Source organism: Pseudomonas sp. MF7453, from assembly GCF_016405455.1.
GTDB classification, from domain to species: Bacteria; Pseudomonadota; Gammaproteobacteria; order Pseudomonadales; family Pseudomonadaceae; genus Aquipseudomonas; species Aquipseudomonas paralactis.
Window position 1 is genome coordinate 227,992 of the sequence record NZ_JAEKCN010000010.1, and the last position, 44,131, is coordinate 272,122.

The 44,131-nt window shown below is 60.8% G+C and carries 43 protein-coding genes and 1 riboswitch (1 of these 44 cut by a window edge); of the genes, 28 read left to right on the forward strand and 15 right to left on the reverse strand.

Annotated elements, in window-relative coordinates; translation table 11 throughout:
* A protein-coding gene (locus tag JFT63_RS17540; RefSeq protein WP_005790219.1) for a DEAD/DEAH box helicase crosses the window boundary here: on the forward strand, positions 1–1,209 show its 3' portion. It extends 138 nt beyond the left edge of the window; only the last 1,209 of its 1,347 coding nucleotides appear in the window; the start codon falls outside the window, past its left edge; the stop codon is at positions 1,207–1,209.
* Between the two features lie 50 nt (positions 1,210–1,259).
* Here JFT63_RS17540 and JFT63_RS17545 read toward each other — a convergent pair whose 3' ends face one another.
* Entirely contained in the window at positions 1,260–1,535 is a 276-nt protein-coding gene (locus JFT63_RS17545) for a hypothetical protein (protein WP_057700970.1), read from the reverse strand.
* Between the two features lie 155 nt (positions 1,536–1,690).
* Here JFT63_RS17545 and JFT63_RS17550 point away from each other — a divergent pair, with 155 nt between their 5' ends.
* A complete protein-coding gene (locus tag JFT63_RS17550) occupies positions 1,691–2,092 on the forward strand; it encodes a hypothetical protein (RefSeq protein WP_057700969.1) in 402 nt (133 codons plus the stop codon).
* A 39-nt stretch (positions 2,093–2,131) separates the two neighbouring features.
* Here JFT63_RS17550 and JFT63_RS17555 read toward each other — a convergent pair whose 3' ends face one another.
* The 3 genes from JFT63_RS17555 to JFT63_RS17565 all read right to left on the reverse strand — a co-directional run bounded on the left by JFT63_RS17555 (position 2,132) and on the right by JFT63_RS17565 (position 4,183).
* On the reverse strand, positions 2,132–3,001 hold the full coding sequence (locus JFT63_RS17555) for a DUF6279 family lipoprotein (RefSeq protein WP_198844383.1): 870 nt from the start codon (positions 2,999–3,001) through the stop codon (positions 2,132–2,134).
* 66 nt (positions 3,002–3,067) lie between these two features.
* A complete protein-coding gene (locus JFT63_RS17560; RefSeq protein WP_198844384.1) occupies positions 3,068–3,790 on the reverse strand; it encodes a TorF family putative porin in 723 nt (240 codons plus the stop codon).
* 213 nt (positions 3,791–4,003) lie between these two features.
* The gene (locus tag JFT63_RS17565) at positions 4,004–4,183 is read right to left on the reverse strand and encodes a hypothetical protein (RefSeq protein ID WP_003193095.1); all 180 of its coding nucleotides are present in this window, start codon (positions 4,181–4,183) and stop codon (positions 4,004–4,006) included.
* A gap of 322 nt (positions 4,184–4,505) precedes the next feature.
* On the opposite strand from JFT63_RS17565, the gene JFT63_RS17570 reads away from it, so the two are divergent.
* Positions 4,506–5,342 carry a CvfB family protein gene (locus JFT63_RS17570; protein WP_019820451.1) on the forward strand — a complete coding sequence of 279 codons (837 nt, stop codon included), beginning with the start codon at positions 4,506–4,508 and terminating at the stop codon, positions 5,340–5,342.
* Positions 5,343–5,453: 111 nt separating this feature from the next.
* Positions 5,454–5,852: a DUF2177 family protein gene (locus JFT63_RS17575; protein WP_186558392.1), complete on the forward strand. Its 399-nt coding sequence runs from the start codon at positions 5,454–5,456 to the stop codon at positions 5,850–5,852.
* On the opposite strand, the gene JFT63_RS17580 is transcribed toward JFT63_RS17575, so the two are convergent.
* Positions 5,796–6,974 (reverse strand): MFS transporter, encoded by a 1,179-nt coding sequence (locus tag JFT63_RS17580; protein WP_198844385.1) that lies wholly within the window; start codon positions 6,972–6,974, stop codon positions 5,796–5,798. The two genes, JFT63_RS17575 and JFT63_RS17580, sit on opposite strands and share 57 nt — an antisense overlap.
* A gap of 104 nt (positions 6,975–7,078) precedes the next feature.
* On the opposite strand from JFT63_RS17580, the gene ptrR reads away from it, so the two are divergent.
* Both ptrR and JFT63_RS29900 read left to right on the forward strand, forming a co-directional pair.
* A complete protein-coding gene (gene ptrR / locus JFT63_RS17585; protein ID WP_186558397.1) occupies positions 7,079–7,972 on the forward strand; it encodes a putrescine utilization regulator PtrR in 894 nt (297 codons plus the stop codon).
* 142 nt (positions 7,973–8,114) lie between these two features.
* Entirely contained in the window at positions 8,115–8,237 is a 123-nt protein-coding gene (locus JFT63_RS29900) for a PA1414 family protein (RefSeq protein WP_003193089.1), read from the forward strand.
* Positions 8,238–8,423: 186 nt separating this feature from the next.
* On the opposite strand, the gene JFT63_RS17590 is transcribed toward JFT63_RS29900, so the two are convergent.
* Both JFT63_RS17590 and speB read right to left on the reverse strand, forming a co-directional pair.
* Positions 8,424–9,806, reverse strand: coding sequence for a sodium:solute symporter (locus JFT63_RS17590; RefSeq protein WP_198706436.1), 1,383 nt, complete (start codon positions 9,804–9,806; stop codon positions 8,424–8,426).
* A 131-nt stretch (positions 9,807–9,937) separates the two neighbouring features.
* A complete protein-coding gene (gene speB, locus JFT63_RS17595; RefSeq protein ID WP_032880005.1) occupies positions 9,938–10,888 on the reverse strand; it encodes an agmatinase in 951 nt (316 codons plus the stop codon).
* A 252-nt stretch (positions 10,889–11,140) separates the two neighbouring features.
* On the opposite strand from speB, the gene JFT63_RS17600 reads away from it, so the two are divergent.
* The 7 genes from JFT63_RS17600 (at position 11,141) to JFT63_RS17630 (ending at position 19,529) form a co-directional block, all read left to right on the forward strand.
* On the forward strand, positions 11,141–12,034 hold the full coding sequence (locus tag JFT63_RS17600; RefSeq protein ID WP_005790200.1) for a LysR family transcriptional regulator: 894 nt from the start codon (positions 11,141–11,143) through the stop codon (positions 12,032–12,034).
* A gap of 6 nt (positions 12,035–12,040) precedes the next feature.
* Positions 12,041–12,646 (forward strand): tRNA-uridine aminocarboxypropyltransferase, encoded by a 606-nt coding sequence (locus tag JFT63_RS17605; protein WP_198844386.1) that lies wholly within the window; start codon positions 12,041–12,043, stop codon positions 12,644–12,646.
* A 705-nt stretch (positions 12,647–13,351) separates the two neighbouring features.
* Positions 13,352–14,254, forward strand: a complete 903-nt coding sequence (cysM, locus tag JFT63_RS17610) for a cysteine synthase CysM (protein ID WP_003193080.1) — start codon at positions 13,352–13,354, stop codon at positions 14,252–14,254.
* A complete protein-coding gene (gene rlmD, locus JFT63_RS17615) occupies positions 14,254–15,606 on the forward strand; it encodes a 23S rRNA (uracil(1939)-C(5))-methyltransferase RlmD (protein WP_057700961.1) in 1,353 nt (450 codons plus the stop codon). Before cysM ends, rlmD begins: the two co-directional genes overlap by 1 nt.
* 121 nt (positions 15,607–15,727) lie before the next feature.
* Entirely contained in the window at positions 15,728–17,971 is a 2,244-nt protein-coding gene (relA, locus tag JFT63_RS17620) for a GTP diphosphokinase (protein ID WP_057700960.1), read from the forward strand.
* 153 nt (positions 17,972–18,124) lie between these two features.
* Complete coding sequence (gene mazG / locus JFT63_RS17625; RefSeq protein WP_032880011.1) at positions 18,125–18,958, forward strand: nucleoside triphosphate pyrophosphohydrolase; 834 nt, start codon at positions 18,125–18,127, stop codon at positions 18,956–18,958.
* A 25-nt stretch (positions 18,959–18,983) separates the two neighbouring features.
* Positions 18,984–19,529, forward strand: coding sequence for a DUF2058 domain-containing protein (locus JFT63_RS17630; protein WP_014719402.1), 546 nt, complete (start codon positions 18,984–18,986; stop codon positions 19,527–19,529).
* Positions 19,530–19,589: 60 nt separating this feature from the next.
* Here JFT63_RS17630 and JFT63_RS17635 read toward each other — a convergent pair whose 3' ends face one another.
* The 7 genes from JFT63_RS17635 to purM all read right to left on the reverse strand — a co-directional run bounded on the left by JFT63_RS17635 (position 19,590) and on the right by purM (position 28,401).
* Entirely contained in the window at positions 19,590–21,710 is a 2,121-nt protein-coding gene (locus JFT63_RS17635; protein ID WP_198844387.1) for a TonB-dependent receptor, read from the reverse strand.
* Positions 21,707–22,933, reverse strand: a complete 1,227-nt coding sequence (locus JFT63_RS17640) for an MFS transporter (RefSeq protein WP_198844388.1) — start codon at positions 22,931–22,933, stop codon at positions 21,707–21,709. Before JFT63_RS17640 ends, JFT63_RS17635 begins: the two co-directional genes overlap by 4 nt.
* Entirely contained in the window at positions 22,923–24,848 is a 1,926-nt protein-coding gene (locus tag JFT63_RS17645; protein WP_198844389.1) for an IucA/IucC family protein, read from the reverse strand. Before JFT63_RS17645 ends, JFT63_RS17640 begins: the two co-directional genes overlap by 11 nt.
* A 185-nt stretch (positions 24,849–25,033) precedes the next feature.
* Complete coding sequence (locus JFT63_RS17650; RefSeq protein WP_003193064.1) at positions 25,034–25,222, reverse strand: hypothetical protein; 189 nt, start codon at positions 25,220–25,222, stop codon at positions 25,034–25,036.
* Positions 25,223–25,970: 748 nt separating this feature from the next.
* Positions 25,971–26,684, reverse strand: coding sequence for a DUF3108 domain-containing protein (locus JFT63_RS17655; protein WP_032880017.1), 714 nt, complete (start codon positions 26,682–26,684; stop codon positions 25,971–25,973).
* Between the two features lie 8 nt (positions 26,685–26,692).
* Positions 26,693–27,343, reverse strand: a complete 651-nt coding sequence (gene purN, locus JFT63_RS17660; RefSeq protein WP_057700956.1) for a phosphoribosylglycinamide formyltransferase — start codon at positions 27,341–27,343, stop codon at positions 26,693–26,695.
* Positions 27,343–28,401, reverse strand: a complete 1,059-nt coding sequence (gene purM / locus JFT63_RS17665) for a phosphoribosylformylglycinamidine cyclo-ligase (RefSeq protein WP_014719398.1) — start codon at positions 28,399–28,401, stop codon at positions 27,343–27,345. Before purM ends, purN begins: the two co-directional genes overlap by 1 nt.
* A gap of 354 nt (positions 28,402–28,755) precedes the next feature.
* Here purM and JFT63_RS17670 point away from each other — a divergent pair, with 354 nt between their 5' ends.
* The 5 genes from JFT63_RS17670 (at position 28,756) to JFT63_RS17690 (ending at position 33,357) form a co-directional block, all read left to right on the forward strand.
* Positions 28,756–29,796 carry a DUF2066 domain-containing protein gene (locus JFT63_RS17670; RefSeq protein WP_198844390.1) on the forward strand — a complete coding sequence of 347 codons (1,041 nt, stop codon included), beginning with the start codon at positions 28,756–28,758 and terminating at the stop codon, positions 29,794–29,796.
* Positions 29,797–29,851: 55 nt separating this feature from the next.
* The gene (locus JFT63_RS17675) at positions 29,852–30,925 is read left to right on the forward strand and encodes an AI-2E family transporter (protein ID WP_198844391.1); all 1,074 of its coding nucleotides are present in this window, start codon (positions 29,852–29,854) and stop codon (positions 30,923–30,925) included.
* A gap of 204 nt (positions 30,926–31,129) precedes the next feature.
* Entirely contained in the window at positions 31,130–31,834 is a 705-nt protein-coding gene (gene hda / locus JFT63_RS17680; RefSeq protein ID WP_005790177.1) for a DnaA regulatory inactivator Hda, read from the forward strand.
* Positions 31,835–32,043: 209 nt separating this feature from the next.
* Positions 32,044–32,673 carry a C40 family peptidase gene (locus tag JFT63_RS17685; protein WP_057700953.1) on the forward strand — a complete coding sequence of 210 codons (630 nt, stop codon included), beginning with the start codon at positions 32,044–32,046 and terminating at the stop codon, positions 32,671–32,673.
* Between the two features lie 144 nt (positions 32,674–32,817).
* Positions 32,818–33,357 (forward strand): C40 family peptidase, encoded by a 540-nt coding sequence (locus JFT63_RS17690; protein WP_198844392.1) that lies wholly within the window; start codon positions 32,818–32,820, stop codon positions 33,355–33,357.
* A 123-nt stretch (positions 33,358–33,480) separates the two neighbouring features.
* Here the strand turns inward: JFT63_RS17690 and JFT63_RS17695 are convergent, their stop codons facing one another.
* Positions 33,481–34,794 (reverse strand): PQQ-dependent sugar dehydrogenase, encoded by a 1,314-nt coding sequence (locus JFT63_RS17695; RefSeq protein WP_057700952.1) that lies wholly within the window; start codon positions 34,792–34,794, stop codon positions 33,481–33,483.
* A gap of 99 nt (positions 34,795–34,893) precedes the next feature.
* Positions 34,894–35,139, forward strand: a riboswitch (cobalamin riboswitch).
* Between the two features lie 79 nt (positions 35,140–35,218).
* Between JFT63_RS17695 and cobO the strand changes: the two genes are divergently transcribed.
* The 10 genes from cobO to JFT63_RS17745 all read left to right on the forward strand — a co-directional run.
* A complete protein-coding gene (gene cobO, locus JFT63_RS17700) occupies positions 35,219–35,830 on the forward strand; it encodes a cob(I)yrinic acid a,c-diamide adenosyltransferase (RefSeq protein WP_057700951.1) in 612 nt (203 codons plus the stop codon).
* Positions 35,827–37,209: a cobyrinate a,c-diamide synthase gene (locus JFT63_RS17705; RefSeq protein WP_198844393.1), complete on the forward strand. Its 1,383-nt coding sequence runs from the start codon at positions 35,827–35,829 to the stop codon at positions 37,207–37,209. Before cobO ends, JFT63_RS17705 begins: the two co-directional genes overlap by 4 nt.
* Positions 37,206–37,856, forward strand: coding sequence for a 5,6-dimethylbenzimidazole synthase (gene bluB / locus JFT63_RS17710; RefSeq protein ID WP_198844394.1), 651 nt, complete (start codon positions 37,206–37,208; stop codon positions 37,854–37,856). Before JFT63_RS17705 ends, bluB begins: the two co-directional genes overlap by 4 nt.
* Entirely contained in the window at positions 37,853–38,761 is a 909-nt protein-coding gene (cbiB, locus tag JFT63_RS17715) for an adenosylcobinamide-phosphate synthase CbiB (RefSeq protein WP_057700948.1), read from the forward strand. The genes bluB and cbiB overlap by 4 nt, the downstream gene beginning before the upstream one ends.
* A complete protein-coding gene (gene cobD / locus JFT63_RS17720; RefSeq protein WP_198844395.1) occupies positions 38,754–39,743 on the forward strand; it encodes a threonine-phosphate decarboxylase CobD in 990 nt (329 codons plus the stop codon). The genes cbiB and cobD overlap by 8 nt, the downstream gene beginning before the upstream one ends.
* Positions 39,740–41,191 carry a cobyric acid synthase gene (locus JFT63_RS17725; protein ID WP_198844396.1) on the forward strand — a complete coding sequence of 484 codons (1,452 nt, stop codon included), beginning with the start codon at positions 39,740–39,742 and terminating at the stop codon, positions 41,189–41,191. Before cobD ends, JFT63_RS17725 begins: the two co-directional genes overlap by 4 nt.
* 306 nt (positions 41,192–41,497) lie before the next feature.
* On the forward strand, positions 41,498–42,019 hold the full coding sequence (gene cobU / locus JFT63_RS17730; protein WP_198844397.1) for a bifunctional adenosylcobinamide kinase/adenosylcobinamide-phosphate guanylyltransferase: 522 nt from the start codon (positions 41,498–41,500) through the stop codon (positions 42,017–42,019).
* Positions 42,016–43,071: a nicotinate-nucleotide--dimethylbenzimidazole phosphoribosyltransferase gene (cobT, locus tag JFT63_RS17735; protein WP_198844398.1), complete on the forward strand. Its 1,056-nt coding sequence runs from the start codon at positions 42,016–42,018 to the stop codon at positions 43,069–43,071. Before cobU ends, cobT begins: the two co-directional genes overlap by 4 nt.
* Positions 43,068–43,643 carry an alpha-ribazole phosphatase family protein gene (gene cobC, locus JFT63_RS17740; protein WP_198844399.1) on the forward strand — a complete coding sequence of 192 codons (576 nt, stop codon included), beginning with the start codon at positions 43,068–43,070 and terminating at the stop codon, positions 43,641–43,643. Before cobT ends, cobC begins: the two co-directional genes overlap by 4 nt.
* 2 nt (positions 43,644–43,645) lie before the next feature.
* Positions 43,646–44,131 (forward strand): adenosylcobinamide-GDP ribazoletransferase (locus JFT63_RS17745; RefSeq protein ID WP_198844400.1); only part of this gene is annotated, 486 nt, incomplete at its 3' end.

Consider the following 44,131-nt stretch of genomic DNA (forward strand, 5'->3'; position numbering starts at 1 on the left):
GGCAGCGGCAAGACCGCTGCTTTCGTCTTGCCGGTTCTGAACCGTCTGATTGGCCCGGCCAAGGTCCGCGTCAGTATCAAGACCCTGATCCTGCTGCCGACCCGCGAGCTGGCCCAGCAGACCCTCAAGGAAGTCGAGCGCTTCTCGCAGTTCACCTTCATCAAGTCGGGCATCATTACCGGCGGCGAAGATTTCAAGGTCCAGGCCGCCATGCTGCGTAAGGTGCCGGATATTCTGATCGGCACCCCGGGGCGCATGATCGAGCAGCTCAACGCCGGCAACCTCGACCTCAAGGAAGTCGAAGTACTGGTGCTCGACGAAGCCGACCGTATGCTCGACATGGGCTTTGCCGATGACGTGCAGCGCCTGGTTGCTGAATGCGTCAACCGCCAGCAGACCATGCTGTTCTCCGCCACCACCGGCGGTTCGACCCTGCGCGACATGGTTGCCAAGGTGCTGAACAACCCTGAGCACTTGCAGGTCAACAACGTCAGCGACCTGAACGCCACCACGCGTCAGCAGATCGTGACCGCTGACCACAACGTGCACAAAGAACAGATTCTGAACTGGTTGCTGGCCAACGAGACCTATCAGAAAGCCATCGTGTTCACCAACACCCGTGCCGCCGCCGACCGTATCTACGGACGTTTGGTCGCGCAGGAATACAAGGCGTTCGTGCTGCACGGCGAGAAAGACCAGAAGGACCGCAAGCTGGCCATCGACCGCCTCAAGGCGGGCGGCGTGAAGATCCTGGTAGCCACCGACGTGGCTGCCCGTGGCCTGGACGTTGATGGCCTGGACCTGGTGATCAACTTCGACATGCCCCGCAGCGGCGACGAATACGTACACCGTATCGGCCGTACCGGGCGCGCCGGCAACGATGGCCTGGCCATCTCGCTGATCTGCCACGGCGATTGGAACCTGATGTCGAGCATCGAGCGCTACCTCAAGCAGTCGTTCGAGCGCCGCACCATCAAGGAAGTCAAAGGCACTTACACCGGGCCGAAGAAGGTCAAGGCGTCGGGCAAGGCCGTTGGCGTGAAGAAGAAAAAGACCGACGCCAAGGGCGACAAAAAGAAAACCGGCGCCAAGTCACCGACCAAGCGCAAGATCGCCAACCGGCCGAAGACCGACAACCTGTCGCTCGTCAGCAAGGACGGCATGGCGCCGCTCAAGCGCCGCAAGCCAGAAGCGCCGGCTGCCGAATAAGCAGCCAGGCAGAAAAAAACCGGACGACAGTGTCCGGTTTTTTTTCGCCCTCAGTTTTTAGCCTTGGAGGCGGCTTCTTTCAGCTCCTTGAGCCGGGCGTCGATCAACTGGCATTTGTCGGGAAACTCGGCGCTTTCGGTGTCCAGGTCCATTTTCTGCAACTCGTCATTCATCTCCTTGGCCTTGGTCGGGTTCTGCTCCGTCAGCCGGGTCACTTCATTGGCCAGCGCTTTGCGCTTGGCTGTGGCTTCCTCGGGCGTGCAGGCCCAGGCGGGCAGGGCGCTCAACAGCGTGGCGACAATCGCCAGGTTCATCAGGGTTTTCATGGTCGGGCTTCCTTGGCGGTGATGTGCAGTTGAGGCGGCGAACGTCTGGAAAGTTCAGAGAAATGACGCCCGTCCATTCAGGTGAACGGCCGGTGCCAGAACGTGTCACTACCTGTGACGGGCTCATTTTCCATCGGCCTGCAGGAGGAATCAGGATGACGACTTACAACTGGGATCTGATCGAACGTTTGCTGCACGAAGTGCAGAACGGCGAAGGCAGCTTCGCCCCGCGCAAATACGCCGAGCAGGAAGCGGCCGAGAAAGCCACGGCCGGCGAGGACACGGGCAACCTGGATGCGTTGAAAAAAACCGCCGCCGACTATGAGGCGCTGTTGTTCAAGCGCGGCTTTATCGAGTCGCGTCCGGAAGAAGAGGGCGGTAATGGTGAGAACTTCATCCTGACGGCGCGCGGTGCACGTCTGCTGGCGTTGATCGACAGTTCGATCCCTGGCCATGAGCACCCCCGTCAAGTGATGGACGAGCAGGAGGACGCGCTGGATGAAGCGACCTTCGATCAAGTCGCTTCCAAAGCTGCGATTGCCGGTGGCGCTATATAACTCCTGAGTCCAATAGGGATGGGAACCATGCTCCCATTCCTATTGATTTGCGCCGGCCTTGAGGCATTTAAGTGCTTTGAAATCGCTCCGAACGCCGTCGATTTTTTGCTTCAGTTTCTGACGCTGTTGCACGCTGCTCTCAGCCATCAGGTCCACGATCAGGCTGCGCGCTGCCGCTTCCGTCTGGGCATAGGCAGCGCGGTATTCAGGCGTCCATAGGCTCTCTCGGTCCACCAGCAAACGTTGCATTTTCTGCGGGAAGTCGGCGTCGTGGCGGTGCTCGACGGCCTCGATAAACTGCGCCTGCCAATGGGCGCGATTGCCGATCCACGCCTGGTTCTGGTCGTCCAAAGCAGTGGACCAGGCCGTCACGCGATTTTGCTGGCTGACGTTCAACGGGCCGATCCAGGCGTCCAGACGCTTACTCATGCGCGCGGCGCGTTCCTTGATTTGCTGGTCCAGCGGCGGCTTGAGGTATTCGTCCTGGCGTTTGCGCAAGTCCTTGGCCAGTGCGTCGTTCATATCCTTGACCTGTTGATCGTCCAGGCCTTGCAGCAGTTGCACGGCCGACGGCGTGACTTCCCGCGCAATCTCGGCAATTGCCTGTTTGGCTTCGACGGTACGGGCTTGCAACGCGGCGTCGGTGACCCGGTTGCTGTCGACCATTTGCTGCAGGCGGTCCAGCCAGTCCAGGTAGCCAGGCAATTGCGTGGTGCAGTGCCAGGCCAGGTGTTCCTTGAGGGTGTCGTTGAACCAGCTTTTCTGCCCGGCGTTCATGTCCAGGTAGTCGTTGAGGCTCCAGGGGATGATCACGTCGAGGTTGCGGTAGGCCAGGCCGACACGATTGCAGCCGGCGAGCACCAGGCTCAGGGTCAGCAGTACCATCAGGAGTTTGAGCCGGCGCAACATGGGCGAGTCCTTGCACGGATGGGGTTAATGCATGTGAACCTGCGCGGGGTGCGACAGTTCAGCCCATCAATAAAACGACCGCACGACCTTCAAGGTCAACAGGCCGTCACATTGCGAATTGTGTCCGGAGTAGGCCGAGCAGTCACCGCCACTGAGGCTGGAGTCACTGTAGATCAGGTCCAGGTCAATGCCTTTCCAGGCGCGGGAAAGTTGTACCGACCAATCGCTGAAGCTGCTGATGGCGCCGTTTTCCACTGACACCGGTGTGCCCAATTGATGGGTGGTGTATTTCATACTGACGCCGATGCCGAAGGGCTGGGTGCCGCCGAGGTCGGCGAACAGGGTGCTGTCCTGGCGGTCCGGGTCGTTGCTGAAGGACACGCCGAAGCGGTTGCCCAACAGGTTCAGGCCACCGTAGAACTCTTGGCTGTCGAGGGGGCTGAGTTTGGGGTAGCTGTAATGGATCAAGCCGACTTCGTAACCCAGGGTCTGGTCGAAGGGGCGTTTGAAGCCCATGTAGGAATCGACTTCGAGGTTGCTGGCCGAGGACAAGCCCATGTTCGGGGAAAACTGGCCGAAGTACAGGCCGCTGTCGTGGGTCAGGTCCAGGCCGCCGTGGAACGAATCGCTGCCCGGAGAAGTAGGCTTGACCAGGCCCTGGGCCATGCTGCGGCTGGGAGTGGTGCCCAATTTCAGGTCGAAGTCCCCCAGTTCACGCTGAAAAATCTGCGCTTCGGCCAGAGGGCTGGCGATCAGAATGCTGACCAGGAAAATGCAGCGTTTAAGCATGCTTCACTCCATGAAAAGCGAGGAGCAGTAACCGATGGATTCGAGCAGATGCCCGTGCTAGACGTGTGCAAGGATACCGGCGAATGCCAGGCATTGAGGCCCGTTCGTCGATTAGCTTGATATTGAAGGGTGTACGAGGGTGTTTCGAACTCTAGTCCTAGCGCCTTGAAGGCAAGACGCTTAGGGACCAGATGCAGTGCGCGGGTAGAACGATTATTTCTTGCCCAGGCTGATCTGCTTGGACGGGCCGAAAGTCTGGCCGCTCACGCCCTTGGCAATTTGCTGGATTTCGCCGCCGGACTTGAGGAAAGCAGCAATCTGGCTGTTGATCGATTCGCTGGTTTCAACGGCGGGAGCTGGCTTTGCTTTGCTGTTGGATGCTTTTACACGCATGGCGGCCACTAACCTGTAGAAAATTAACTTGGCCAGGCATCGTACAGGAAATACTTGACAATTGCTTGGCAAATATCCCCTGGGAATAAATGGCGGGTTGGGAAATGGCCCAAGTTAAATGATGAAATAAGGCGCTAACTTACTGTTTTAGCTCGAAACCAACGGCGCGCTACGGGCTGGCGGCGTGGAAAAATTCAACCGATTGATCAGACGAGCGGGGCAATGCCAGTAGAACGCCATGCCAGCCCGCGATTTTTCAGGCGCGCGCGCGTGCAGGGCCCAACTCGGGTAGAATGCCGCCCACGCAATGAGGGTATTGGAAATGGCTTTAGTCGGGCGCTACAACAGCTTGCAAGTGGTCAAGCACACTAACTTTGGTTTGTACCTTGATGGTGCGCAAGACGGGGAAATCCTCTTGCCTAATCGGTATATCCCTAAAGATATTCCCAGTGAAGATGAAGACTGGCTCAATGTTTTCATTTATCTGGACAGCGATGACAAACTTATCGCCACCACCGAAAAACCCAAAGTTCAAGTCGGCGAATTTGCCAGTTTGAAAGTTGTGGAGGTCAACAGTATCGGGGTGTTCCTCGACTGGGGCTTGCCGAAGGATCTGCTGCTGCCGTATTCGGAAGAAAAGCGTCAGCTGACGGCGGGTGAATATTGCGTGGTGCATGTCTATCTGGACAAACACACCAAGCGCATTACCGCCACTGCACGCCTTGACCGTTACCTGGACAAAACGCCGGCCAACTACCAGGTGGGCCAGGAAGTCGACCTGCTGGTGGCTGAAGCCACGGACATGGGCTTCAAGGCGATTATCAACAACAAGCACTGGGGCCTGATCCACAAAAACGAAGTGTTCAAGTTCCTGCGCCCGGGCAAGGAAGAAAAAGGCTTCATCAAAGAGATCCGTGCCGATGGCAACATCAGCCTGAGCCTGCAGCCGGTCGGCCAGGAAGCGGCCTCCAGCCTCAACTCCAAGATCCTCGCCAAGTTGCGCGACAACAACGGCACCCTGCCGGTCAGCGACAAAAGTGATCCGGCGGTGATCAGCAACTTGTTCGGCGTCAGCAAGGGCAACTTCAAGAAGGCCATTGGTGCGCTCTACAAACAGGGCCAGATCGTGATTCATGCGGACCGCATTGAACTAAGCTGAGTACACGCTGCTCTCCTGTAGGAGCGAGCTTGCTCGCGAAAATATTCCAGGCGCTGCGTAGCGTCGGATGTACGTTTTTCGCGAGCAAGCTCGCTCCTACAGGGTTGTGTCATGTCGAAAAGAACGGTTTTTGCCTACCTTGGCACCTTGCTCGCCTTCCTGGTCCTCGACGGCCTCTGGCTTGGCGTGCTCATGGGCCCCACCTATAAATCCCTGCTCGGCCCGCTGATGCTTGATCAGCCGCGCCTGTTGCCTGCGGTGTTGTTCTATCTGCTGTATGTGGTCGGTTGTGTGGTGTTCGTAGTCCTGCCCAGTGCCAGTTGGCAACGTGCTGCGCGGTTGGGTGCGCTGCTGGGCCTGGTGGCCTATGGCACTTATGATTTGAGCAACTGGGCCACGCTTCAGGGCTGGTCTGCCGAGCTCGCGGTGATGGACATGGCATGGGGCACCTGTTTAACCGCTGTGTGCTGCACCGTCGGCCACCTCTGCGCACGGCGCGTGCATCGGTAGTTGGCGGTTGATCAAGATCGAGCCGGCCACTAACAAACCGGCCCCGGCGACGATCAACGCCGGGTGCAGACTACCGCTGAGGTGGCTGCTCACCGAGGCCAGCAGCGGACCGCTCAGTTGGCCGATGGCAAAGCTGGCGGTCAGTAGCCCCGTGCTGCGTTGGTAGCCTTCGGGCGCAACCTCGCGAAGGCGTGCCATTACCAGTTGCATGCAGGCCAGGAAGGGCGCGCCGCACAACAACACCCCCAGGGCCAGGCCCCAACTGTTATCGAGCAGACAGGCGAAGACCCCGGCCGCTTGCAACCACAAGGTTACGATCAGCCAGCGGCGCGTGGTGTCTGGGTGCTTGCCTCGCAGGCATGTCACCGCCACACCCGCAGCGGCTGCCAGGCCGAAGCAGGGCCAGAACAGATCGGCCTGCCAGGCTCCGTTGAACTGTGCGCTGGCCATCTGCGCCAGAAAGGTCGCCGGGATGATGTAGCCCAAGCCGTACAGGAAATAGATCCAACACAGATGCGCGATGCTGCCGTTGCTGCTTGCCCGGGTTTGAGCTGGCGCCGTGAGGGTTGGCTTGGGCAAAAAAGGCAGGATCGCCAGCAGCATCACCAGGGCCACGACGCCGTAGACCAGCCACAGCATGGCGGAGCCTTGCCCCAACAGGTTTGAGCCCGCCGCCAGCAAGCCCGTCAGCGCAATCCCCAGTCCCGGCCCGGCAAATACCAGCGCACCCAGGCGCGGCCGCCCGGCGGCGATCGCCAGCGGCTGGCTCAGGCTGGTAATCATCACCAAGGCCCAGGCGCTGGCCACGCCGGTTGCGAAGCGCAACAGCAAGTGCGGCCAGAACCCATGGGCCCAGTAGGACGCCAGCGTTAGCAGTACGCAGAGCCACAGCCCACCATAAAGGCGACCGCGTACAGGTTGATGGCTGCGAGCAAAGATCGAATCCACTGCGCCGACAAAATAGCCCAAGTAATTGGCGGCCGCGATCAGCCCGGCGCCCGTCAAGTCGACCTGACCTTCGTTGAGCAAATGCGGCATTTGCGGGGTAAGGGCGAAGCGGCCAATCCCCATGGCCATCATTAAGGCGATGAAGCTGGCGAGTAAACGAATCTGCGGTGACATGCTCAAGTTTCCTACAGGAAAACGAATGGCTTGTAGGCTAAGGCTGATTGACTTTCTGTAAAATTGAATAATAGTGAGTAACTTGTTCAGTTTTGGAGAAAGGTATGGAGTTCAGTCAATTGCGGATTTTCCAGGCCGTGGCGGAGGAGGGCTCCATCACCCGCGCTGCTGAACGTTTGCACCGCGTACCGTCGAACCTGTCGACCCGGCTTAAACAGATGGAGGAGCAACTGGGGGTGGAGCTATTTGTGCGCGAGCGCCAGCGGTTGCAGCTTTCTCCTGCGGGTAAAGTGCTGTTGGACTACAGCACCCGGCTACTGGCGCTGCACGACGAAGCCCACGGCGCCGTTCAAGGCGGGCAACCGGCCGGTGACTTTGTGTTGGGCAGCATGTACAGCACCGCCGCGGTTCACCTGCCGAAGCTGCTGGCGCGCTATCACCGGACTTACCCCATGGTGAACCTGCAAGTGCAGTCGGCGCCCAGCGGGGAGTTGCTGGAAGGTTTGATTACCGGGCGGCTGGATGCAGCATTTGTCGACGGCCCGCTGACCATCGCGACCCTCGATGGCGTACCGCTGTGCGAAGAGCGCCTGGTATTGATTTGTGAAGCCGATCACCCACCGGTGCGCGGGCCCCAGGACGTTGCTGGCCGCTCGGTGTTCACGTTCCGACGCAGTTGCGCCTACCGTACGCGCCTGGAAACCTGGTTTTCCCACGAGCATGTGGCCATGGGGCGGGCGATCGAGATCGAGTCCTACCAAGGGATGCTTGCGTGTGTGATCGCCGGTTCGGGGGTGGCGTTGATGTCGCAATCGATGCTCGACAGCCTGCCAGGCAAGGACAGCGTGTCCGTTCATCCGCTGACCGGGCCTTTTGCCACTGCGACCACCTGGCTGATGTGGCGAAAGGGTATGCTCGGCGCTAACCTCAATGCATGGATCGACCTGCAACACGAGTGCAGCCCGGCACGCCTGGCAGATACACGCGCCATTGCTTGAACGATCCGTCAGGATTCGGATCAATCCAGTAATAGTTAGTTGTGGTTTCGTTCAAGCATTACCCAGGACTTAGGGCTACTATCTCTGTAGGAAACGGCGACAAAACTCACGCCGACCAGCACTACCCTCAAAGGGGGCAACCATGAAAGAGAAAATCCAAAACTGGCTCCACGATCTGGGCGTTGCACTGGGCTTGATTGAGCCTCCGCTGCAACCGGTGCCGATCCGTACGGATGATGAGCAGCGTCGGCCACGTCGCCGCTAAGCGTCAGGTCCAAAGAATACGGCAAACAGGAGAGCGGGCTTGCTCGCGAATACGGTGCATCAGCCAAAAAAGATTGAATGACGCACCGCTCTCGCGAGCAAGCCCGCTCCCACTTTTATTTTGCGCAAGGCAAAAAAACGGGCGCGACACCGACGTCGCACCCGCTGAAGAAACTATCCTAATAGCTCAAGCCGCCCGAGCCGCCACGGTATCCGGCCTGCGCGACAACACGCTCACCAGTACAAAACTCACCAGTGCTACCGCCAGGCTGTAGTAAATCGGTGTGTTTGCGTCCAACCCATCCTTGAACATAAACACCAGTGCGGTGACGAAGCCCAGCGTCATGGACGTAATTGCACCCGACGTCGTGGCGCGCTTCCAAAATAGCGCGCCAATCAGTGGTACCAACATACCGCCCACCAAAAGGTTATAGGCCAGGGTCAGGGCGCTGATCACGTCATTCACCACCAGCGCGATGCCCAGTACGGCAACCCCGGTCAGCAGTGTGAACAAGCGGTTGATGCCCAGGCTCGATTGCTTGCCACCGCGCAGCCGTGGCAGCAGGTCTTCGGTCAACACGGTGGATGCCGCGAGCAGGGCGGCGCTGGCGGTGGACATCATTGCCGCCAGGGCCGCGGCAATCACCAGGCCACGAATGCCGTCCGGTAACGAAACTTTGACGATGGCGGCAAAGGCATTGTTGACGTTATCCAGGTCCGGGATCAGCACGTGAGCCGCCATGCCAATCAGGGCGCAGGCCAGACCGTAGAGAATGCAGTAGAAACCGGCGAAAGTACCCGCGTACTGGGCGACCTTTTCATCACGAGCGGTGAACACGCGCTGCCAGATATCCTGGCCAATCAGGATGCCGAAGAAGTAGATCAAGAAGTAGGTGATGATCGTGTCCCAGCCGATCGCGGTAAAGCTGAAGCTCGACGCCGGCAGCTTGGCCACCAGTTCATCCCAGCCGCCGACGCGGTACAGGCAGATGGGCAGCAGGATGAAGATCAGGCCGACGGTCTTGATCACAAATTGCACGATATCGGTCAGGGTCAGCGACCACATGCCACCGATGGTCGAATACACCACCACCACGCCGCCGCCTACCAGCACCGACAGCCAGAACGGCAAGTCGAACAGCACTTGCAATACGGTAGCGATGGCCAGGATCGAAGTCACGCCGAGCATCAGGGCATAGGCCAGCATGATCACCGCGCTGGCCTGACGTGCCATGGGGTTGTAACGCTTTTCCAGGACCTGGGTAACGGTGAAGATTTTCAGTTTCAGCAGCGGCTTGGCCAGGAACAGGTTCAGCGCAATGATCCCGGCGCCCAGCGCGGCGCACAGCCAGAAACCTGAAATGCCGTGCACATAACCCAGGCGCACGGTGCCGACGGTGGAGGCGCCGCCCAATACTGTGGCGGCCATGGTGCCCATGTACAGCGACGGGCCGAGGTTACGGCCTGCCACCAGGTAGTCTTCGTGGGTCTTGGCGCGGCGCATACCGTAGTAGCCGAGCACGAGCATACCGGCGGCGTAGATGAGTACGACGAATAAATCCAAAGCCATGACGGTGATTCTCCGATTATCTTTTTTATGGGCGATCAGGCGGCAGCCGGCTCGGTCAACACGCGAGCGAAGGTCAGGTACATCTTGGGTCGGGGATCTGTACGATCCCCATGATTGTTAGTGTGAAGGCATCAGCGATGCGCGACGCCAGGCAATACGCAGAGCATCTCGTACAGCAAGTTGGCGCCGAGCAACGAGGTATTGCCGGTGGTGTCGTAAGGCGGCGAAACTTCCACCAGGTCGCAACCAATCAGGTCCAGGCCCTGGCATCCCCGGATGATCTCGATGGCCTGGATGGTGGTCAGCCCACCGATTTCCGGGGTGCCGGTGCCGGGCGCCCAGGCGGGGTCGATGCCGTCGATATCGAAGCTGAGGTACACCGGGCCGCCGCCGACTTTTTCTCGCACTTGTGCCATCAACGGGGCAAGGGAGTGGTGCCAGCATTCTTCGGCCTGGACCACGCGAAAGCCTTGCTTGCGGCTCCAGTTGAAGTCTTCGGCGGTGTAGCCCTGGGCACGCAGGCCGATCTGCACCACGCGATCGCAATCGAGCAAACCTTCTTCCACGGCGCGGCGGAAGGTGGTGCCGTGGGCAATTTTTTCGCCGAACATGTGGTCGTTGACGTCGGCGTGGGCATCGATGTGCACCAGCCCGACCTTGCCGTGTTTCTTGTGGATCGCCCGCAGGATCGGCAGGGTGATGGTGTGGTCGCCACCCAGCGTCAGGGGGATAACGTCGTGCTCAAGGATTTCATCGTAGGCCTCTTCGATGATGCGCACCGCGTCGAGCAGGTTGAAGGTGTTGATCGCTACGTCGCCGATATCGGCCACCGACAGTGAGTCGAACGGGGCAGCGCCGGTGGCCATGTTGTAGGGGCGGATCATCACCGACTCGGCGCGGATTTCCCGAGGGCCGAAGCGGGTGCCGGCGCGCAGCGAGGTGCCGATATCCAGGGGCACGCCGATAAAAGCGGCGTCCAGGCCTTTGGCCGTTTGCAGATGGGGAAGACGCATCATGGTGGCGATGCCGGCGAAGCGCGGCATTTCGTTGCCGCCCAGTGGTTGGTGGAAAATCTTGTCCACGGGATTGCCTCATCGTTGTTTTGTTTATTGATGGCCGATTCTGCGAAAAGCCTGGGGCAGGAAGAATCGGCAGGGGCAAATACTTAGTTCAGATTTTTCTAAACTAAACCCCGGGGTAAACTCCCTGATCCTGTAGGAGCGAGCTTGCTCGCGAAAAACGTCAACGATAATGCGGACATCCAGAATATTCGCGGCGTCCTCAGGTTTTTCGCGAGCAAGCTCGCTCCTACAGTTCAAGCATTTGGAGACCTGATGGCCAACGCCTTGCCCGACCTCAAACTCCTGCGCATCTTCGTCAGCGTCGTGCGTCACCAGGGGTTCGCCAACGCCCAGCACGAGCTGAACCTTTCGACGTCGGCCATCAGTACGTATATGAGCCAACTCGAATCCGCCCTGGGCCTGGTGCTGTGCCATCGAGGTCGCGGCGGCTTCAGCCTGACCAGCAAGGGCGAGTTGTTTCATCAGGAAACCCTGCGCCTGCTGGGCGAGCTCGAAGGCTTCGAGCAATACGCCGCTGCGCTCAAAGGCGAGTTGCGCGGCACGCTCAAATTGGGCGTACTTGATTCCACCGTCAGCGACAAGGCCCTGCCGTTCGCTGAGGTGATTGGCGCCTACAGCCTGGAACATCCCGCGGTTCACTTGAACCTGTCGGTGATGAGCCCCTACGAACTGCAACTGGGCGTGCAGGATAACCGCCTGGACCTGGCCATCGGTGCGTTCTCCAACCGCATGAGCGGCCTGATCTATATGCCGCTGTACCGCGAACAGCACTGGCTGTATTGCAGCAACCGGCACCCGCTGTTCAGCGAGCGGCGCATTCCCGAGCAGGTCATCACCCAGCAGCGTATGGTCGGGCGTGGCTACTGGAGCCAGGCCGAGCTGGCGCGCCACGGCTTCAAGCACAGCGCCGCGACCGTCGAAAGTATGGAAGCGCAGTTGATCCTGGTATTGTCCGGTGCCTACATCGGCTACCTGCCCGAACACTACGCCCAGGCCTGGGCCGACAAGGGTGACCTGCGCGTATTGCTGCCGGCGACCTTCGGCTACCAGGCGCCGTTTTCGATGATCATGCGCCGTGGTCGTAGCCGTGAACCGCTTATCCAGACCTTCCGCGACTTGCTCAAGACCCAGCTCAACCAGGCCTGAAAAAACATGTCCAGACCCCAATGCCCGCATTGCTTGCGGCCGACCACCCACTGCCTCTGTGCACTGATCCCGACCCTCGACAGCCGCACCCGCGTGTTGCTGTTGCAGCACCCGAGCGAGGTCGGCCATGCGCTCAATACCGCGAGGTTGGCGGCGTTGGGCTTGAAGAATGCGCAGTTGGTGGTAGGGGAGGTGTTTGATGATCTGGCGACGTTATTGAGCCCGCCTGGGTATCAGGCACGGCTGTTGTTTCCGGCCGATGAGGCGCAGCCTTTGCAGGCTTATATGCCCGGCGATCAGCCCCTGCTGTTGGTGGTTCCGGATGGCACCTGGCGCAAAGCGCGCAAGCTGCTTCACCTCAACCCGTTGCTGGCTGCGCTGCCACGCGTGACCCTGGCTGATGGCGGCATTTCACGTTATCGACTGCGCAAGGCCCCTGGTCCAGGAGCGCTGTCGACGGTGGAAGCTATTGTGCAAGCCTTGCAGGTGCTGGAAGCGCCGGTATCGTTCGAACCGCTGCTCAAACCCTTTGAAGCGCTGATCGAAGGGCAGATTGCGGCGATGGGGGAAGAAGTTTTTCAGAAAAACCATGGCGACGCGCGGCGGGAATAGCAGGTTAATCGAGGCGCGCTTATCGGGGCATAGGTATCTACACAACTCTTTGGTGCGACGCCGGACTTGTGGGAGGGGGCTTGCCCCCGATGGCGGCCTAAGAGCCGACCGGGATGCTGGACTTTGATCGAGTGCATATCCGTTATTTAGGTAACGGCTGATATTGGTTCCGCTTTTACAGCGGGTCACTTTGGAAAAGAGCCCCAAAGTAACCAAAGGGCTCTTGCCCCACCACTCGGCACCTCGCTTAGGCTCGGTGTGCCCGTAATCCGCCATGGATTTGGGGGGCCGCCGCCACGCGCCATCCATGGCGCGGGGCGGCTAAACCGGCATCCCTGCCGGTTTACCCCCCAAATCCCTGGCGAATTCCGGCCAGCGTGGTTTAACGGGGCGCTTAAGATCAAGATCAAAAGCAGAGCAAGAGCAAGAGCGGCTCGCTTCGCATCGTGGTTAGCGTCGGCAGTGGCTACAAAAGTTGTGTAGATACCCATGTTTATCGGGGGCAAACCCCCTCCCACAGTTGACCGAGTTCCAATGTGAGAACGCGGTCGAATGTGGGAGGGGGCTTGCCCCCGATGGCGTCGCAACAGTCGCCATATTATTGGCTTATTCCTATAAGCCATAAGCACCACACTTTGCGTGATATGGCCCGCAGTCCTTTCCCGGTATGATGTCCGCCCCCGCAGTCTGGATTGCGAATACGCCATGACCTTGCAGTACCCCACAATCGCCGATTGCGTCGGCAACACGCCCCTGGTCCGCTTGCAACGCATGGCGGGTGAAACCAGCAATACCCTGTTGCTCAAGCTCGAAGGCAACAACCCGGCCGGCTCCGTCAAGGATCGCCCGGCGTTGTCGATGATCGCTCGCGCCGAGTTGCGCGGGCAGATCAAGCCGGGCGACACCCTGATCGAAGCCACTTCGGGTAACACCGGGATCGCCCTGGCCATGGCCGCGGCGATCAAGGGTTACAAGATGGTGCTGATCATGCCCGACAACGGCAGCGCCGAGCGCAAGGCGGCGATGACTGCCTATGGTGCCCAGTTGATCCTGGTCACTCAGGAGGAGGGCATGGAAGGAGCCCGGGACCTCGCCGAACGTATGGCCGCCGAAGGCCGTGGTGTGGTGCTCGATCAGTTCGCCAACGGTGACAACCCCGAGGCGCACTACACCAGCACCGGCCCGGAAATCTGGCGCCAGACCCAGGGCACCATTACTCATTTTGTCAGTTCCATGGGCACCACCGGCACCATCATGGGCAATTCGCGCTACCTCAAGGAGCAGAACCCGGCGATCCAGATCGTCGGCCTGCAACCGATGGAAGGTGCGGCCATTCCTGGTATCCGCCGCTGGCCCGAAGAGTACCTGCCGAAGATCTACAACGCGACGCGGGTAGACCGCATCATCGACATGGCCCAGCGCGAAGCCGAAGACACGACCCGCCGCCTGGCCCGTGAAGAGGGCATCTTTTGCGGCGTGTCCTCCGGCGGCGCCGTGGCCGGTATGTTGCGCTTGTCCAAAGAAGTGGAAAACGCGGTGATCGTCGCGATCATCTGTGACCGAGGCGACCGCTACCTGTCGACCGGCATTTTCGACGAACCCAACTGATGGCCAAGCACGAAAGAGGCTTGCGCTTCCAGCCAACGGGCGGCAGCCGGGCCCCGCAGATCCCGGTGGGCAAGAAACAACGCCTGACCATTGAGCGCCTGGCCAATGATGGCCGTGGCATTGTGTTCTTTGAAGGCCGCACCTGGTTTGTGAATGGCGCGCTGGCCGGCGAAGAAGTGGAAGCACGGGTGTTGGGTACCCACGGCAAAGTGGTCGAGGCCCGCACCGAGCGGGTGTTCCAGGCCAGTGAGCTGCGGCGCCCTGCGCCCTGCGCTCATGTGGGCCGCTGTGGCGGCTGCAGCGTGCAGCATCTGCCTCATGACCAGCAACTTGCCCTGAAACAGCGCATGCTCGCCGAGCAACTGTCGCGGGTGGCAGGTGTCGAACCGCAAGAGTGGGCGCCGCCGTTGAGCGGGCCGGAGTTCGGGTACCGGCGTCGCGCCCGTGTGGCCGTACGCTGGGATGCCAAGGCGAAAAAGCTCGAAGTGGGTTTTCGCGCCGTGGCCAGCCAGGACATTGTCGCCATCGATGACTGCCCGGTGCTGGTACAAGCCTTGCAACCTATCATGCAGCGCTTGCCGAATATGCTGCGTCGCCTGAGCAAACCGCAGGCGCTGGGGCATGTGGAGCTGTTCAGTGGTTCGTCCATCGCCGTGTTGCTGCGGCATATGGCACCGCTGTCCGAAGCAGATTTGCTGATCCTGAAAGAATTTTGCACCTTCCATGAAGCCCAATTGTGGCTGCATGGCGAGGGCCAGCCGGAACCTGTCGAGCCCGATCAGGCCCTGGGCTTTCGCCTGGATGCCTGGGATCTGGAGCTGGCTTACCGGCCGGGAGATTTTGTGCAGGTCAACGCCGGGGTCAATCAGGCGATGGTTGCCCAGGCACTCGAATGGCTGGCGCCACAAGCCGACGAACGGGTACTGGACCTGTTTTGCGGGCTGGGCAACTTCGCCTTGCCACTGGCGCGCCAGGTGCGTGAAGTGGTGGCTGTAGAAGGGGTGCAGACCATGGTGGACCGTGCAGCGCTCAATGCTGCTAGCAACCATTTGTCTAACGTGCAGTTCTTTCAGGCCGATCTGTCTGCGCCTTTGACTGACGCGCAATGGGCCAAACAGGGCTTTTCTGCGGTACTCTTGGACCCACCCCGCGATGGTGCCCAAGAGGTTGTGCGCAAGCTCGCTACCCTTGGGGCCAAGCGCCTGGTGTATGTGTCCTGTAACCCAGCTACGCTGGCGCGGGACACGGTTGAGTTGGTCAAGCAAGGCTACCGGCTAAAGCGTGCCGGGATCCTCGACATGTTTCCGCAGACTGCGCATGTCGAGGCCATGGCGTTATTTGAAGCGGGCTAGGATGCCCGTTTAATCCGACTGGCCTGCGTTCTCCAAGGCCTTGGTACTGCTACGGAGCTCGCAGTAAAAGTCGGCGATGATTTTGGCGCATCGAAGGTGCGTCGTAGGGAAGGTAAGCAAGATGGTACAGGTGAGAGCACACCAGCCGATCAACACCGACGGCAGTATCAATCTGGAGGCATGGCTGGATCATGCCGTCAGTGTCGACCCGGCACTGGACCGTGAAGCCTTGAAAGCAGCCTGCGAGTTCGCTCGTGAGTCTGAGCAGCAAGACAATGCGGCCAAGAACCTGTGGGCCGAAGGCACTTCAAGCTTTCGCACCGGGTTGGAAATCGCCGAGATCCTTGCCGATCTCAAACTGGACCAGGATTCGCTGATCGCCGCCGTGCTCTATCGCGGCGTGCGCGAAGGGCATATTGCGTTGGCCACCGTTGGTCAGCGTTTCGGTTCGGTGGTGGCCAAGCTGATCGACGGCGTGCTGCGCATGGCCGCCATCAGCGCCAGCCTCAGCCCGCGCCAGTCCATGGTGCTGGGCACCCAGGGCCAGGTGGAAAACCTGCGCAAGATGCTGGTGGCGATGGTCGACGACGTGCGCGTTGCCCTGATCAAGCTGGCCGAGCGTACCTGCGCGATCCGTGCGGTGAAGACCGCCGACGACGAAAAGCGTAACCGCGTCGCCCGCGAAGTTTTCGACATTTACGCGCCGTTGGCCCACCGCCTGGGGATCGGCCACATCAAGTGGGAGCTGGAGGATTTGTCCTTCCGCTACCTGGAACCGGACCAATACAAACAGATCGCCACGTTGCTGCATGAGCGGCGCCTGGATCGCGAGCGCTTTATCAGCGACGTGATGGGCCAGTTGCGTTCCGAACTGCAAGCGACCGGCGTGGACGCCGACATCAGCGGCCGCGCCAAGCACATCTATTCGATCTGGCGCAAAATGCAGCGCAAGGGCCTGGCCTTCAGCCAGATCTACGACGTGCGTGCGGTGCGCGTGCTGGTGCCGGAAATGCGCGACTGCTACACCGCGCTGGGTATCGTCCACACCCTGTGGCGGCACATTCCCAAGGAATTCGACGACTACATCGCCAACCCCAAGGAAAACGGCTATCGCTCGCTGCACACGGCGGTAATCGGCCCTGAAGGCAAGGTGCTGGAAGTGCAGATCCGCACCCACGCCATGCACGAAGAAGCCGAGCTGGGGGTGTGTGCGCACTGGCGCTACAAGGGCACCGACGTCAAGGCCGGGTCCAACCAGTACGAAGAGAAGATCTCCTGGTTGCGCCAAGTGCTGGAATGGCACGAAGAACTCGGCGACATCGGCGGCCTGGCCGAGCAACTGCGGGTGGATATCGAGCCGGACCGGGTCTATATCTTCACGCCTGACGGCCACGCCATCGACTTGCCCAAAGGCGCCACGCCGCTGGACTTTGCCTACCGCGTGCACACCGAAATCGGGCATAACTGCCGCGGCGCCAAGATCAACGGGCGTATCGTGCCGCTCAACTACAGCCTGCAAACCGGTGAACAGGTCGAGATCATCACCAGCAAGCACGGCACGCCGAGCCGCGACTGGCTGAACCCGAATCTGGGCTACATCACCACTTCGCGGGCGCGTGCGAAGATCGTCCACTGGTTCAAGCTGCAGGCGCGCGACCAGAACGTTGCCGCCGGCAAGACCCTGCTCGAACGCGAACTGGCGCGCCTGGGCCTGCCTCAGGTGGATTTCGACAAGCTGGCCGAAAAAGCCAACATGAAGATCGCCGAAGACATGTTCGCCGCCCTTGGTGCCGGTGACCTGCGCCTGGCGCAACTGGTCAACCTGGCCCAGCAACTGGTCGAGCCGGAGCGCGGCAACGAACAGCTGGAGCTGATCCCGCGCAAAGCCACCGGCTACAAACCGGGCAAGCGCGGCGATATCCAGATCCAGGGCGTGGGCAACCTGATGACGCAAATGGCCGGCTGCTGCCAGCCGTTGCCGGGCGACGCCATCGTCGGCTATATCACCCAGGGCCGCGGCGTGAGCATTCACCGCCAGGACTGCGCCTCGGTGCTGCAACTGGGCGGGCGCGAGCCGGAGCGGATCATCCAGGTCAGCTGGGGGCCGGTGCCGGTGCTCACGTATCCGGTGGACATCATCATCCGTGCCTACGACCGTTCAGGCCTGCTGCGTGACGTCTCGCAAGTGCTGCTCAACGAGCGGATCAACGTGCTGGCGGTCAATACCCGATCGAACAAAGAGGACAACACGGCGTTGATGTCCCTGACCATCGAGATTCCGGGGCTGGATGCGCTGGGGCGCTTGCTGGGGCGGATATCCCAGTTGCCGAACATCATCGAGACCCGGCGTAACCGCACCCCGTGATTAGCAGGATGACAGCCGACTGACATGTGGAGTTGTTTTCTGTGGGAGCTGGCTTGCCTGCGATAGCATCACCTCGGTCTAACTGAAGCACCGAGTCGCAAGCATCGCAGGCAAGCCAGCTCCCACATTGGATTTTCAGCGGAAAGAGATACGATGTATTCACTCGAAGACCTGCTGCACCTGATGAACCGCCTGCGCGACCCGCAGTACGGCTGCCCGTGGGACATCAAGCAAACCTACGCGACCATCGTCCCGCACACGCTGGAGGAGGCCTATGAAGTGGCCGACGCCATCGAGCGCGGCGACTTTGACCATCTGCAAGGCGAGCTGGGCGACCTGCTGTTCCAGGTGGTGTATTACAGCCAACTGGCGCGGGAAGAAGGGCGCTTTGAATTTGCCGGGGTGATCGACAGCATCACGCGCAAGCTGATTCGGCGCCATCCCCATGTGTTTCCCACCGGCGACCTGTATGCACCGCTGGATATCCCGCAGTTGAGCGAAGAACAGGTCAAGGAGCGCTGGGAGCAGATCAAAGCTGAGGAGCGCGCAGAAAAGTCCGACGCTCCCGAGCAACTCTCCCTACTCGATGATGTGCCCACCGCCTTACCCTCGTTGTCCCGCGCGGCCAAATTGCAAAAGCGCGCCAGCCAGGTCGGTTTCGACTGGCCGGCCGCCTTGCCGGTGGTGGACAACGTGCGTGAAGAGTTGGATGAAGTGCTCGAAGCCATGGCCGATAACGATCCGCAGGCCATTGCCGATGAAGTCGGTGACCTGCTGTTTGCCGCCGTCAACCTGGCTCGTCACCTCAAGGTTGACCCGGAAACTGCACTGCGCGGTGCCAATGCCAAGTTCGAACGCCGTTTCCGATTTATCGAACAGGCATTGCGCGATACGCACCAACCCATAGAAGATTGCACCCTCGAAGAGTTGGACGCCCTGTGGGGCGAAGCCAAACGCCAGGAAAAGAATGTGTCCAGCTGCGGTTGAGCAGCTGCCTAAGTGAGTAAGCACCATGAGCCTTTCCCTTCGCGACCAGTTGCTCAAAGCAGGTCTGGTCAACCAAAAGCAGGCCAAACAGGTCGGCAAAGAGAAGCAGAAGCAGCAGCGTCTGGTCCACAAGGGCCAGGCCGAAGTCGATGATACCCAGGCACGCCTGGCCGCTGAGGCACACGCCGAGAAGGTCAAGCGTGACCAGGAACTCAACCGCCAGCAGCAGGAAAAAGCCGAGGCCAAGGCGCGTACCGCCCAGGTCAAGCAACTGATCGAAACCTCGCGTCTGCCCAAGCTGACCACCGAGGACTACTACAACTTCGTCGATGACAAGAAGGTCAAGCGCCTGTCGGTCAACACCTTGATGCGTAACAAGCTGAGCAACGGCTCCCTGGCCATCGTGCACCACGGTGGTGGTTATGAGGTGATCCCGCGGGAGGCGGCGCTGAAGATTCAGGAGCGCGCACCGGAGCGCATCGTGCAGCTCAACATCCTCACCGAAAGCCAGGTGCCGGATGAGGACGATCCGTACGCCGCCTACCAGATCCCTGATGATCTGATGTGGTAAGCCGTTAGAAACGACAAACCCCGCCAAAAGGCGGGGTTTGTGTTTTAAGCGTGCAGCCTGTTACCAATCCACTGCGTAACTCAGGCTGAAGGTACGACCTTCGGCATTCGGGTACGGTGCGCGGGCGTTGGCCTGGGCGAACATGTTCTGGTAGTTGCGGTTGGTGAGGTTGTACACCGCACCTTCAAGACGACCTACCGGTAGCCGTACCGAGCCCAGCAGATCAACCAGGGTGTAGCCCTGGATATCGCGACCGTTGTTGTCCTTGGCCGCAGCGTCATAATCGGCCAGGCGCATTCCCTGCAAGCGCAGGCTGTAGTCGTCACGCTGATAGCCCACAAAGGCGGTGGTCTTGGCGGGGGAGATGCGCGTGGCGGGCAGGTCGATCCATTTGCCGTTCTGCTGGGTCTCGCCCTTGGCGTAAGCGTAAGTACCGCCGACGGACCATTGGTCGTTGACGTTGTAGGTCAGGCTGGTTTCGGCACCGCGCACGCGTTCTTTCTGGTTGATCAGACGCAATACACGGTCGTTGGCATCGTAGAACTGCGTGACGTCCGAGGTGTTTTCATACGCGGTGACACTGGCCTGCCACTTGTCCCAGTCGCCACGCCAGCCCAGCTCATAGCTGTCGACTTTCAGGGCCTGGGCATTGAGGTCCTGAATATCGTATTTGCTGTTCACGTCACGCAGGAAGCGCTGGATATCCGGCAGGGAAAAGCCCTGGCTGAAGTTGACGAACACGTCCTGGTTTTCGGTCAGGTGATACACCGCCCCAAGGTTATACAGCGTGTCATCGTATTTGAGCGTGCCGCCGGGCAGTGTGGCGCGGTTGCCGGTCTGGACGATTTCGCCGTAGGCGATGCTGTCGGAGACCTCGCTCTCAATCCACTCGCGACGTACACCACCGCGTAAGGTCCAGTCATTGATGTCGTAGGACAGCTGACCAAAGATGGCTTTGGTGGTGGTCTCGATGTCCGGGCCCAGTTCGAAGGTGGTCCCGGTTTTGCTGTAGTTCAGGCCATTGACCCGATATTGGTCGCCGCGCTGGCGTGAGGTTTCATGATCATAGTCAGCCCCCCACACCAGGTTGCCGGTTGCCGGGCCGATGTCCGGCATCTGCGTATCGATCGCCGCACGCAGGCCATAGACATCCTGCACGCTGTTGTTGTCGGACACGCCTGCCCGGCCTCGGGACAGGTCCGGGAAGAACAGTGCATCGGCCCGCCGCCAGTAGCTTTCGACCTGCAGGCCCTGGCCGTAGAAGTCCTTGTCGGCGTAGTTGAGGTTGACCGCCTGGTTGTGGGTGTAGGGTTGATCGTTCAGGTCCAGGCCTTTTACGGCGACTGCGTCGCTGGTGATGCGAGGGTTCTTGGTGTAGCGGGTGTCTTGTTCGTCTTTGTAGTCTTGCAGCGACAGGCTGATCTTCTTGTCATCATCAAGCTCGTAGCCGAAGCGACCTTGCAGGTCGTAGGTGTCGGTGTCCATGTTGCTGCCCTGGGACGTATCCTGGGGAATGCGCTTGCCGTTACCGTCGAACTGGTCGTTGCGCTGCACGGTGTTGCCCGACAGATACCAGTCCAGCGGGCCCTTGCGCCCGGTGGCGCTTTGGAACGCCTGGTAAGCGAACCCCTTGTGGCTGAAGTTGTTGCCGGTGGTCATGCCGATCTTGCTACTGAAGGCCAGGTCTTCACCGTTGTTGCGTTTGGTGATGATGTTGATGATGCCGCCCGATGCACCTGCGCCGTAGACGCTGCTGGCGCCGGAGATCACTTCGATGCGCTCGATGCTCTCCGGTGCCACGCTGTTGAGCTGGCGGAAGTTATCACGCGTGGCGTTTTGCGAAACGCCATCGATCAGGATCAGGGTATTACGCCCGCGAAGCGTCTGGCCGAAGTTGCTCATGCCGCCGCTGGACGGCGCAATGCCAGGCACCAGTTGGCCGAGGATATCCGCGACCCGACGCCCTGCGCCGGTTTGCTGGCGGATCTGCTCTTCGTTGATGACCTGCACGGAACCTGGGATCTGCGCGATGCTGGTTTCATTACGCGTGGCCGACACCACGGTCGCTTGCAGCTGCAGGCTGGTTGGCGCTGCTTGCGTCGGCTCTGTCTGTTCGGCCCAGGCGGGCGCACTCATCGAGCCGAGAAGCGGCAGCAGAACGGCCAATTGCGATTTGTTCATGGGTTTGTCTCAGAGTTATTAGAAGTATTGACAGAAAAATCGGGTGTCTCAGGCGCTCGCGTATATGAACGGATAGCGCGGATACTCACGGCGGCCAATGCATAGGTCAGTGCGACCAGCCAGAAGCTGTGCGCCAGGCCCACCCACCCCATGCCGATACCGCCTATCAAGGCACCGCACAGCGCACCTGCTTTGGCGGCGCTGTTACCCATGCCCAGGGCAAAACCCTGCTGGCTGGACGCGACGGTATTGGCGATCAGTGTGTAGGCCACGGGCAGCAAAGCTCCCTGCCACACGCCCCACAGCAACCGGCTGGCGATGAACCCCAACCATTCACTGGCCAGCGCCGTGCAGGCCAGCGTGAGGGCGCAGGCCCAGGTGACCCATTCGATGATGCGCAGCGTATGCGCTGGCTGATGTCGATCGAACAGGCGGCCCCATAACGGCGCAGACAGTGCCAGGGTCAAGGCGCTGGCGCCATAGCTGGCGCCGATCAGCCACGCGGGCGCCTGCAAAACCTCGGCAACATATAAAGCGTAAAACGGTTGCGGCATCATCCTGGCTGCCTGGATCAATACGATGATTCCCAACATCGCGCCAAGCCAGCCTTTGGGCAGTGCGACAGGCTTCGACGGCCGAGCGGGTCTGGAGCGTGGTGAATCGCTGGGCAAGAACGTGCTGATTATCGCGCACAACAGGCAGACGGCGGTGGCGCTGTAGCACAGCAATGCGAAACCGGATATGTCCATCAGCCAGCCGCCCAATATCGGCCCGGCCAGGGAGCCTACGGCGGTGGCTGATTGCAGCCGCGCAAGAATGTGACCGCGCCCACCCTCGCCGCAGCAGGCCAGTGCGTAGGCTTGGGCAGCTGCAATGAAGCCGGCCAACGCACCTTGCACCACGCGGATGACCACCAGCCACCACGGATCAGGCGTTATCGCAGCCAGCGCCTGGCACACCGCCAGTGCCAGCAATGCACGGATGATCATGGGCTTGTGGCCGGTACGGTCGCCCAGTTTCCCCCACATGGGTGTGAGGATCATCGCTGCCATCATCGGCCCGGCATACACCAGCGAAGACAGCAGGCCGGTGTACTGGGCATTGGCGACGCCCAACAGCTTCTGGATTTGCAGCGGCCAAAACGGTCCGCTCATCTCCATCGCCCCCATCGACACCAACTGAATCACCACCAGCAGCCGCAGCGCTGTGTTGTTAGTCGGCATTGGCGGCCGCACTCAACGGGTTGGGCAGGCGCCCGACGATATCGGCATGACTCTCCAGCAGGCGCATACGCATGAACGATTTGGCCGGCCACGGTTGCTCCAGCAGTGCTTCGCGCTCGGCTGCCCAGCGTTGCGGTTCAACCTGAGCGCGCAGGTCGTCGAAACACTGGCTGACTTGTGCCGACAGCTCATTCCAGAGCAGCGCCTGGGGGATGTCGAAGTGGCGCGCAGCGAGCAGGATCAGCTCCCCCAGGTGGCACATGAATACGGTGTGCAGCAGCTTGTCCCGTACAAAGCCTGCGTCGTCGTACAGCGTCATCTTCGGGTCGTGCAGTTCAATGTCCAGGCCGTGGGCATGCAAGGTTTTGCGGTCGATACGGATATCGCCGAAATCGCGCAACAGCAGGCGGCTCAATTGCCCGTCTGCGGCCATGACCATAAAGGAGTTCTGCTGATGGGCCTCGAACGCAACGCCGTAGCGCAAATACATGCCCAGCAGTGCCGGCACACTGATCGCCGCGTAATCATGGAAAAACGCGAGCATAGCCGCCGCGTCATCCTGGCCTTGGCTCAGGCGCACCCATTGGCGCAGCAGCGGCTGGCCGTGTTGATCAATGGCAAACAGGCTGCCCACCGGCACGGCCATTTCCCCGGGCTTAAGTTGGCTGTGGGGATTGTCGCGATAGAGCACCGCCAGGTGGCGGGAGTGCTCGTCATTGGCCGGTATTGGCTTGAAATGCACACCGATACGCTCGGGAACGATGCTGAGGATTTTCCCAATCGCAGGCTCGCGCTCCAGGATGGTCAGCAGCAGGTGGCTGATCCGTGGGCCCATGCGTGCCGAACGCGGTGAGACGGTGCGCTGCACGCTGGTCAGGCGCAGCGACACGGGCAGTTTGACCATGGGCGCATCGCAGCGGCCTTCAGGCAATACGGTCCTGAAGGACATGGTGGGGTGGGCGGTAAACGCGACGATATCGGTCAGCACCAGCAGCTTGTCGCCGATTGCATCGGCGAACAGCTGAGGCAGCTCCTGGCGTGCCTGCCAGGGATGGGAAGGCAACGGCAGATAATCGCCAGCCTCAAGGCCCTGTGCGTGAAGTGTCGCGGTTAGTTGCTGCGCCGCCTGTGGAAAGTGCTTGCTCCACCACTGCCAGTAATCTGCAGTCCCGGCCAACGTTTCGACATGGGCAAATTGGCGATGCAGTGCGCACAGCAGTACCGGGAAGCGTGCTTCGAATTCCGGCGAATAATTGATGACCTGCTCGGTATTCAGGCCCAGCTTGGTCTTGTAATTGGGGTGCCACGGGTGACCCAATGTTCCCCACTGCTCAAGCACGGATGTCGGGTTGGTAGCGCCTGAACTGTTCTTGAGATGACTCAGCAAGTTGCCTTGATGCACCGGGTCCATGGACGCATGCAGCTTGAGCGTCCATTGCTCATGGAAGGCGAGGCACAAGGTGTCGTTGATGAAGCTGTCGTCGATCTCGACGTTGAGGCGGTTGAGCACTTCCAGGTCTGCCGGTGAGGTGAGGCTGGCGTTAAGCAGCGTCAACAACTGTGATGGGAATTGGATCTTCTGGTCGGTCTGGCCTTCGCGCAACAGAACGACTTCGCCACGCAGGTCCCAGCTTGCCATGCGGCCAGGGCGCAAATGTTCAAAACGTAGTTGGGCCCGGCAAGGCAATGTCAGTGAGCAATGTCCGTGTTCGTCATAAGTGAGGGTGTTGGGGTCGAGCAGGCTTTCACGAAACAATGCCTGGATCAGGCGTTGAAAGCTACGTTCGGCGGCGGGTGCCAGCGTATTGATCAGGGCGTCAAGGCTGATGTGACTGGCTTGAAATTGCGCGGTGGCAAGTGCCTCGCTCCAGCGTTCCAGCAACGAGATGTCTGGCTGCGTGCTATTTCCGTGCATCAAATGGATTCCCTAATCGTGAGCCTGAATGAAAGGTGCACGAATGGTATCGAGAATCATTATTTTTGTGTGCTTTTGTTACATAAATTCATATCGAATTCTTGAAAAAAAACCGCGCTCCAAAAGCGCGGTTTCTTGTAGACGGTCCGGCTGCGTGGGCCGGGCGTCGAGCTGATTTCAGCGCTTCAGGAGCTTTTCGCCTGGCGTTGCAATTCGAGAGTTTCGAGCTCGTTTTTATAATTATGGGCATCGCTCTCGTTGTGGAACATGCCGACCAATACGTCTTGCTGATGGACATCCCAGATGTGAATCCCGTGGCCTACCGCCTCGTGGGACATATGTTCATCGTCGCGTTCAGTTACTTTTACAGTCATCTGCTTGCTCCAATCTCTGGTGGGTCTGCGGCAAGTCGTCGCAGGCCTTTGTTATATGATTTGTTAGCTTGCTAAGTAAACTGATTTTGCGCGCAATAATTCATTGCAGGAAGCGCAACAATGCTGGAGGCCGCGTAAACCGAGGCATTGCGTCGCCATGGCAGAGGCTTTATGACAAAAGTTTCATGTTCGGGGCGGCCAGGTTGACCTCGGCACCGCCATCGCAGGCAAGCCAGCTCCCACCTTGAAATGCATTCCCCTGTGGGAGCTGGCTTGCCTGCGAAGGCGGCCTGACAGGCGACACTGTTATACCGAGTACATATCCATTCCTGCGGTAACGGCCACTTAGGGTTCCGCCTGACGGCGGCTCACTTTTGAAAAGCGCAAAAGTAAGCAAAACGCTCTTGCCCCACCACTCGGCACCTCGCTTAGGCTCGGTGTGCCCGAACACAGGCTTGAATCCGTGGGCCGCCGCCACGCGCCATCCATGGCGCGGGGCGGCTAACCCGGCGTCCTGCCGGGTTACCCACGAATTCAAGCCTGCGTTCGGCCAGCGTGGTTTAACGGGGCGCCTGAGATCAAGAGCAAGATCAAGAGCGGCTCGCTTCGCATCGTGGTTACCGTCTGCTGCTACAGCCCAAAAGTTGTGTAGATACCTATGCTGCGATAGCGGTAGTGGCTCGCCCTAAAAATGCCAGGCAAAAAAAAGCCCCGCATTCAGCGAGGCTCTTTTCCGGTGCATCAGCAATCAGCTGCCTTTGACGGCCTTACCGTCAACGGTGCCATCCTGCAGCATGATGTTGTATTCCTTGCCGTCGGTCTCAACCTGACGCAGGGCAACCAGAATGCCGCCCTGGTCCTTGGCAAACCACATCTGCGTGATGCGCTTGCTTTGGGACGGATCACGTACGCGTTCAACCTTGATCGCGTCGATGGAGCCTACCTTGGTCTGGACCTTTTCCGGGCCAATTACGCGGAAGTCATAGGTGTCGACATCAGTGCCTTCGGCCACTCGGTAGCTCATGCTTTTTTTGCCGGCAGCCACGTCGCGCTGCAGGGCGAGCTGATAGGTGGACTTGTCGAGCATGCCGCTTTCGAGGGTGACGTTAACCGGATCCTTGTTTTCAAAACCGGTGATTTTCTTGTTCGCCTGGTCGAAGTCCAGGTTGATCTTCTTCGCCTTGCCCAAGCCGCCGCGCTCGAAGCTGTAGCTCTTGGGTTGCAGGGTGTCCTTGTCGAACAGGATCACGCTGGTTTCTGTCAGGCTGGCAATCATCATTGAGGCCTTGAAGTTCAAGGTCCAGGTGCCGTCGCCGTTTTTGGTCAGGCTGCGTTCAGCCGAACCACTCATGGGCAGTTGCTTCCAGTCGGCGGTGTAGCTGACGGAGAAGGGATGAAGGTCTGCCGCTTGTACGGCAGGCAAAGCGAACAGCGCAAAAGCGAAGAGCAGGGCGCGACGCATAAAATCTCCTAGGTTCGAATCAAGTGGCCGCTGGCCGCGAGTAACTGACCGTCCAATAATGCACCCTGGTCACCAAGAATCAACCGTCCCTCGGCAAACCAGCGAACAGCCAGCGGGTAAATCCTGTGTTCCTGGGTATGAACCCGTTGCGCAAGGGTCTGCGCCGAGTCGCCTGACTCTACCGGAACCACTGCCTGTACGACCAGAGGCCCGCCATCGAGTTCCTCGGTGACGAAGTGCACGCTGCAGCCATGCTCGCTGTCGCCGGCGTCGAGAGCGCGCTGATGGGTGTGCATGCCTTTGTACTTGGGCAGCAGGGAAGGGTGGATATTGAGCAGGCGCCCTTCGTAGTGCCGCACGAAATCAGCACTGAGGATGCGCATGAAGCCGGCAAGGACCACGAGCTTGGGATTGAAGGCGTCGATCAGTTCGATCAAGGCGCGGTCGAAAGCCTCGCGGCCCTCGAACGCCTTGTGATCCAGCGAGCGGGTATCGATACCCGCGTCCCTGGCGCGTTGCAGGCCGTAGGCGTCGCTGCGGTTGGAAATCACCGCAGCGATGCGCACCGGGCTGTCGCCGCTGCGCGTGCTATCGATCAGGGCCTGCAAGTTACTGCCGGTGCCGGAAAGCAGCACCACGACATCACAGGTTGCAGGCATCAGTGCGCCTTAAGGTTCTTCAGTTCAACCTGGGCCGCGCCTTCGGCGGCAGTGGCGATCTGGCCGATAACCCAAGGTTGCTCGCCGGCTTCACGTAATACGTTCAGCGCGGTTTCAACGTGCTCTTGTGCCACGCAGATGACCATGCCCACGCCGCAGTTGAGCACGCGGTGCATTTCGGTTTCGTTGACGTTGCCTTTCTCTTGCAGCCAATCGAAGACTGCCGGGCGCTGCCAGCTGGCCACGTCGACAATCGCCTGGGCGCCTTTTGGCAGAACGCGCGGGATGTTATCCAGCAGGCCGCCGCCGGTGATGTGGGCCATGGCCTTGACGGCGCCGGTGTCCTTGATCAGCTTGAGCAGTGGCTTGACGTAGATGCGAGTCGGGGCCATCAGCAGGTCGGTCAGCGGCTTGCCGTCGAGCTGGATGTTTTCGATGTCGGCGCCGGACACTTCGATGATCTTGCGGATCAGCGAGTAACCGTTGGAGTGCGGGCCGGACGATGGCAGGGCGAGCAGGGCGTCGCCGGCAGCTACTTTGGAGCCGTCGATGATCTCGGCTTTTTCCACGACGCCGACGCAGAAACCGGCCAGGTCGTAGTCTTCGCCTTCGTACATGCCTGGCATTTCAGCGGTTTCGCCGCCGACCAGGGAGCAACCCGACAGTTCGCAGCCGGCGCCGATGCCGGTGACCACCTGGGTTGCGGTCTCGACATTGAGCTTGCCGGTGGCGTAGTAGTCGAGGAAGAACAACGGCTCGGCGCCGCACACCACCAGGTCGTTGACGCACATGGCGACCAGGTCGATGCCGATGCTGTCGTGCTTGTTCAGGTTCAGGGCCAGGCGCAGCTTGGTGCCCACGCCGTCGGTGCCGGACACCAGTACAGGCTGTTTGTAGCCGGCCGGGATTTCGCAGAGGGCGCCAAAACCGCCCAGGCCACCCATGACTTCAGGGCGCGCAGTGCGCTTGGCGACGCTCTTGATGCGTTCGACCAATGCTTCACCGGCGTCGATGTCTACACCGGCGTCCTTGTAGCTCAGGGAGGGTTGCTTGCTCATGATCCAGGCCTTTAGGGGGGGATTCAGGGGTAACGACCGAGCGGGCGGGCGCTTTTGGAAAAGGCCGCTGCCGTTGACGGTCTGCGAAGGCGCGCGATTTTATCAGGCTTGAAGGGCAGCGGCCATCCTCGGGCCGACGGGCAGGGCCATATAGATTAAAAAAGCCGGTTAAAAATGCTGATTCGCTCTGCCAAGCGGCGTATTAAGGTATAGCCTTGAACCCGCTATCGTTATGACAGTACAAAAACTTGTCGAGGCCCTGTGAATGTTTTGCCGGGTGCTGTGGTCACAGCCTGGCTAAACCGATTCACGCGGTCTGTTCCAGCCGCTAAATTTGTCGTTCGGGAATCTTCCATGCGTCTGTGTAAATTCTTCTTTGTGGGCTGTTTGTCGTTGGTCAGCCTGGCGAGTCATGCCGAAACCCTCAATGGCCTCTATCAAGTGCTCGAACCGGTCAGCAGCCAGTCCCCCCAGGAGCGCGACCAAGCCACCCAGCGCGCCGTGCAGACATTGGTGATCCGCCTCACCGGCGACGCCAGGGCCGCCGATGGCCCGGGCCTGGCGGCAATCCGCAAGGACCCGCAACAAATCATCACCCAATACGGCTACGACGCCGGCCCGCCCGAGAGCCTGCAAGTGGACTTCGATCCGGTGAGCACCGACCGGGCCTTGCATGATGCCGGCTTGTCGATCTGGGGCAGTAATCGACCGTCGATTCTCGGTTGGTGGCTGAACGATTCTACCGAAGGCAGCAGCCTGGTCGGCGATGGCCAGGCGGTTGCTCAGACACTGCGCCGTGCCGCGCAACACCGTGGTTTGCCATTGCGCCTGCCGCTGGGCGACCTCGATGAGCAAGTGGTTGCCACCGCGCCGAATCTGGAAAGCGCGGACGCTACGCCGTTGCGTGCAGCCTCCGAGCGCTACGGTGCCGATGCGTTGCTGGCTGTGCATGCGCGCCAGGAAGGCAGTCAGTGGCAGGCCAAATGGCATCTGTGGCTGGGCGATACGGCCGAGCAGGGTACCGCCCAAGGCGCAGACACTGCCGCGCTTGCCGACGCGGTATTGCTGGCGGTCAGCCAAAAGCTGGCACCGCGCTTTGCGGTCAAACCCGGGGTGAGCAGCGAGCAACTGCTTGAAGTGCAAGGTATGAACCTGGAGCGCTACGCCACCCTGGGCCGGTTGCTGGAGCCCTTTGGTGGCCAGCCGCAGTTAGTGGATGGCAACCGTATTGTGTATCGCGTCAACGGCAGCGCCGAGCAGTTGCGTACCCAATTGAGCCTGGCCAAGTTGCAGGAAATCCCTGCAGGCGAAGCCCCGGCCCAGCAACCCGTGGTCGATGGCACGCAACCGGCTGCTGCACCCGAGCCCCAGGCGCAACTGCGTTTTCGTTGGTAAATAGTGTTCCTTCTTCTATATAGAAGAAGGGCGTAAATAACAGATGGAGTGGTTTATGGCGGATACGCGTCGTTGGGTGTGGCTTGGCGGGATAGTCCTGCTGTGCGGTTTTGTGTTCTTGCTGCATTCGATCCTGACGCCGTTCCTGGTGGCGCTGCTGCTCGCCTATCTGTTCGATCCCGTGGTGGATCGCCTGGAAAAAGTCGGCATGTCGCGCACCTGGGGCGTGATCACGGTGTTTGCGCTGTTCACGTTGATCATCACGGCGCTGGTGTTGATATTGGTGCCGATGTTGGCCAAGCAACTGTTTCGCCTCTACGAGCTGGCGCCGCAAATGCTCGACTGGTTGCAGCACACGGCAATGCCGTGGGCCCAGTCCAAGTTCGGGCTGGCGGATGGCTTCTGGAAGTTCGACAAGGTCAAGGCAGCTATCAGCGAGCATATGGACAAGACCACCGATATCGTCACGGTGGTGCTCAGCCAGGCAACCGCGTCGAGCCTGGCGCTGATCGGCTGGTTGACCAACCTGGTGCTGATCCCGGTGGTGGCGTTCTACCTGCTGCGTGACTGGGACATCATGATGGCCAAGATCCGCAGCCTGCTGCCCCGTGACCGCGAAGAGCGCATCGTCTCCCTCGCCGCAGAATGCCATGAAGTACTGGGGGCGTTTGTTCGCGGCCAACTGCTGGTGATGCTGGCGCTGGGGGTGATCTATGCCGCCGGCTTGATGGCCATCGGTCTGGAGCTGGGGCTGTTGATCGGCTTGATCGCGGGCCTGGCAGCCATCGTGCCATATATGGGCTTTGTGATTGGTATCGGTGCGGCGCTGGTGGCCGGTCTGTTCCAGTTTGGCGGCGACCTTTACCCGATGCTGGGGATCGTCGCGGTGTTCATGGTCGGCCAGGCGTTGGAAGGCATGGTGCTGACGCCGCTGCTGGTGGGCGATCGGATTGGCCTGCACCCGGTGGCGGTGATCTTTGCGATCCTGGCCGGTGGCGAGCTGTTCGGGTTTACCGGCATCCTGCTGGCGCTGCCGGTAGCGGCGGTGATCATGGTGCTGGTGCGTCACGTTCATGACTTGTACAAGGATTCGGACGTGTATACGGGCGTTGATGAGCCCGAGTTGTAATCGCAATGTCACAAACCCGGCCAAGGCCGGGTTTGTTGTTTGTGGGGCAGGGGGCGTCAAACAATCCGCGTAAAACCGCGAGGTTAACGCAAACCTTTGATTTTGCTTGTGGTCTGCTGCATTGTGCGCCCGGCGTCACGGGTATAAACTTTGCAAACTTTACACAGAGGCCACTAACGGTTCGATGGGAGCCGTTCAGTCAGCATGAAACCGATTCAGCTGCCCCTAGGTGTGCGTCTGCGTGATGACGCTACCTTTATCAACTACTACCCAGGCGCCAATGCCGCTGCACTCGGCTATGTCGAGCGGCTCTGCGAAGCCGACGCCGGGTGGACTGAAAGCCTGATCTATCTGTGGGGCAAGCATGGCGTGGGGCGTACCCACCTGTTACAGGCTGCGTGCCTGCGTTTCGAGCAGATGGGCGAGCCGGCGGTATACCTGCCGTTGGCCGAGTTGATGGACCGCGGCGTCGGTATCTTCGACAACCTTGAGCAGTACGAACTGGTGTGCCTGGACGACTTGCAGGCAGTGGCCGGCAAGGCGGATTGGGAAGAAGCGCTGTTTCACCTGTTCAACCGCCTGCGCGACAGCGGTCGGCGCTTGCTGATCGCCGCTTCCACCTCGCCGCGTGAGCTGCCGGTTAAGCTGGCCGACCTCAAGTCGCGGCTGACCCTGGCGCTGATCTTCCAGATGCGCCCGTTGTCCGATGAGGACAAGCTGCGTGCTCTGCAACTGCGCGCTTCCCGTCGTGGCCTGCACCTGACCGACGAAGTGGGGCACTTTATCCTGACCCGTGGCACCCGCAGCATGAGCGCGCTGTTCGATTTGCTTGAGCAACTCGATCAGGCTTCCTTGCAGGCGCAAAGAAAATTGACGATCCCTTTCCTCAAAGAAACGTTGGGCTGGTAAAGCGTTGATTTGCCACCATTCGGCAATTTTCAGGCGTCAGCAAATGTGCGTTTGAGCCCGGCAGGCCCCGCAAGTACAGCGATACATGGAATTACGGCTTAGATGGCATAGTCCAAACAATAAGTCACATAGATCACGATTGAATTTGCAAATCGATGTGATAGAGGGCATAGTCTCGGCTTCTTTACACATCAGCCACGGTCGTGCCCATGCTAAATCGCTTCGCACCCCTCGTGCCTCTCGCACTCGTTACCCTATTGTTTGGTTGCGCCTCCCACCCTCAACAGGTGGCAGAACAGCCCAAACCACAGGTTCAAAATCAGGCCAAGTTCGTTGCTGCACAGTCTGCTTCTGTTTATGAAGAAGAGATGGCAACCGAAAAAGAACTCGCCGACTTCTCAGGTAGCAAGCCTTACCAGTTGCCCCTTCTGGCCGACAGCATTCTTGAGCGCGGCAAGTCCCTGATCGGTACCCGTTACCGTTTTGGCGGCACTTCTGAAGCCGGTTTCGATTGCAGCGGTTTTATCGGTTATCTGTTTCGTGAAGAAGCGGGCATGAACCTGCCTCGCTCCACGCGCGAAATGATCAACGTGGACGCACCGTTGGTCGCACGCAACAACCTTAAGCCGGGCGATCTGCTTTTCTTTAGTACCAGTGGTCGCGGTCGTGTCAGCCACGCCGGTATCTACCTGGGCGATAACCAATTTATCCACTCCAGCAGCCGCCGTAGCGGTGGCGTTCGGGTCGATAACCTGGGTGACAGCTACTGGAGCAAAACCTTCATCGAAGCCAAGCGCGCACTCGCCATGGCCCCGACTACGGTTACCGCTAGTAAGTAAAGTTAAAGTGATACTTGAAGTTTGACGTGTAAGCGCTAGAATCCCTGGACATTGTTGTCATCCGTTCGCGCGAGCTTTGCTTGCGCGTTCTGGTTTTCAACGTTCGGCAGCGAAAGCCGCATCCAGACCAGGATTGTTCTGCACATGTCGACCTCGGCCCGCCTGATGCTCATTGTTTGCGCCGCGCTGCTCAGCGCCTGCGCCAGCCGTCCACCGCCGCCCGCGCCTGTAGCGGTCAAGCCCAAGCCGGTATTCAACTACGCCACCCAGAATTTTTCGCCTGCTGCCGAAGATGTGCTCTTCCGTGCGCTGGGCCTGGTCGGCACGCCTTATCGCTGGGGCGGCAACACACCGGACTCGGGGTTTGATTGCAGTGGCCTGATCGGCTTTGTGTTCCGCGACGCAGCCGGCATCTCATTGCCGCGCACCACCCGTGAATTGATCATGATGCGTGGCCAGGACGTCAGCGAACAAAACCTGCAAACCGGCGACCTGTTGTTCTTCGCCACCGGTGGCGGTTCGCGGGTCAGCCATGCGGGCATCTATGTGGGGGAGGGCCGCTTCGTACACGCGCCGCAAACCGGCGGTACGGTGAAGCTGGATACGCTCTCCAAAGCGTATTGGCAGAATGCCTACCTGAGTGCCAAGCGGGTACTGCCGGGGAACCTGGCGCGTAATCCCTGAATCAGTAAAACTCCAAAATGTGGGAGCGGGCTTGCCCGCGAATGCAGTGTGTCAGTCAACGCGTTAGTTGACTGGGCCACCGTAATCGCGGGCAAGCCCGCTCCCACATTGGTGTGTGGCGATTTACTTAACAGCCGATACCCGCCAAACCTTATTGCCCACATCATCGGCCACCAGCAAATCCCCCTGCTGATCTATCACCACGCCTACTGGCCGGCCCATGGCCTTCTCATCGCTATCCAGAAACCCGGTCAGCACATCCACCGGTTGCCCTTTCGGCTGGCCCCCTTCGAAGGGCACGAAAATTACCTTGTAGCCACTGTGCGGCTTGCGGTTCCAGGAACCATGCTGGCCGATAAATGCGCCATTACTGAAAGGGGCAGGGAGTTTGCTGCCCTCGGCGAAGGTCAGCCCCAGCGACGCAGTATGAGGGCCTACCGCATAGTCGGGAGCGATGGCCTTGGCGACCATGTCCAGGTTCTGCGGGGTGACACGCACATCCACATGCTGGCCGTAATAACTGAAAGGCCAGCCGTAGAAGCCGCCATCCTTGACCGAGGTGATGTAATCCGGCACCAGGTCGCTGCCGATTTCATCGCGCTCGTTAACTGCCGTCCACAGCTTGCCGCTCTGTGGCTCCCAGGCCATGCCGTTGGGGTTGCGCAGGCCGGAGGCGAAAATGCGGTGCTGGCCGGTCGCGCGATCAACTTCCCAGATAGCAGCGCGGCCTTGCTCGGCATCCAGGCCGTTTTCGCCAACGTTGCTGTTGGAGCCGACGCTCACATACAGCTTGCTGCCGTCCTTGCTGGCCACCACGTTTTTGGTCCAGTGATGGTTCAAGGGGCCGCCTGGCAAATCCACGACTGTGGTGCCTTGGGACGTGATTGCGGTTTCACCCGGCTGATAGGGAAAGCGCAGCAACTTGTCCGAGTCCGCCACGTACAGATCGTTGCCCACCAGTGTCATGCCAAACGGCGAATTCAGATTTTGCAGAAATACCGTACGCGTTTCGGCCACGCCGTCATGATCGGCATCGCGCAGCAGCGTGATGCGGTTCGGGCTGGGCACACCGGCACCGGCGCGGCCCATGACTTTTTCCATCACCCAGCCGCGCACGCCTTTGGAGTCGTCTGGCTTGGGCGGCGCATTGGTCTCGGCCACCAGCACGTCGCCGTTGGGCAGCACGTAGAGCCAGCGTGGGTGATCCAGGCCTTCGGCGAAGGCGGCCACTTGGGTGCCGGCGGCAGCCGTTGGCTTGGCGCCTTCAGGCCAACCGATCGCCGGGGCGATGTTGACGGTGGGAATCAGCGTCTTGTTCGGCTCCGGCAGTTTGGGCGAGGGCCCGGTGCCATCCGCGACTTGCAGGGTGGAGCTTTCGCCGCAGGCGGCGAGGCTGCCGGTGAGCATGATCAGTAAGGCCAATCGGGTTTTAGGCATGGTTTTCTCCTTGATACCTGTAAGGGTAGAGAAGCACGCTGTACGGATGGTTCAAGTACAAGGCCAGCTTTAATTGACGCTCCACCCCCAACCCACTAACCTTCGCGGCTTGTTCCAGGTGCTCTGTGGCGCGCGCGTCGACAGAGTGAAACAGGGAAGCCGGTGAGTGAGCGCACTTGTACACAGTGCTGCCGCGATTCCGGCGCTGCCCCCGCAACGGTAAATGAGTCAAGACGGTGCTGTTTGCCACTGTATCGCCCGCGATATGGGAAGGCGCGCCCTCGGCTGCTTCGATAAGACGCGCCACTCATGAGTCCGGAGACCGGCCTTGAACATTCAACAGCATCACGGTGGGCGATGCTTGGCTGTCTGTTTTTTCTTTTTCCTGCCCGCCGTTTTTGTCCAGCCCCAACGGAGAGCTGCCATGACCGATTCCCCCGACCGCGACGAACGCCACCTGGCGCGCATGTTGCGCAAAAAAGCCGTAATCGACGAGCGCATCGCCAATTCGCCGAATGAGTGCGGCTTGTTGCTGGTATTGACCGGCAACGGCAAAGGCAAGAGCAGCTCGGCCTTCGGCATGTTGGCCCGCGCCATGGGCCACGGCATGCAGTGCGGTGTGGTGCAGTTCATCAAGGGCCGCAACAGCACGGGCGAAGAGCTGTTCTTCCGGCGCTTCCCCGAGCAGGTGCGCTTCCACGTCATGGGCGAAGGCTTCACCTGGGAAACCCAGGATCGCCAACGTGATATCGCCGCCGCCGAAGCGGCCTGGGCGGTGTCCCGGGCGATGCTCAATGACGCGTCCATTCGCCTGGTGGTGCTGGACGAACTGAACATCGCCCTCAAGCACGGCTACCTCGACCTGGATCAGGTCCTCAGCGACCTGCAAGCCCGCCCGCCGATGCAGCATGTGGTGGTCACTGGCCGGGGCGCCAAGCCTGAATTGATCGAAATGGGCGACACCGTCACCGAAATGGGCATGCTCAAGCACGCGTTCCAGGCCGGTATCAAGGCACAGAAGGGCGTCGAACTTTGAATCAGCCCCGCCAATGCCCGGCCGTATTGATCGCCGCTCCGGCGTCCGGCCAGGGCAAAACCACGGTCACCGCCGCGCTGGCCCGTTTGCATCGCAATTTGGGGCGCAAGGTGCGCGTGTTCAAATGCGGGCCGGACTTTCTCGACCCCATGATCCACGAGCGCGCCAGCGGTGCGCCGGTGTATCAATTGGACATGTGGATGGTGGGCGAGCAGGAAAGTCGTCGTCTGCTGTGGGAAGCGGCGGGGGAGGCCGACCTGATCCTGATCGAAGGCGTGATGGGGCTGTTCGACGGCACCCCCTCCAGCGCCGACCTGGCGCGGCACTTCGGCGTACCGGTGCTGGGGGTGATCGACGGGACTGCCATGGCTCAGACCTTTGGTGCCCTGGCCCTGGGCCTGGCGCGCTATCAGCCCGACCTGCCGTTTGCCGGGGTGCTGGCCAACCGGGTCGGCACCCTGCGTCATGCGCAGTTGCTCGAAGGCAGCCTCACCGAAGGCTTGCGCTGGTACGGCGCGTTATCCCGCGAGACCGGCATCGAACTGCCGAGTCGCCACCTGGGCCTGGTGCAAGCCAGTGAACTCAATGACCTGGATGTGCGCCTGGATGCCGCCGCCCGGGCGCTGGGCAGCAGTTGCGAAGTGGCTCTGCCGCCGCCCGTGACCTTTGCCGCGCCCGAAGTGATCAAGGCCGAACCGTTACTGGCTGGTGTGCGTATCGCTGTCGCCCGTGACGAAGCCTTTGCCTTTACCTACGGCGCCAGCCTGGATTTGCTGCGGGCCATGGGCGCCGAGCTGACATTCTTCTCGCCTATCCATGATCGCCAGCTGCCGCAGGCGGACAGCCTTTATCTGCCTGGCGGGTATCCGGAGCTGCACCATCAGGCCCTGTCGGCAAACACCTCGATGCTGGAGGCCATCCGTGCTCATCATGCCGCCGGCAAGCCTCTGCTCGCCGAATGTGGCGGCATGCTCTACCTGCTCGATTCGCTGATGGATGTAGAGGGCGCCCGAGCCGAACTGGTTGGCTTGCTGCCAGGCGAAGCGGTGATGCAAAAGAAACTTGCGGCCCTGGCCCTGCAAAGTGTCGAACTGCCGGAAGGCACGTTGCGCGGGCACACCTATCACCACTCCTTGACCAGCACCGCATTGGCGCCGATTGCCCGTGGCCTGAGCCCTAACGGCGGGCGCGGGGCTGAAGCGGTTTACCGACAAGGGCGGCTGACCGCTTCCTACGTGCACTTTTATTTTCCGTCGAATCCTGGCGCGGTGGCCGCGTTGTTCGCGCCAGATCTTGAGACCGCTATCGCAGGCAAGCCAGCTCCCACAGGGGAATGCATTTCAAATGTGGGAGGGGGCTTGCCCCCGATGCGGCCATGACTGACAACGCCTTCCCCGAGGCCGACCGCCAGGCTGTCTACCGCGCCATCGCCGAACGTCGCGACATGCGCCACTTCACCGGCGGCAACGTCGCCCCCGAGCTGCTGCACCGTCTGCTCCAGGCCGCCCACCAGGCGCCAAGCGTCGGCCTGATGCAGCCGTGGCGTTTTCTGCGCATCAGCGACCGCTCGTTGCGCAGCCAGATTCAACAGTTGGTGGAAGAAGAGCGCGTGCGCACCGCCGAGGCGCTGGGCGAGCGCTCCGATGAATTCATGAAGCTCAAGGTCGAAGGCATCAACGACTGCGCCGAGGTGTTGGTGGCCGCACTGATGGATGATCGCGAGCGCCACATCTTCGGGCGCCGCACATTGCCCGAAATGGACATGGCGTCCTTATCCTGCGCGATCCAGAACCTGTGGCTGGCGGCGCGTGTTGAAGGCCTGGGCATGGGCTGGGTGTCGCTGTTCGAACCCCGGGCGCTGGCCCAATTGCTGGGTTTACCCCCTGGTGCGAAACCCCTGGCCGTACTGTGCCTGGGGCCTGTGGCCGAGTTCTACCCGGCACCGATGTTGCAGATCGAAGGCTGGACCGAGCCACGGCCGCTAAGTGACATGCTGTATGAAAACAAGTGGGGAGTGAGTCAATGAGTGTGGCCTTGCTGTGTGTCGCTGCGGTGGCGCTGGATGCGCTGCTGGGTGAACCCAGGCGCTGGCATCCGCTGGTGGCGTTCGGCAACTTCGCCGGGCGCATCGAGCAGCGTTTCAATAGCGGTGGGCGCGGCTGGCGCAGCCATGGCGTGACGGCATGGTTTATCGCCGTGGTGCCGTTGACCCTGCTCGCCACCGCCTTATCCTGGGCGCCTTATATCGGCTGGCTCCTGGAGATCCTGGCGTTGTACTGCGCCCTGGGTATGCGCAGCCTGGGCGAACATGTGACCCCGGTGGCCCAGGCCCTGCGCAGCGATGACCTGGATGAGGCACGCCAACGTGTGAGTTACCTGGTCAGCCGCCAGACCAGCGAACTGGACCGCACTGAAGTCGCCCGCGCCGCAACCGAGTCGGTGCTGGAGAACGGCAGCGATGCGGTATTCGCCGCATTGTTCTGGTTTGTGGTGGCGGGCGTGCCAGGCGTGGTGCTCTATCGCCTGAGCAACACTCTCGACGCCATGTGGGGCTATCGAAACGAGCGCTTCGAGCGTTTTGGCTGGGCGGCTGCAAAGATCGACGATGTGCTCAACTACATTCCTGCGCGTTTGGTGGCCTTGACCTACGCATTATTGGGCAAAACCCGCCTGGCCCTCAAATGCTGGCGCACCCAGGGCCCGACATGGGACAGTCCCAACGCCGGTCCGGTGATGGCCGCCGGTGCCGGTGCGTTGGGCGTCGAACTCGGCGGTGCAGCGATTTATCACGGCGAGCTGCATCAGCGCCCGCCGTTGGGCGAAGGCCCGCCGGCCGATGCCGATTCCATTGACCGTGGCTGGCAACTGGTGCAACGCGGCGTATGGTTGTGGCTGCTGATCTTGTGCGTGGGGGCGCAAATCTATGCTTGAGCACGGTGGTCGGCTGCGAAAAGCCGCGATTGAATACGGGATTGCCGAAGCGGATTGGCTGGATCTGTCCAGTGGCCTGGCGCCCTGGCCGTGGCCGATTCCCGAGATCCCGCTGCGCGCCTGGGCCCGCCTGCCGGAAACCGATGACGGCCTGGAGAGGGCCGCCTGTGAGTATTACGGCGCCGCCCAGTTGTTACCGGTGCCGGGCTCCCAGGCCGCGATCCAGTTGCTGCCGCGCCTGCGCCGTTCCGGCAAGGTCGGCGTGCTCTCGCCCTGTTATGCCGAGCACGCCGAAGCCTGGCGCCGCGCCGGTTATGTGGTGCGTGAAGTGCAGGAGCAGGAGGTCGACTTCTATCTCGACAGCCTCGACGTGCTGGTGGTGGTCAACCCCAACAACCCCACGGGCCTTAGTTTGCCCCCGCAACGCTTGCTGGACTGGCACGCGCGGCTGGTCCAGCGCGGTGGCTGGCTGGTGGTGGACGAAGCGTTCATGGACGTGACCCCTGATTCAAGCCTGGCGAGCCATACCGATCAGGTCGGTTTGATCGTACTGCGCTCGTTCGGCAAGTTTTTCGGCCTGGCCGGTGTGCGCCTGGGCTTTGTGCTGGCCGAACGCAAGTTGCTCAAGTTGCTGGCCGAGCAGCTCGGGCCCTGGGCAGTCAGCGGGCCCACGCGGGTATTGGGCCAAGTGTGCCTGCGCGATACGGATGGGCACGCCCGCCAGCGTGATCGGTGCATCGAAGCGGGCCGGCGCTTGTTCGAACTGCTTGAACGCAGAGGCTTTCAACCCCACGGCGGCTGTGCATTGTTCCAGTGGTTGATCACCCCTCATGCCGGGCGCCTGCACGAATTCATGGCTCAGCGCGGCATCCTGCTGCGCCTGTTTGTGCACGACAGTAGCGTGCGTTTCGGCCTGCCCGACGCCGAAGCCGACTGGCTGCGGCTGGACGAAGCCCTGGTCGCTTACAAGGAAGCCACATGAGTACGCTGATGGTGCAGGGCACCACGTCCGACGCCGGCAAAAGTACCCTGGTGACTGCGCTGTGCCGTTGGCTGGTGCGCCAGGGTGTCGGCGTGGTGCCGTTCAAGCCGCAGAATATGGCGCTCAACAGCGCGGTGACGGCCGAAGGCGGCGAGATCGGGCGCGCCCAGGCGGTGCAGGCTCAAGCCGCCAAACTCGCGCCCCACACCGATATGAACCCGGTGCTGCTCAAGCCCAACAGCGACACCGGTTCCCAAGTGATCATCCACGGCCGTGCCGTGACCAGCATGAACGCCGTGGCCTATCACGACTACAAAGCCATCGCGATGCAGGCGGTGTTGGCTTCCCACGCACGTTTGAGCCAGGCCTACCCAGTGGTGATGGTCGAAGGCGCGGGCTCCCCGGCCGAGATCAACCTGCGCGCCAATGACATCGCCAACATGGGCTTTGCCGAAGCGGTGGATTGCCCGGTGCTGTTGATCGCCGATATCAATCGCGGCGGCGTGTTTGCCCACCTGGTCGGCACTCTGGAACTGCTGTCGCCCAGCGAGCAGGCGCGGGTCAAGGGCTTCATCATCAACCGTTTTCGCGGTGATATCGCGCTGTTGCAGCCTGGGCTGGATTGGCTGGAAGCGCGCACCGGCAAGCCGGTTGTCGGCGTGTTGCCTTATGTGATGGACCTGCACCTGGAGGCGGAAGACGGCATCGACCAGCGCCAGATCGACAAGGCCGCCCAAGTGCTCAAGGTGGTAGTCCCGGTGTTGCCGCGTATCAGCAACCATACCGATTTCGACCCGCTGCGCTTGCACCCCCAGGTGGACTTGCAGTTTGTCGGGCCGGGCCAGGCGATACCGGCTGCTGACCTGATCATCCTGCCGGGCTCGAAAAGCGTGCGCAGTGACTTGGCCTATCTGCGTGCCAATGGCTGGGACACCGCCGTGGCGCGGCATTTGCGTTATGGCGGCAAGGTGCTGGGGATCTGCGGCGGCTTGCAGATGCTGGGTGAGCAGGTGCATGACCCGCTTGGGCTGGAGGGTGTGGCCGGATCCAGTGTCGGCCTCGGGCTGCTGGCGTTTACTACAACGCTGGAGGAGGAGAAGCAGCTGCGCAATGTGCGCGGACGCCTGGTGCTCGAAGATGCTGAAGTGAGTGGGTATGAGATTCATGCGGGTGTGACATCAGGCGATGCCCTGCTCAGCGCTGCCGTGCTGCTGGACGATGGTCGCAGCGATGGCGCGCTGAGTGCTGACGGGCAGATTCTCGGCACCTACCTGCACGGGCTGTTCGAAACACCGGCGGCGTGCAGTGCCTTGCTGCGGTGGGCCGGATTGCAGGAGGTGCAAGAGGTGGATTATCACGGGTTGCGCGAGCGTGATATCGAGCGGTTGGCGGATCTGGTTGAACACCATTTGGACACCGATTTGTTGCGCAACCTATGTGGGATTTAACAGTGTGTACGCGATGCAAATGTGGGAGGGGGCTTGCTCCCGATGGCGGCCTGTGGGTGTACATATCCATCGCTGCGGTAACGGCCACTTATGGTTCCGCTCTTACAGCGGGTCACTTTTGAAAAGCGCAAAAGTAACCAAAACGCTCTTGCCCCACCTCAAGCCTGCGTTCGGCCAGCGTGGTTTAACGGGGCGCCTAAGATCAAAAGCAAAATCAAGAGCGGCTCGCTGCGCATCGTGGTTACGTAAAGCGCCGCGTTCAGTCTGGTTTTGCGCTCCACCTTTGACTTTTACAGGGCTAATTCCATGCTCCAACTGATCTTGGGTGGCGCCCGTTCGGGCAAGAGTCGCCTGGCTGAAAAGCTCGCCTGCGACAGCGGTTTGCCGGTTACTTATATCGCCACCAGCCAACCCCTCGACGGCGAGATGAACGAGCGCGTCGCTTTGCATCGCCAGCGTCGCCCCGACCATTGGGGTCTGGTTGAAGAGCCCCTCGAACTGGCGCGCGTGCTGCGCGAAAACGCCGCCACTGATCGCTGCCTGCTGGTGGATTGCCTGACCTTATGGCTCACCAATCTTCTGATGCTCGAAGACCCGGCGCGTCTTGCCTTCGAGCGTGATCAACTGCTGCAAACCCTGGACTCGCTGCCGGGTGAAATCATTTTTGTCAGCAACGAGACCGGTCTGGGTGTCGTGCCGCTGGGCGAATTGACTCGCCGCTATGTGGATGAAGCCGGTTGGTTGCATCAAGCCTTGGCCGAGCGGTGTCAGCGTGTCGTGTTGACGGTTGCCGGCCTGCCCCTGACTTTGAAAGGTACTGCGTTATGACGGACTCCTGGTGGCTCAACCCCTGCAGGGCCATTGATGCTGCGGCCCATGAACAGGCGCTGGCGCGTCAGCAGCAATTGACCAAGCCCGCCGGTTCCCTCGGCCGGCTGGAAGCGCTGGCGGTGCAGTTGGCGGGTTTGCAGGGGCGGGTCAAGCCGTCGGTGGAGCAACTGTGGATCGCGATTTTTGCCGGCGATCACGGTGTGGTGGCTGAGGGCGTATCGGCGTTTCCCCAGGCGGTCACCGGGCAGATGCTGCAAAACTTCGTCAGCGGCGGCGCGGCGATCAGCGTGTTGGCGCGGCAACTGGATGCGCAACTGGAAGTGGTTGATCTTGGCACGGTGACGCCCTCGCTGGACTTGCCCGGTGTGCGTCATTTGAACATCGGCGCGGGCACCGCCAATTTCGTCCATGGCCCGGCGATGACCCAGGCTCAGGGGCTGCTGGCATTGCACGCGGGCCGAGACAGCGCGCACCGCGCTCTGGAGTGTGGTGCGCATGTGTTTATCGGCGGCGAGATGGGCATCGGCAACACCACCGCGGCCAGCGCATTGGCCTGTGCCTTGCTGGATTGCCAGGTGAGCGACCTGACCGGCCCGGGTACAGGTTTGAATGCTGCAGGCGTGAGCCACAAGGTTGCGGTCATTGAACGTGCGTTGGCACTGCATGCCGGGCAACGCAGTGATGTATTGCAAACGCTGTTCAATCTCGGTGGTTTTGAAATTGCCGCGTTGGTTGGCGCTTACCTGGCCTGTGCCCAGGCAGGGATCGTGGTGTTGGTGGACGGGTTTATCTGCAGCGTGGCCGCGCTGGTGGCGGTGCGCTTGAACCCGGCGTGCCGCGAATGGCTGGTGTTCGGGCATCGGGGCGCCGAGCCGGGCCATCGCCATGTATTGCAGAGCCTCAATGCCGAACCGCTGCTGGAACTGGGCTTGCGCCTGGGCGAGGGCAGCGGCGCGGCGCTGGCGGTGCCGTTGTTGCGGTTGGCCTGTGCGTTGCACGGGCAAATGGCAACCTTCGCCGAAGCGGCTGTGGCGGATCGCCCCGCATGACCTTGCACCTGGACCTGCTGCGCCATGGCGAAACCGAACTGGGCGGCGGCCTGCGCGGCAGCCTGGACGATGCCTTGACCACCAGGGGCTGGGCGCAGATGCGTGCCGCGGTGGTGGGGCAGGGGCCGTGGGATCGGCTGATCGGCTCACCGCTGCAACGCTGCGCCTTGTTTGCCAGGGAGCTGGGCGCACAGCTCGATCTGCCGGTCAGCCTTGAGCCGGCGTTGCAAGAACTGCACTTCGGCGCCTGGGAGGGCCAGAGCGCCGCTGCGCTGATGGAGACCGATGCCGAAGGGCTGGGGTTGTTCTGGGCTGATCCCTATGGCTTTACGCCGCCAGAGGGCGAGGCTGTCATTGAATTTTCCAGGCGGGTGCTCGGCGCGGTATCACGCCTGCATCAGGCTTATGCTGGCCAGCGCGTGCTGTTGATCAGCCATGGCGGCGTGATGCGCCTGTTGTTGGCCCAGGCGCGTGGGATGCCGCGCGAGCAACTGCTGAACGTCGAGGTCGGCCACGGCGCGCTGTTCAGCCTGCAGGTTGGCGCCGATGGCGTACTGAAAGAAGGAGCGTAACGATGCTGCCGTTCTGGATCGCCCTGCAATTTCTCAGCTGCCTGCCGATCCGCTTACCGGGTATGCCGCAACCTCAGGAGCTGGGCCGCTCGTTGCTGTTTTATCCGCTGGTGGGGCTGCTGTTCGGCCTGTTGCTGTGGGGGTTGAACCAGGTTTTGGTGGGCGCGCCCTTGCTGCTGCACGCCGCGCTGTTGTTGACGGCCTGGGTGCTGCTCAGCGGTGGCCTGCACCTGGATGGCCTGGCGGACAGCGCCGACGCCTGGTTAGGTGGCTTTGGTGACCGCGAGCGCACCCTCAACATCATGAAAGACCCGCGCAGCGGGCCGATTGCGGTAGTCACCCTGGGCTTGGTGCTACTGCTCAAGTTCAGCGCGTTGGTGGCCCTGATCGAACAGCACAATGGCGCTGCTCTGATCCTGGCGCCTTTGATCGGGCGGGCTTCGATGCTGGCGCTGTTCCTGACCTTGCTCTTATACACATCTGACGCT

Bases quoted from the DNA above. Each gene is read 5' to 3' on its own strand.
- JFT63_RS17545 (WP_057700970.1), bottom strand. From the start codon at position 1,535: ATGAAAACCCTGATGAACCTGGCGATTGTCGCCACGCTGTTGAGCGCC.
- JFT63_RS17550 (WP_057700969.1), top strand. From the start codon at position 1,691: ATGACGACTTACAACTGGGATCTGATCGAACGTTTGCTGCACGAAGTG.
- JFT63_RS17555 (WP_198844383.1), bottom strand. From the start codon at position 3,001: ATGTTGCGCCGGCTCAAACTCCTGATGGTACTGCTGACCCTGAGCCTG.
- JFT63_RS17560 (WP_198844384.1), bottom strand. From the start codon at position 3,790: ATGCTTAAACGCTGCATTTTCCTGGTCAGCATTCTGATCGCCAGCCCT.
- JFT63_RS17565 (WP_003193095.1), bottom strand. From the start codon at position 4,183: ATGCGTGTAAAAGCATCCAACAGCAAAGCAAAGCCAGCTCCCGCCGTT.
- JFT63_RS17570 (WP_019820451.1), top strand. From the start codon at position 4,506: ATGGCTTTAGTCGGGCGCTACAACAGCTTGCAAGTGGTCAAGCACACT.
- JFT63_RS17575 (WP_186558392.1), top strand. From the start codon at position 5,454: ATGTCGAAAAGAACGGTTTTTGCCTACCTTGGCACCTTGCTCGCCTTC.
- JFT63_RS17580 (WP_198844385.1), bottom strand. From the start codon at position 6,974: ATGTCACCGCAGATTCGTTTACTCGCCAGCTTCATCGCCTTAATGATG.
- ptrR (WP_186558397.1), top strand. From the start codon at position 7,079: ATGGAGTTCAGTCAATTGCGGATTTTCCAGGCCGTGGCGGAGGAGGGC.
- JFT63_RS29900 (WP_003193089.1), top strand. From the start codon at position 8,115: ATGAAAGAGAAAATCCAAAACTGGCTCCACGATCTGGGCGTTGCACTG.
- JFT63_RS17590 (WP_198706436.1), bottom strand. From the start codon at position 9,806: ATGGCTTTGGATTTATTCGTCGTACTCATCTACGCCGCCGGTATGCTC.
- JFT63_RS17600 (WP_005790200.1), top strand. From the start codon at position 11,141: ATGGCCAACGCCTTGCCCGACCTCAAACTCCTGCGCATCTTCGTCAGC.
- JFT63_RS17605 (WP_198844386.1), top strand. From the start codon at position 12,041: ATGTCCAGACCCCAATGCCCGCATTGCTTGCGGCCGACCACCCACTGC.
- cysM (WP_003193080.1), top strand. From the start codon at position 13,352: ATGACCTTGCAGTACCCCACAATCGCCGATTGCGTCGGCAACACGCCC.
- rlmD (WP_057700961.1), top strand. From the start codon at position 14,254: ATGGCCAAGCACGAAAGAGGCTTGCGCTTCCAGCCAACGGGCGGCAGC.
- relA (WP_057700960.1), top strand. From the start codon at position 15,728: ATGGTACAGGTGAGAGCACACCAGCCGATCAACACCGACGGCAGTATC.
- mazG (WP_032880011.1), top strand. From the start codon at position 18,125: ATGTATTCACTCGAAGACCTGCTGCACCTGATGAACCGCCTGCGCGAC.
- JFT63_RS17630 (WP_014719402.1), top strand. From the start codon at position 18,984: ATGAGCCTTTCCCTTCGCGACCAGTTGCTCAAAGCAGGTCTGGTCAAC.
- JFT63_RS17635 (WP_198844387.1), bottom strand. From the start codon at position 21,710: ATGAACAAATCGCAATTGGCCGTTCTGCTGCCGCTTCTCGGCTCGATG.
- JFT63_RS17640 (WP_198844388.1), bottom strand. From the start codon at position 22,933: ATGCCGACTAACAACACAGCGCTGCGGCTGCTGGTGGTGATTCAGTTG.
- JFT63_RS17645 (WP_198844389.1), bottom strand. From the start codon at position 24,848: ATGCACGGAAATAGCACGCAGCCAGACATCTCGTTGCTGGAACGCTGG.
- JFT63_RS17650 (WP_003193064.1), bottom strand. From the start codon at position 25,222: ATGACTGTAAAAGTAACTGAACGCGACGATGAACATATGTCCCACGAG.
- JFT63_RS17655 (WP_032880017.1), bottom strand. From the start codon at position 26,684: ATGCGTCGCGCCCTGCTCTTCGCTTTTGCGCTGTTCGCTTTGCCTGCC.
- purN (WP_057700956.1), bottom strand. From the start codon at position 27,343: ATGCCTGCAACCTGTGATGTCGTGGTGCTGCTTTCCGGCACCGGCAGT.
- purM (WP_014719398.1), bottom strand. From the start codon at position 28,401: ATGAGCAAGCAACCCTCCCTGAGCTACAAGGACGCCGGTGTAGACATC.
- JFT63_RS17670 (WP_198844390.1), top strand. From the start codon at position 28,756: ATGCGTCTGTGTAAATTCTTCTTTGTGGGCTGTTTGTCGTTGGTCAGC.
- JFT63_RS17675 (WP_198844391.1), top strand. From the start codon at position 29,852: ATGGCGGATACGCGTCGTTGGGTGTGGCTTGGCGGGATAGTCCTGCTG.
- hda (WP_005790177.1), top strand. From the start codon at position 31,130: ATGAAACCGATTCAGCTGCCCCTAGGTGTGCGTCTGCGTGATGACGCT.
- JFT63_RS17685 (WP_057700953.1), top strand. From the start codon at position 32,044: ATGCTAAATCGCTTCGCACCCCTCGTGCCTCTCGCACTCGTTACCCTA.
- JFT63_RS17690 (WP_198844392.1), top strand. From the start codon at position 32,818: ATGTCGACCTCGGCCCGCCTGATGCTCATTGTTTGCGCCGCGCTGCTC.
- JFT63_RS17695 (WP_057700952.1), bottom strand. From the start codon at position 34,794: ATGCCTAAAACCCGATTGGCCTTACTGATCATGCTCACCGGCAGCCTC.
- cobO (WP_057700951.1), top strand. From the start codon at position 35,219: ATGACCGATTCCCCCGACCGCGACGAACGCCACCTGGCGCGCATGTTG.
- bluB (WP_198844394.1), top strand. From the start codon at position 37,206: ATGACTGACAACGCCTTCCCCGAGGCCGACCGCCAGGCTGTCTACCGC.
- cbiB (WP_057700948.1), top strand. From the start codon at position 37,853: ATGAGTGTGGCCTTGCTGTGTGTCGCTGCGGTGGCGCTGGATGCGCTG.
- cobD (WP_198844395.1), top strand. From the start codon at position 38,754: ATGCTTGAGCACGGTGGTCGGCTGCGAAAAGCCGCGATTGAATACGGG.
- JFT63_RS17725 (WP_198844396.1), top strand. From the start codon at position 39,740: ATGAGTACGCTGATGGTGCAGGGCACCACGTCCGACGCCGGCAAAAGT.
- cobU (WP_198844397.1), top strand. From the start codon at position 41,498: ATGCTCCAACTGATCTTGGGTGGCGCCCGTTCGGGCAAGAGTCGCCTG.
- cobT (WP_198844398.1), top strand. From the start codon at position 42,016: ATGACGGACTCCTGGTGGCTCAACCCCTGCAGGGCCATTGATGCTGCG.
- cobC (WP_198844399.1), top strand. From the start codon at position 43,068: ATGACCTTGCACCTGGACCTGCTGCGCCATGGCGAAACCGAACTGGGC.